Raw genomic sequence first — 53,734 nt, 5'->3', positions numbered from 1 at the left:
CACCACGATTAAATTTTATTTTCTTTATATAAAATGAAAGCATGTTAAAAAGCCGTTTCAATGTTCCGGCTTTTTACTATTTCTTTACTCTTTTGTTGTTGCACTGCACATTGCAATCGAGCAAAAATAGCAAAATTTGCTATTTTTTTTGTTAATCTAAATTTTTAGTTAATAAATTTATTTGTTTAGCTATTTTTAAAAGATTTTCAAATGGTATTAAAAGAGCATTTGTAAAAATATCTTTTTCATTTTTATTGTTAAAAATTTCAATTGGATTTTCATTTAAAATAATTTCTAATTGTTTAATAAATTCAGATAATTTAAATTCTTGTTGATTTTTAATATTTTTAATAATTATTGAATTATTTTTAGAATTTAAATTTTTGAAATTATTTACAAAATTATTAATTTTCATAATTTGGTTATTATTATCAGTTTGAATAATATCATTCTCATAGTAAAAAAATGTCATACTATTTCATTCATTTCATAAATTTATAATAGCGTGTAAATGTCCAAAAGTATTATCACTATTAGGCAAAAATCCTAATTTACTATAATCAATATTTTTCAATTGTTTATTAAAAATTTTATTTTCTAATTCTAATTCTAAATTTAAAATAAAACTATTAATATGATCTTTAAAAATTAATCGCTCTTCAATTTTGTTTTTTGTTTTATTAAAAAGTGGTCAGTCATTATTATCATCATTTAAAAATAAATTTAAGAATTTGCTAACTTGTCAATTGTTAAAACCTTTAGCTGCGTCTTCGATGATACTATACATTTCTTTGTTTATTTTTTCAAAACGATCCACATATGCTAAAAAATTAGACTGAAAATCATTTTCATTTAGACTTAAATCTTCTATTATTGTATGCATTGTTTCTTTAAGAGAAATTCATTTTTGATTTTCATAATATCCTATATCTTTTGATTGATTGTCTTGTTTTAAAATATTTGATATTTCAATATTATCAATTAAATTTTTAACTAAAAAACTACTGATGTTTTTACTATTTTTTCTTCTGGTTTCAAAAAAAGTCAAAGCATGATTTTTATTAATATTATTTAAATTAAAAAAATCTTTTATTTCTTGATAATTATTTCTATATTGCATAACTAATTGATGCATTTCTTGACTATATTGTGCTTCTAAAACTTGATTAGTATCATAAAAACTACTTTGACATTTAGCTGCTATTAAAGTAGAAAATATTAATGTGCTACTTACTAAAAATTTCATTAATTTTCTTTTTTTCATTAATTTTTTTTAGTCTTTCTTCTTGTATTCTTATAATTGTTTTTAAATCTTTAATTTCTTTTAATTTTAATTTTCTATAATAACCTTCAGGTATTTTTTCAGTTGTTAAATTAGCATATTGAATTCTCTTTAAATTTATAACTTTTTTATTAAATACTTTAAATAATTCTTTTATATGATGATAAGAACCAACGTGTAATTCTACAGTGTAAGATTTATCAGCTACTTGGTCAACAATTTGTTTTGAAATTTTTCCATTAACTAAAACTTCTTTGTTAATTAGTTTAAACTCCTTTAATGTTAATGGTTCATTTATTCTAGCACGATAAATACGTTTAATTTCATATTTAGGATGACTTAGTTTATTTACCATTTCTAAATCATTTGTTAATAATAACACACCTGTTGTATCATAATCTAATCTGCCAACTGGAACAATTCTATAAGATGTATCAATTAAATCTATGACCGTTTTTCTTTTGAAGGGATCTTTAGTGGTGGTGATTGTTTTTTTAGGTTTGTTTAACAAAAAGTAAACAAAGTTATTTTGATTATTTAAATTAATTATTTGATTATTTATTGTAATTTGATCATTTACAGAAACTAATTGTCCAATTTGAGCTAAAGATCCATTAACTTTTATTTTTTTAGCTAGAATTAATTCTTCTGCTTTTCTACGGGAACAAAAACCACTCTGCGCTATTAATTTTTGTATTCTTATTAAATTGTTATTATTCATTTTTTAACATCCATTTTTGATAAATATTTTCAGCTTCTGATGATAGTTTAATGCCTTTTTTGATATTAAATTCATAATTTAATTTGACAATTTTAGCAAAAGCCAAATCAAAATTTTCTAGTGCTAATTTTCTTAATTTTTGTACTCCTTCAAAAGCTCTGCCATCACAAATTTTATCTGCAACAAAAATTATTTTGTCTAATAATGTTAATTCTAAATCTAAAGTGGTGTGAATTTTTATTGCTCTAATTAAATCCTGATTATTATTTTTATAAATTTTTTCTACTCATAAAGCACCACATATTTGATGTAAAACATGAGCAGGATAGTTATTTTGATTATAGTTTTTAGTATATTTTTTGATTAATTGATATGAATATTCCTGATTAAATCTTTTAGCAATATCATGAAACAGTCCAGCATGATAAGCAACTTTAGCATCATATTTTAAAACTTTTGCTAATTTAACAGCAAATTCTGCAGCAGCTACACAATGTTTTGCTCTTTTAGGATCTTTTTTAAGTATCATATGAACTAATTCAAAAGCATATAAATAATTTTTACCAATGTATTCGTTAACTTTTTTTGGAGTTTGCTCTAAAGCACCATTTCTAATAGCTGTTGAAGACTCAAAAAATAAGGGATTATTTAAAACTTTTATACTATATTTTTTTATATTTTCTTTGGCTATTTTTTTAGTTCTTTTAAAAACTACAAGTTGAACACTTGATGCTATTTCCTCAATAAATTCTCATTTATGTAATTTGCCTAACAAATCGCTACCCATTATAAAAAATAATTCTTCATTAGGATATTTCTTTTTAAAATATCTAATGGTTTCAAAAGTATAACTAATACCACCTCTTTTAGTTTCAAAATCTGAAAAAGTCATTTTTTCTTTATTTTCAATCGCTAGTTTAACCATATTTATTCTATCTACTGCAGAAACGTTTTTTTGTTTTTTCTTGAAAGGATTAGTTGCGGTTGGAATAAATATCAATTTATCTAAATTCAATTCTTTAATAGCAAATTCTGCTATTTTTATATGTCCAGAATGTATTGGGTTAAATGATCCACCAAATAATGCTATTTTCATTTTTTATCCTTATATATTGTATTTTCATAACTATTTTCACTAAAAAATCTAGTTTGTTTTTTTAATAATTTAGAATTAGTTTCTAATTTTGAAGCTAAATAAGTTACTGAACTATTTGTTTTTTTATTAATTAATTGAACTATATTTTTTATTTTTTTAGTTTTTTGATTATTTATTTTTGTATTGTTATAATTGGTATTATTTTCTTTACCAAATAAAGGAATAGGAATGGACACCAAATCAATATCTTTTACATTTAAAATTTTAACTCCTATACCTTTTAGTTTTTGATTTTGATACATTTGTTCAAATAATATCGAAACATATTTAAAAATATAATTAAATTCATTTGAATATGTTGTTAATTTATATTGTTTACCTTTTCATTTTTTGTCCATATAACGAAAATTAATATAAATCGTATCACTAACTAAATCGTTTTTTTGTGCCTTCAAACATATCTTATTTGTCATTTCTTTTAAAATATTAATTAAATCATTTTTATCATAATCATAATGATCAAATGTTAAATCCACTCCTACACTTTTAGGATGATTATTATTAGTATTAATTACATCATCAGCTGTACCATTAGCTTGATCAATTAAAATTTTTGTTTTTGATTTTAAAATAGAATATAACAAAGGATTATAAGGATTTTGTATAGCAAGATCTTTTATTGTTCATATATTTAATTGATTTAATTTAGGTAATAATGCCTTGCCTATACCAAAATATTCTTTTAAATCTAAATTTCACAATTGTTCTTTAAAATTTAAAACATTGATTTCTTTTATGCCAAAGGGTTTTGCTAAAGTAGTAGCCATTTTAGCAAAAAATTTATTATAGGATATGCCAATTGAAATAGGAATTTTAAAAAATTTCATTATATTATTTTGTATTTCTTTTGCCATTTGAAATGCTGATTTATTCTTTAAATTATTAGTTATATCTATTCAACATTCATCAATTGAATAAATTTCAATTTTTTTTGAATATTTAATGGCTAAATATTCAAAAATATTATTAGATATTTCTAAATAAAGATTAAAATCTGGTTGAATAAAAATAGTTTTTGGTTCTTTATTAATTACTAAATTAACTGGATCTCCTGCTTTAATTCCTAATTTTTTTAATTCATAACTTATTGAAGTTACTATTGATTTATATGTTTTCTTTCCTATTGCAACAGGTTTATTATTTAAAAAGGGATTTTTAGATCTATGAGCGCTTACAAAATATGAATCAAAATCTATATGAAAAATTATTTTATTCATTTTTATTATTTAATTCATTTTTTAATAAACGTTGCAACATTAAACAACAATGTGTTCGATTAAAATGTGTTTTGACATTTTCGAAAATCATCAACTCTTTTAATTCTTCTTTCTCGGTTTCGCTAAGTAATTCATCTCCTAAAATTAATTTTTCGAATAAATTTAATATATAATGAATTTCATTTAAATTTTTATTAATAATTTGTTTTATTAAAATATCGCTTGAAGCTATAAAAAAGGCACAACCGTTTCCATCAAATCAAATATCGGTTAAAGTATTATTACAAATTTGAAATTCTATTTTTAAATAGTCGCTACAAGATTCGCCAAATTTTTCTATTAATAAATCATTTTTAATATTTTTTTTAAAAATAGGATATCTGTAATGTTGCATTATGATATCTCTTTTTTGATTTTGATTATAAAACAAGAAAATCACCCCCGTTTTTTAAAGCTTGTAGTATTTTTTTACAATCATTATAATTATTATAAACTCCTAAAGATATTCTCACAAAGGAGTTTTCTTTTTTAATATTTTTTAAATACTGTGCGCAAAAAATCCCAGATCTAACATAAATATTTTGTGTAGCTAAATAATGCGCTACGTCTTGTGCAGAAATATTTTTAATATTAAAAATAATAATATGACTTTCAATAGGTGTATAAATTTCTAAATTGTTTATTTCTAATAATTGCTTGTATAAATATTTAGTTAACTTAGTTAATTTAATTTTAGTATTTTCATAATTTATATATTTTTTAAAAAAATCTAATGCAGCATCAAACATGTAAATAGCTGCTAAATTAGGTGTGCCAGGTTCAAAAGCAGTTTCACCATTTTTAATGGTTAATTCACAATTATCAATTCTATCTATTGTTCCTCCGCCCACAAAAACAGGATCAATTAATTTTTGAACTTTATCATTGATTGCTAAAATTCCTAAACCTGTAGGTCCATAAAATTTATTTGTACTAAAAACTACAATATCACTATTTTTCATATCTACTTTTTCACTTACAATAGCTTGAGCTGCATCATTAACTATGATTGAATTATACAATTGTGCCTTTTCTTTAATTTTTTTCATATTTATTGGATGATAAAATGAATTTGAAACTTGACTTATTGCAACAATAACTGTATTTTCATTAATATCTTCAAGTATATTTTCACTAAATTTGATAATAGCACCTTTGTCTTTAGCAATTTTAATTCAAGGAGCAATATTAGATGAATGATTATAAGCAGATATTAAAATTTCCTGATTATTTTGTATTTTATCTTTTAACATTAAGGCAATTTTATTTAATGAGTCTGTTGCTCCAGAAGTAAAAATAATATAATCATTTTTATTGGCATTAATTAATTCTTTAACTTTTTCTTTTACCTCTTTAATAATTAAATTATTTTTAATTCCTATTGAACTATCGCTGGTTCTTGTACTTACTGCATATTCAAGATAAAAAGATTTTTCTTTATTTATTGCTTGTATTGGTTTTTGACAAAGAGCACTATTATCTAAAAAAGTTATTTTTTTAAGCAAAGGAAAATATTTACGTATGTTTTTCATATTAAAAATTTTATTACTTTTAATTAAAAATAATCATGTTTAACCTTTAAAAATCAATACTATGAGATTTTAATTATATTTATATTGCTTTTTTTATTTTGTTATATAATAAAAACGTTATTTTAATGTCAAAAATAAGTCTTTAAAGATACATATAAAATAAAAACTAACTATTAGGAGGAAAATCGTGAGACAAACTACAATTGTAAACCGTGAAAAGGCTAACAAAAAATGATTCGTTGTAGATGCAGAAGGACAAGTTTTAGGTCGTTTAGCCGCATTTGTAGCTTCAGTTTTAAGAGGCAAAACTAAACCTACTTTTACACCAAATGCTGATATGGGTGATTACGTAATTATTATCAATGCTGAAAAAATATTATTAACAGCTAATAAAGAAGAAGATAAAATTTACTATCATCATTCAGGTTATCCTGGTGGTTTAAAATCAATTAATGCTGCTAAATTAAGAGTAAAAAAACCTACAGCACTTGTTGAAAAAGCTATTTCAGGAATGATTCCTCATACAAAATTAGGAAATAAACAACGTAAAAATCTTTTTGTTTATGCAGGACCAGAACACAAACATCAAGCACAACAACCAGAAAGTTTAGAGGTAAGATAGAATGGCAAAAATAATAGAATATCGTGGACTAGGTCGTCGTAAATCTTCTACAGCTCGTGTGACTTTAAAAACCGGAACTGGGAAATTTGTTATTAATAATCGAGAAGCAAAAGATTATTTAACTTCTGATTTATACATTCAAGATGCAGAACAACCATTAGTATTAACAAATACAAAAGGAACTTTTGACATTTTTGTTAATGTACGTGGTGGTGGATTAAGCGGACAAGCTGGAGCTATTCGTCTTGGTATAGCTCGTGCGTTATTATTAGCTAGTGATTCATATCGTGAAAAACTTAAACCAGAAGGTATGTTGACTAGAGATGCACGTGTTAAAGAACGTAAAAAACCTGGTCTTAATGCAGCCCGTCGTGCTCGTCAATTCTCTAAACGTTAGTTTTTATTTATTTTTTTACTTAAACTATGAATTTTTGGTAAAATTCATAGTGTAATGCGAGCGTAGCTCAGCTGGTTAGAGCACACGACTGATAATCGTGAGGTCGATGGTTCAAGTCCATTCGTTCGCACCATATCGTTTTAAATGACAAAATCATCCTAAAAAGGATGATTTTTATTACACTTAAATTTATAAAATGCTTTTTAATATATATAATTTATACGTTAAAGGAGTTATATATGAAAAATCAACAAAATTTAGATTGAGAATATCAAACAATTTTAAATAATCTATTAAATATTTCAAATAAGGATACTTCATTATTTGTAAAAGTAGATAATGATAAATTATTTGATCTTTATTCTACTTTTAATTTAGATGTTATTAGAGAAATTACATATCAAAATAATTTTTCAATTAGAATAAGAGCTGAATATTTAAACGAAATAATTCAAAAACTCAATAATATTTATTTACCACTAGAATTAATTGAGTATTTAAAAAAAATAAATTATATTAATCTTGCAAAAAAAGAAAAATTTATTTATCAAGATTTTGAAAAAGAAAAAAAACAAATTATAAGTGAATACAATGCAAAATTACAACAATTTAATTCCATATTCAAAAAATATTATCAAGAGATTTTATCCATTTATGAACAAACTAGTTCATGGTCTTTATATGTTGGTTGTGTTTTTGTAAAAGTTCACTTAAAAGAAAAAAATAAAAAAATATACGCTCCTTTATTTTTAAAACCAGTTGATTTAGATTTTAATAATGGAATAATTAAATTAATTTCTAACGGTGATTTAAAATTAAATGAAAAACTTTTATTTGTTTTAAATAATGAAGGTTTTGATTTACATATAGATGAAGAATTAAATGATGATCAACAAAACATATTTCAATTAATAAAACTTTTAAAACAAAAATGAGAAAATAGTTTTTATAATTTTGATATTAAATTAGAAAATCCAATTAAAAATTTTGAAGAAGAAGAAATTCAAAATCAAGAGTTAGAATTTCATGATGGAATGGTGTTAGGAATTTTTCAACCTTCTGGTGGATATTTAAGAAATAGAATGTTAGAAATAATTAAAAATAAAGAACTTGAAAACATTCTTGTTGCTGAATTTGATAAAAATATTTACAAAAAAAATATTCAAGAAGTAATAAGTAATCCTAAAACAAGATTATTAAAAATTTCACCAACTAATTATTCACAAGATAAAGCAATTATAAGTGCGCTCAAACAAAATACTATTATTTGAGGGCCACCGGGAACAGGTAAAAGTCAAACAATAGTTAATATTCTTGTTAATATATTGTTTTACAATAAAACCGCTTTAGTATCAAGTGAAAAAAAGGCTGCTTTAGAAGTAATCAAAGAACGTTTAGGAATATTAAAACAATATGCTTTAGTTCTTAGTAATCCAGTAGGAAGTAATAGCAAAAGTAAGTTTTATCATCCTTTAAAAATTTACATAGGTTATTTGGAAAATTTTGAAAAAAATAATACTTTATCTAAACCTAAAATAAATATTGTCGATGAAAGCGAAATTAATTTTGTTGAAAATTTAAAAAAATGAAAATCGAAAATTAAATTTGATAAATATTTAGAGTTTATTGGTAAAACAAAAACTATTTTAGATCTTTTAACAGAAGAACAATTTAAAATTTTAATTAAATTAGATTCAGAATTACTTTATACAGTTAATTTAAAATATAAAACTTCTAAAAAATATTTAAAAGAATTATTAAAATTAAATAAACTAAAATTTAAATTTTTTAATAAAAAATACAAATTTTTAAAAAATAATTCAACTGAATTATTCGATAAATTTAATAACTTTAACATTAATTTTAATGAATTAAAAAGCATAGTTAATACTTTTGATTTTGATGATTGAAATATCATCAAATCTATTTATAGTGCGCTACCAAATAATAATTCTCAAAAAACAGTTAATATTGATTGAATAAATCAAACAGTTGCTGAGCGTATAATAGAAAAAATTAATAAAATAGATAAAAATCGTTTAAATAATTTTAGCGCCATTGTAAAAAATGCTAAAATGAAACCTCATAAATTTATTAAAGAGTATTCGGATATAATTAAAATTTTCTTTCCAATTATTATTGCAACACCAGAAATGGATCTTTCTATATGAAAAAAAGAAGAATTTGATTATGCTATTATTGATGAAGCAAGTCAAATGTTTAATGAAAAAGGTTTACCCTTGTTATATTTGGCAAAAAATAAAATTTTAGCAGGCGATAATCAACAAATGAAACCATCAAATTGATTTAATACTCGTTTTGTAGAAGAAGATTCAGTATATGCTGGGATTGATTCAATTTTAGATCATGCAGAAAAATTTGGTATTCATAGTATTTTATTGGATAAAAATTATCGTTCTAATTTTGCTTCTTTAATGACTTTTAGTTCCAAACATTTTTATGATGAAAATTTAGATGTTATCGATTTATATAACAATAATTTTTCTAAAGAAATTAATTGCGCTATTGAAACAATAAATGTTGAAGGAATTTGAGAAAATAATACTAATAATTTAGAAATTGATATTGCAATTAAAACACTGGAAAATAATATAGATAGTTATGAAAAAATAATTCTTTTATCTTTTAACAAATCTCAAAGAGATAAGTTAGAAAATATAATTATTAATTCAAATGAAAAATTAAGAAAAAAAATTGAAAGTAACAATCTTTTAATAAGAAATATTGAAAATATTCAAGGCGATGAAGCTGATTTAGTAATCGCTTCTGTAGCGTATGATAAAAATGCAACTATACATTCTACATATGTCGGTAGAATAGGTGGTAAAAATGCTTTAAATGTTGCTATTACAAGAGCTAAAGAAAAAATGATTGTTATTAAATCAATTTATGCTTCAGATATAATTATTAATTCTTGGGATAATGAAGATCTTTTAATTTTTAAAAAATGATTAGAATTTTTAGATTTATCTGAAGAAGAAAAGAAAGAGTATATTAATCCAAAGAATCAAAATAATAATTTTTCAATGTCTCAATTACAAAACAAAATTTATGAAGAATTAGAAAAATATTTAAATAATTCAAGTATTTTAGAATTAACCAATAATGAAAATATTGGTACTATTACTATTGATATTGCTTTAAAAGTAAATAATAAAATTCATACATGCTTTATAATTGATAATTTTGAATACGATACTTTAGAAGATTATTTAAAATTTAATGACAAAATTAAATTTATTAGAAATAAAAAATATCCAGTTTTTGTTATTAACGCAATTATCTGAGAGGAAATAAAATTTGATATTTTTGATTATTTAGCAAAATTAATTGAAGAATTAACTACTGATTCAAATATTGAAAAGAGTTTATTGATAAAAACAAATTATGAAATTAATGATTATGAACAATTATTGGTTGATGATTATAGCACTAATGTAAGTGAAATTAAAATTCTTAACAAAAAAACTAATTCATTAGCAATTACTAATAATAATGAGTTTGATAATGAATAAAATTTATTATTTAAAAACAGATTTAAAAATCTGTTTTTTTTATTTTAAAAAAATTAAAAGATTTTTTAATTTATTTTCTATAATTTTGCTATGAAAATAGCAAATTATTGGAAACAAGATAAATACAGATCTAAACAGATCTTATTAATTTTTAATGAAGATAATAATCCTTCATTACCATTTTATGTTATTGAATATTCACAAAATCTTTATGATTGCGCGTCCGCTTTAATTTAATTATGCTATTTTCGTTTAATTAAATTAAAGGAGTTCAATGAAAAAAAATAATATACAACACATTATTGAACTTAAAGAAGTAGTCAAAGAATTTGATGGTAAATTAGTTTTAGATAATGTGGATTTAAAAATAAATAAAGGAGAATTTGTAACTCTTTTAGGCCCATCAGGATCTGGCAAAACAACTATTTTACGTTTAATAGCCGGTTTTGAATGAGCAACTAGAGGAGAAATAAAATTTAATGGATTAGATATTAAAGATTTACCGGCTCATTCAAGAGATTTATCAACCATTTTTCAAGATTACGCTCTATTTCCTCATTTAAATGTAGAAGGTAATATTAGATACGGATTAGTTTTAAAAAGAAAGCCTAAAGAACATGTTAATCCTAAATATAAACAATTATTAGAACAAAAAATTAAACAATGAGAACAAAAAGCTAAAATGAAGATGGCACAATTAGATAAAATTCAAGAAGAATATGAATCTGAAATGTCTAAATTTAAACCTACAAGTAGACAATATAAGAAAAGACAATCATGATTAGATGATTCTGATTTTAAATATTCATATTGAGAATATTATGTAACTGAACAAACAGAAAAATTTGAAAAAAAATATTTAACAAGAAAATTAAATAAACTTGAAATTCAACAAGAAGTTGATCAAATAGTTAAATTAGTAGGTTTAGAAGGAAACGAAAAGAAAAAAATAAATGAATTATCTGGGGGAATGAGACAAAGAGTTGCTTTAGCTCGATCACTTGTAATTGAACCAGAAATTTTATTATTAGATGAACCTCTAAGTGCTTTAGATGCTAAAATAAGACAAAGAATGCAAATTTTATTAAGAAACATCCAAAAAAAATTAGGTTTAACTTTTATCTTTGTTACACACGATCAACATGAAGCTCTAGAATTATCTGATAGAGTAGCAATTGTAAGAGATGGTAAAATTGAACAATATGATACTCCTAAAGTAATTTACGATTATCCAGTAAATAAATGAGTAGCTAATTTTATTGGTGAATCAAATATTTATAATGGTATTTTTGGTGAAAATGCAACAGTTACTATTTGAGGTAATAAACAATTTAGAACTATTCATGATGAAAATGAGTTTGAAATAGGTCAAGAAGTAGATGTTTTAATTAGACCAGAAGACGTAGATATATTAAATACTGATAGAGAGCAAGGACAAAAATTACTTGGTAAAATTTTAAATTTAACTTACAGAGGTAGTTATTACTATTTAACAGTTGAATTAGACAATAAGCAAATTATTCATGTAGAAACAGCAAAAAAATTTAATATTGGTGAAAAAGTATTTATAAGTTGAACAATTGATACAATTCATTTAATGAAAAAAGATAGCAAGTGAGATTATTCAGCAGATGTGAACAAAAATAGTTAATAAATTGTCTTTAAATAAAAGATTAACTTTAACCATTCCTTTTGTTTTAATTGCTTTATTGTTTATTATTTTACCTGTATTAATGATTATTATTAATGCATTAACACCAAGAGAAAATTTTGATTCTTTTTCTTTAATAAAAGAAGCTAATACATGAAGACAAATATGAAGAAGTTTGAAAATAGGAGTAATTAGCTCACTTTTATGTTTAATAATTGGTTTTCCTTATGCTTATTTTATAGCATCGAGCAAAAATAAATATTTAGCTATATACGCAATGAGTTTAATTATTAGTCCTATGGTGATCTTTACTATTGCTAAAATTTACTCTATTAGAGGTTTCTTTTTATCAATTTTTGAAGAAGAAACTTTAAATGCCGAATGATTTATGGTTTTGGCTTTAACTTATTTAAATTTACCCTTAATGATCATGCCACTTTATTCTGTGTTTAAAGATATGCCCAAAAATATAATTGAAGCAAGCGAAGATTTAGGTTATTCTAAATTTAAAACTCTTTTTAAAGTTGTTGTTCCTTATGGACTTAAGGCAATAATAAGTGGATTAGGATTAATTTTTCTATCTTCTGCTACTAATTTTGTCATTAGTGATAAATTGCTTCCAAATAAAAATCAATTACCATTAATTGGTTCAATAATTAATGATTATACTAATCCTTCTAATGAATTTGCCCTAGCTACTGGGACAACAATTGTTTTAGTAGTTTCAGCAATTTTTATTGGTTTATATGCTTTATTACAACTAACACCTAAATTAATTAGCAAAATATCAAAGAAAGGATGAGTATATGAATAAATTTTTAGTTTTTTTAAAACATTCATATATTTATTTAATATTAACTTTAACATACATACCATTGATTTTTGCTGTTATTTTTAGTTTTAATGCACCTAGCTCTAAGGGTTATTTAAGTTTTAGTTGAAATAGATTCACAACTCAAGCATGAAGAGATTTTTGATTAAGCGGAAGAGATTTAGCTTTAGTTAATTCAATTATCATCGCTTTAATTACTGCTTTTTTAGTTGTAAGTATTTCTTTAGTTACTTCTTTTGCATTATGAAAACAAAAAAACAAAAAAATCTCTTCTGCTATTAATTCTGTTAATAATATTCCTTTAATTAATCCAGATAATATTACTGCTATAGGACTTGTACTAGTTTTTTCAATGTTATTTGGTTCATTAGCAAATACAAGCGAGGGAATTATTAGAGGGATAACAGGTCATACTATTATGGCTTTACCATACGGTATAACGCTTATGTTACCTAGAAGTGAAAAATTCAATAAATCCTTATTTGAAGCTAGTCAAGATTTAGGTTTTTCTCCCTTAAGATCTTGATTTAAAACCTATTTTGTATATATGTTACCAACGATTATTTTTGTTGCTGTTGTTGCTGCGGTTCTTTCTTTTGATGATTTTATTATTTTAAGAACTTTAACAAATACTTCAACTTTGGGTACAAAATTATATGAAAGTGATTTTCAAGCTTGAGGTTTAGTAATTGGTGCTGCATTAATGTTAATTACTCTTTTTATAAATATTGTTTGAATATTTATAAAAAGTAGACAATTAAATACTAAAAAATCACAAAAACTTTTGTTTCTTTTTAAAAAAAATAAAAAATTTTTAGGAAAGGAGCAAAATGTTTAAAAAAATATTTTCAAAAAATTTTGCTTATTTTTTAGCTGCTATTGGAACAATAGGAACTTTATCTGGGGCTTTGGCATACAAATATTCTTCCTCTTTTAAACCTAGTTTTTACAACTATAAACAGTATATTTCTGATGAAAATAAAGAAATTATAGAACAAGAATTTGATTATAAAGAATTTGATACTCTTAATCAATTTACTAATGCTATTTTAACTAATAAAGCAGTGGCTGGTATAGGTTCTGATTCACAAGTAGTTAATTTAATTAAAAATAATAAATTACAAAAAATTGATTTTAAAAAAATTTTCCCTGAAATTTTTGAAAATCAATCTAATAAAGAATTAAAAGATATATTAAAAGAATTATATACTGATGTTGTTTGAGAACATTTAGTATCATATGATCAAGATCTTTTAACTGATATTAATGGTAATGAATTTGAAGATGGGCCAAGACATTTATGAGAATATTTTGTACCATATTTTGCTCAAGATATGGTAGTTGCTTATAACCCAACAAAATTATTTGCAAAATTAAATAAATTCGGTAATGATTATAATTATAAAGATTTTGATTTTAGAAAATATTATGAATTAGATCAAGAAATTCATAATAAATTAAATGAAGAAAGAAAAAATGATAATTCTTGGGAAAAAGGAAGTTACAGTCTTTATTCGATTTTGAAAGTTTTAAAAGAAATGGGTTTTAGCAAATTAGAAGCAACAGATTCAGTTAGAGATAATATGATTTATGGTTCAGCTTATCGTTTTGATAACAAAGAAAATAGATATGTTAATACTTTTGCTACTGGCAAAGGAGAAAATTTTGGCAAAATAGATCAAATTGAAACTTTTGTTGCAGAATTTAAACGTCATTTAGATTCTAATTCTATTAAAAATCAAAATTTATCTACTAAAGATCAATTTGTTAATAGTCTTGAAGATTTTGTACAATCACAAGTTAGGGGCCCAAAAAGTTATAAAGAATTAATAGATCAATTTGAAAATATTTTCAAAAATGCTCTTAATTATAGTTTAAACGATATTAATATTAACTTTATTGGTAACGGTTTAGAATTAGTTGATAAAATTATTGATCCAAATACAGACATTGAGGCCGGTATTATTTATAATGGAGATGCCTTTGATGCTTATTTGGCAAATGATAATAATGATGCTGTAAACGACGGTGTTATTAGATTTATTAGACCAAGAGATAATTTATTGCTTGTTGATGGTTTAATTATTGTAGCTAATACTGATGAACAAACAACAAATAAAATTTATGAATTAGCTAAAAACTCTATTTTTGAGGGTATAGCTGATAATAAATGAGATGAAACAGAAAATAAAATGGAATTAGGATCTTTAAATAATTTTGATTATATAGGATATACAGCAGCTTATAAAAAATTAGTTGATTATTTAAAAGAAAATTATTTCAATGATATTTTTGATGAAGAAAAACCAGAAGATAAATATAACATTTCTGATCTTGAAGAAAAACAATGAAAACAAATTGTCGATTACGAAAGAAACTATTTAAGCAGACTTTTTGATATTAATTCTCAATTTACTGTATTTAATCCAGGAACTAATGAATTAAAATTAGATAAATCTTATAATGTTATTCATCATGATATTAAACCAGTTTCACAAAAAACTTTAACTGAAATTGAAAGATATTGAAATTTAAAAATAAAAAAATAATTTAAAAATTTATTTATTAACTGATCTTCAACATTGCTATGAAATAGCATAAAAAAGATCAGTTTTTTATAATTATTAATCTAATCTTTAATTAAAATTTATCTTTTTAAAAAAATGTTAATAAAATCAATTCAAAATACTAAAAATCAAATTATTTTTAAATTAAAATTTGTTTATTTGTTAAAAAGTAATTAATTTATATAACATAAATTTTGAATCTATATATATTTTATTTTTACAATAGAAAAATATAAAATCCAAATAAAAATAATTAAGAAAATATAGTTTAAATTTAAATATTATTAATTTGTAAAAAATGATTCGATAATTTTTCAAGAATTAAAGAAATCAAAATTATAAAAATTTACTAGTTATTGCATTTAATTAAGCATTAAAGTAAAATATAGTAAATAAAAAGTCTGCTATAGCAGACAAACGCATTGATGGATAATCTCAATGTCGGCTCAAAATAATTATACACGAGAAGAGGTCCTAATGAAAACAATTCCCCAACTATATAATACTAGTGTTTATTCTTTCTTAGAATCTATAATTAAAATAGAAGATTTAGTAAAAAAGACAAAAGATGCTGGATTAAGTTCAGTAGTTTTAACAGATCATAACAATATGTTTGCTTTAGGACAATTTTTACAAGAATGTAAAAAAGTTAATATTAAACCTGTTTTAGGCGTTGATTTAGATGTTCAAAATTTACGTTTTATATTGCTTGCAAAAAATTATGCAGGATTTCAATTTATAAATGAATTGATTTTGAAAAAAAGTATGAAAGAAGTTATTAATTACGATGATTTAAATAATAACAATATTTTTATAATAGGTCATCCTGAAATTGATTATTCTTTATTCGAAGAACTAAAAATATCTAAAGAAAATAATTTTTATTTACCATTTAGAGAAGTGGCAGGAATAAGAAATATTAATAAATTTGTTTATTTAAAAACAAATAATGCTTTTAAAATAGAAGATAATGAAGCACTTGAATTACTTGAAAAATTATCAAAAAATAAAATAAAAAAGATAGAAAATAATTACTTTGAAAATTTGTCATTACCTGCTCAAATTATAAAAAATATTGAGTATATTTTAGATAATTGTAATGTTATTTTCCCAGAAAAAAAACTAAATTTAGCTAATTATGATAATCAAAATGATATTCAAGCCTTTGAAACATTTAAAAATTTATTAAAAAATGCAATTTTGCGAAAAAATCATGAATTAATTAAATATAAAAATTGGAATTTAAGATTAAAGTATGAAGTAGAAATTATCAAAAATGCTGGATTTATAAATTATTTTTTAATAATTCAAGATATTGTTAATTGAGCTAAAAAACAAAATATTTCAATTGGTCCAGGAAGAGGAAGTGCAGCTGGATCGCTTGTATCTTATTTATTAGGCATAACTAATATTAATCCTTTAGAATATGATTTATTGTTTGAAAGATTTTTAAATCCAGGCCGTTTGAGCTGACCTGATATAGATATTGATATTCAAGATGATCGCAGACATGAAGTTTTTAATTATATAAAAGAAAAATATGGTTTTGAAAAAGTTGCTTTAATATCTACTTTTCAAACTATAGGTGCTAAAATGGCTTTAAGAGATGTAGCAAGAATTATTGATAATCCACTTTCTATGGTCGAAATTAATAAAATTACTAAAACATTAGATGCTAATTTATCTTTACAAGAATCTTATGCAAATAATAGAAATTTCAGACTATTAATTGATAAATATCCAAAATTATTTGAATTAGCTTTAAAAATTGAAGGTTTACCACGACAATATAGTTTTCATCCAGCAGGAATAATAATTGCACAAAACAAAATTTCTAATTTTTGTCCTGTTTCATTAAATAATGATGATTCTTTTCAACAAGTTCAATTAACTATGAATCATATTGAAGATTTTGGATTATTAAAAATAGATTTGTTAGGTTTAAAAACACTAACTGAAATAGCTAATATAGAAAATTTTCTTCAACCTGATCAATATTATGAAAATTTATTAAAAAACAATGCCTCATTAATAAATGATAAATTAACTTTTGATATGTTAAATAGTGGTTTTACAAAAGGAATTTTTCAATTAGAATCTCCTGGTATGACTAATACTATTAATAGAGTGCACATTGATAAATTTAATGATTTATTTGATATTATTTCACTTTTTAGACCTGGCCCAGTTAAATATATTAATGAATATGCCTTATCTAAAAAAAATAAAAAAAATATGAAAAATATTCATCCTCTTTATGATGTTATAGTTGAACAAACGCATGGAGTAATAGTATATCAAGAACAAATTATGCAAATTGCTCAACAAATAGCTGATTTTACATTTATTGAAGCTGATTTTTTAAGAAAAGCAATTAGTAAAAAACATGAAGATGAAATTTTAATTTATAAAGAAAAATTTATAACTAATGCAATTAAAAAAGGTTTAAAAGTGAAACAGGCTAATGAAATTTATGAAAATATACAACGTTTTGGTCTATATGGGTTTAACAAAAGTCATGCTGTTAGTTATGCTTTTTTAACTATGAAAATGGCATATTATAAAGCTAGATATCCTTTATATTATTATGCTTCTTTAATAACTAATTCTCAAGGTTCGCAAGAACTTATAAGTAATTTCGCACAGGAAGCTAAAGAAATGGGTTTTACTATTTATTCGCCTGATATTAGATATTCCACAAATAAAAGTGAAATAATAAATAATATTTTATATTTACCACTAAATTTAATTAAAGGATTTGGTAATGAAAGTATAAATAAAATTCTTTCCGATTTAAATATCAATGGTCCTTTTAATAATAATATTTTAGAAATCTTATTAAGATTAAGATTTGCAGGAATTAAAGATGCTGCCTTGGATTTATTAATTAAAGCTAATGTTTTTAGATTTTTTGGTCCAACTAAATATATTGAACAAGCAGCTTTACAAATAAAAGATATTTATTTATTATTTTCTAAAAATGAAACTTTTAAACAAGTACAAGATAAACTAGAAAAAGCTGGTTATTTAAATTTAGATATGTTAGACAATGATTTTAAAAAATATGAAGATATTGATTATGAAACAAATAATGAAATCGCATTATTAGGACAATCTTACAACATATTTTTAACTTCAAAATATGAAAATACTTTTACCAATCGTTTGGTAACTTTAATACCTGGTTCAGAAGAAAGAACATATGTAGTTGAAGTGGTTAATATTAAATTATTTAGAACCAATAAATTTTTTACTTTAGAAGTAAGAGATAGTAGTAAATCTTTAACATTTGTTTTATCAGATATTTATTACAATCATTATAATAATCTAAAAAAAGGTGATGTTATTTTAATAAATGCTTATCATAAATTAAATAATAAAAATCCTCAGATTCTCAATTGAAGGAGCGTTTAGCTATGAAAAAATTTTTACTTGTTGATGGTAATTTATTATTATTTCAATCCTTTTATGCTTCATATAATCCTTATCAAAAAAATATGATTTCACCAGAAGGTATAACAACAAATGGAGTTCATGTATTTTTAATAACTTTATGTAAATTATTAAATTATCTTAAACCAGATTATCTTTTTATTGCTTTTGATGCTAACTCGAAAACTAAAAGACATCAAATTTATCAAAACTATAAATCAGGAAGAAATAAACCACCAGAAATTATTTTCGAACAATTTGATCTAATAAAAATCATTTTGAATAAATTAAATATAGAATGATTAGAAAAAAATGGGGAAGAAGCTGATGATTTAATTGCCACTTTAGTTAATAACAATAACTGTCAAAATTTTATATTTTCTAAAGATAAAGATTTATTGCAACTAGTTGATAATAATACATGCATTATTAAAACCAATAGAGAAAAAGATACTTTTGAACTAATTAATTTAGAAAATTTTAAAAGTATTTATAATATTAATCCTATTCAAATCCCAGATTTTAAAGGAATTGCTGGTGATAATTCTGATAATTTACCTGGAGTACAAGGCATAGGAGATAAAGGAGCGATTAAATTATTAAATGAATTTAATACTCTTGAAGATATTTATAATAATATAGAATTAGTTAAAGGCAAAACAAAAGAAAAATTATTATCTAATAAAAATAGTGCATTTTTATGCAAAACATTAGCAATTTTAAATAAAAATGTTGATATGGAATTAAATTTAGATAAATATTCTAATTTTTTAAAAAATAATATTGTGGAAGGATTAAATTTTTTATCACTTCATGGTTTAAATAAAGCTAAAGAATATATAAAAGGAATTATTGATTTTAAAAATGAAAATTAAATATTTTAATAATTTTAAAAAAATTGAAAATAATACAAATAAAATTTATAAAAAAAATATTAATTTTGCTGTTGAAAGTTTATTATTTATTTTATTTTTATTTTTCAGCGTATTAGCTATTTTAATACATTATAATAATGATTTTTTAAATCAAAACAATACTTTATTTTTACTTAAAAAAATTTATGTATTTAGCTTTGGTTTACTTTTCGGAGATACATTAATACCTTTTATTGTATTTATTTTAGGTTTATTTTTAATAAGATGAATAACATTTTTTTATAGAAAAAAATATATTCCATGATTTCAAAATCATTTAAGAGTAAATTATCTTATTTTAAGAAACCAAATTATTTTTATTTGAATTTCACTTATTTTATTATCATTAGTTTTTTATCATTTATATTTGGTTTTACAAAGAGTTGAGAATTTTTGATATTATAATGTAAATAATGTTAAATTAATATATACCAATGGATGATATAAAAATTTTATTGGTTCAATAGATGATTTACCAAATGTTAAAAATAATATTGGTTTTTTATTAGATAGTATTTTTAATTTACCTTATGTAATTTCTTTTTCGCCTTTTTTAACTATTTTAATTACTTTATTTTTTTCTATATATATAATTTTGAAATTTTTATATGTTAAACCTTTTTATTATTATAAGAAATTGTCATTAGCAAAACATTCATTGAATGAAATTAAAAAAGAATTAGAAAATAATTTATTATTTGAGTTTACAGATGATTGTTATAATTATTTTTTAAAAATTAATAAAGCTTGTGAAGAATATGATCTAAATAAAAAAAAATCTTTAAAAATAATAATTAAAAATATTAAAAAAAATGATAATTATTATTTTTTAACTCCAATAAAAATTAATGACTTTGATTATTTTGCAACAACAAAATATGAAAAAATAGATAAAAATAATTTAGAAATCTCTAATAGTAATAATACACTTATAAATAATGAAAATGAGAAAATAATAGATGATTATTATCCTTTAAATGAAATAGATCAATTTTTAGATACAGAATATATTGATATTAAAAATAATTTTAAAATAAAGGAAAATGAAGAAAATTCCATCGATATATCAAATAATATAATTGAAAAAACAACATTAGAACATGAAAACTATATAGATGATGATGAATTTAATGAAAATTTAAATATTTTATTTTAATTTAATTTACAAAAGGAGTGATTTCATGAAAAAAATTTCTTTTAATGAATTAAAAGAAATACTTGAAAGAAAAGACTATGCTAAAAAATTATTTTTTCTAGTATTTACTACTTCATGATGCAATGATTGTAAAATAATGAAACCTATTATTAAAGAATTGTATGAAGATTACAAAACTCGAGATGATGTAATATTTTTAGAAATAGACGCAGAAGAAGCAAATTTATATAAAAATGCGTCCTCTAATTGAGAAATTTTTAAAGTTCCTTCTTTTGTTTATTATAAAAATAACAAAATTTTAAAGATTTTATACGAATATTACCCTAAAAATATACTTTCTAAATATATTGAGGACTATACTGATTAATGTTTGATAAAAATAAATTAAATAATGTAAAAAATCTTCCCGGTGTTTATTTATGAAAAAATAAAAATGATGATGTCATCTATGTTGGTAAAGCAAAAAAATTGCAAAATCGGATGAAACAATATTTTGAAGGATCAATAAATTCATTTAAAACAAATAAAATGGTTAATGATATAAGTGATTATCAAATATTTATTGTCAGTAATGATAAAGAAGCTTTATTACTTGAAAGAAAATTAATAGAAAGATATAAACCAGAATACAACATTTTATTACAAGATGATAAATACTATCCATATATTGAAATATCTTATAAAAATACTGAAATAAAAATTTCAAGATTAAATAAACATAAAATTCAGAAAAAACCTAATTCATTATATTTGGGCCCTTTTCCTAACGGCTATGGTGCCAGCAAAATATTAAAATTAATTGAAAGAGAAGCATTTTATACTAATGGTTTAAAAATTGAAAATAATGATCCATTATTTTGAAAACAAAAATTTTTAAATTTAAAAAAAATTCTAAATTTCAGTAATGAAGATTATTTGAAAAAATTAAAACAGGAAATGCACTCAGCAGCTGAAAAATGAAATTTTGAAATTGCTAAAGATTTAAAAGAATCCATAGAATATTTAGAAAAATTAAAAGAAAAGCAAGTTATTGAATTAAAAAATCAAAAAGATTTAGATGTAATTTCTTATAAAGTTGTCGATGATCTAATTTTTTTAAATATTTTATTTTATAGACATGGTATATTAATGGATAGTGATAGAATTGTACTTAAAAGTAATTTAAATGTTAAATTTTTCTTTGAAGAATTTTTAGATCATTATTATTTTAATAAATTAGTTCCTGATTTAATTTTGGTAGATAAAGAATTACTAAATTTGGATTTAGATATTGATTTAAATATTTATAAATTAACAAGTGATAATACTAAAATTTATAAACAATTATTAAATTTAGCTTATTTAAATTTAAATGTATTTATTGAAAAAGAGCTTTTAAATTACAAATTTAAAATTAATAAAACTATAAATAATTTAAAATCCTTTAGTGAATTAATTGGCTTAGAAAATCTTAAAGATATTGTTTTATTTGATAATTCGAATTTAAATAATTCTAATCCAATAGGAGTGGCTATTGTTTATACAAATGGAGTAAAAAATAAAAGTGGGTATCGAAAATTTAATCACGGTTTAAATTTAACTAGAAAAGCAGATGTTGAATATATGGAATTAACTGCTGAAAAATATTTTAGTAATTTAGAAAAAAATATTTTTCCTTCGTTAATAATTGTTGATGGTGGAATGGCACAATTAAATTCAGTAAAAAAAATTATGAAAAAACATAATTTAAATTTAAAAATTATTGCTTTAGTAAAAGATGATAATCATAAAACCAAAGGATTAATAGATTTAAATGAAAATTTAATTTTAATAAATAGTATTGATAGTAATTTACGTAATTTTTTAAGTGAAATGCAATTAGAAGTTGATCGTTTTGCAAAAGAACATTTAAGAAATAGATTGAGAATAATCTCAACGCAAGGTAAATTACAAACAATAAAAGGATTAGGTCCAAAAATGGAAACAAATTTATTAAATTATTTTCATAATTATGCCAATATTTTCAATGCTCCATACGAAGAATTAATTAAAGTTGTGCCCAAAAATATTGCTAAAAAAATTTTTGATAAAGATTATCTCAATAATGAAAATTAACATCTTGTATTATAATAATATTAATAACTATGAAAAATGTTAATTTAAAAAGTAAAAGCAAAATTTATATTTGATTATTATCAATATTAATTATTAGTTTATCTATATTATTAATAATTTTTTATGCTCTTTATATATGAAATATCAATACAATTCAAGTAGAATGAATTAATTATATTTTCGTGGCTTTAATTTTATTATCCTTTTTTTCTTTGGGGTTGATAATAACTAAACAAATTTATGCATATAATCATTATAAAAATATTACAAGATTTTCTTTTGATCAATATTTAGATGAAGTCAATAGTTATAGTTTAGTTGGTTCAATAATTGTAGATATAAATAATAAAATATTATGAACTAGTAAATTTATAAATATTCGTTTTGGTGATAAATGAACTGGTAAAAGTGTTAATGATTTTTTTAATCATTTTAGAATTAAACATCAAAATGAAAAAACAATTGAATTTCGCCATGATAATAATTATTACCAAGTTAATTTTTGAAATTTATCTAATTCTTTTTTAATTAAAGATATAACAATGGAAAAAAATATAATGAAACTTTATGAAAATCGAAGTGTTGTTGTGGGAGAATTAGAAATTGATAATTATCAGTTATATCAATCCTTTTTTTCAGAAGAACAATTGTTTAATTTAAATAAAGAAGTAATTAATATTTTAGATATTTTATCCAGCAAATATAATCTTTTTTATAGACAATATAATACAAATGGCAAATTTTTAATAATTACTGATTTTGCTGCTTTAGAAAAAATGAAAAAAGAAAATTTTGAATTTTTTGATAGTTTACATAATTTTCATAATACCAATGAATCAGAAAAAAAATATATTTATTCTGTTTCAGCAGGTTTTGCTAGTGGAATTATTGATCTAGGTTTAAAAATGAATAAAGCTAAATCTGCTTTACTTTTAGCACAAAACAGAGGTGGAGATCAAATTTGTATTTTACATGATAATGAAAATGCTAACTATTTTGGTTCTGCTAAAGAAATTTTGCCTTCTTTTGATAGAATAAGAATAAAAAGTATTTTGGAAGTTTTGAAAAATAAATTATTATCTAAAAATATAGAAAATGTTATTATTTATGGTCATTCAAATGCTGATTTAGATGCAATAGGTTCAGCATTAGGAATTGCCACAATAGTTAAATATTATAATAAAAAAGTTTTTATTTGTACATCAACACAAGATTTTACTACTAGAAAAATAATGAATGAATATTTTGAAGATAATAATATATTTATAAAATCTAAACAAGCAGATAAATTGAGTAATGAAAAAACACTTGTTTTTTTTGTAGATAATGCGCATCCCTCTAGAACAGATAATCCTGAAGCTTTGAAAAAAATTGATAAAAATAATATTTTTATACTTGATCATCATAGATTAAATAATAATTTGGATTTCGTTCCCAAAACACAAAAAATAATTGATCCATCAGCCTCTTCTACTTCGGAAATAGTTACTGAGATTTTAATGTTACATAAAAATATTATTCCTATAAATTTTAAAATTGCTCAAATGTTACTTAATGGAATTTATTTAGATACCTTACAATTTCAAAAACATGTTACTTCTAAAACTTTTGAAGCTGCTTCTTGATTACAAGGTAAAGGAGCTAATGCAACTATTAGTAGCGAAGCTTTAAAAATGAATTATGAAACAAATCAAAAAGTTAAAGAATTGTTAGAAAATTTAAAAGAAATCAAACCAGGTTATTATCTATCATATAAAGATGTTTCTGTTTCAAATGATACTATTTCTATAGCAGCAGAAGAAATTTTACGTATTAGCAACAGAAAAGCTTCTTTTGTAATTGCTAGAAATGAAATCAATAATAAATTAAAATTAAGTGCTAGAGGAATCGATACTAACGTTCAAATAATTGCTGAAAAAGTTGGCGGGGGTGGACATTTTGGTGCAGCAGCAGCAGAAACATCAGAAGATATGGAAACTTTTATAGATAATATTATTCAAGCTATAATAAGTGCTAAATAAAGGAGAATATATGAAAGTAATTTTATTAAAAGATGTCAAAGAAGGCAAGGCTAATACAATAATTGAAGTTAGCAATGGTTATGCAACTAATTATTTAATAGCAAAAGGATTGGCATTACCATATAATGAATTTACTAAAAAACAATTAGATAAAAAATTAAATGATTTAATTGCTGAAAAAATGGAACAAAGAGCTGAAGCTTTAAAATTAAAAGAACTGTTAGAAAATGATCAATTAGAATACATTCTTGATGCAAAAATTGATAGCAGAGGCAATTTAAATGTTCATCATGCTATATCTACTAAAGAAATTTTTAAAGATTTGCAAAAAAAAGGTTATAAATTAAATAAATATGCAGTTCAAAAAGTTCACTTAGTTTCAAATGGATTGCATATAATTGAAATACATATATTTGAGGATATAAAAGCAAATTTAAAGGTTAATATTACTTTGAAACAATTAAATTAATATAGGTGTTATGAAAATTTTAAAAGAAGAAATAATAATAAAAGATATACTTTTAGAACAAAAAATATTATCTTTGTTAATACATAAATACGACTCACCTGGAGAATTAATTCCTTTTTTAGAACCAAATGATTTTTATGATGTTTCTAACAGGGAATTGTTCGTGGTAATGAGAACGCTTTATGAAGAAAGTAAAAGTATAAATGAAGATACAATAATCGAGAAAGCAAAAGAATTAGGATTAGATAGAAATGTAAATTTAATTTTTCTTAATAAAATTTTTAATACTATTGTTTTTTTTGTTAATTTAGAAATGCATAGAGAAAATCTAGTAGAAATATCAAAACAAAGAAAATTACAAATAGGGTTAAATCAGTTAAATAATCTTTTTGAATCAAAAGACAAAGCAGATTCTGAAACAATACTTAATCAAATGCAAGAAATTATTTATGAAGTTGGTTCACAAGTATCGAAAAATCTTTTTCTTTCAAGTAAAGAAGTAAGTGATAATTATTTTGAAAAATTAATTACTTTAAAAAATCGCAGAGAAAATGAAATAAATGGATTATCTACTGGTTTTGAATCTTTTGATGTTTTAAATCAAGGATTACAACCTACTGAATTAATGATTATAGCTGCAAGACCTGCTATGGGTAAAACAGCTTTTGCTTTAAATATAGCAATTAATGTAGCAAAATCATTTAATAAAAAAAATGTGGCTTTTTTTTCATTTGAAATGTCGCCTGAACAATTGATGTCTAGAGTTTACAGCATTTTGTCCAATGTAAGCACCAGCAAATTAAAAAATGCTAAAGATATTAGTGATTTAGAGTGAGTACAAATAGCAAATGTAAAAAGTAAACAAATTGACAAATTAAACTTATTTATAGATGATTCTGGATCATCAACCTTAAGAACTTTAGTATGAAAATGTCGTAGATGACATAAATTAAATAAATTAGATTTAATTGTTATAGATTATTTACAATTAATTTCTCTGGATAATACAAAAAAAAGTGATAATAGACAAAACGAAGTGGCTACTATTAGTAGAACTTTAAAATTATTAGCTAAAGAATTAAATATACCTATTATTGCTTTAAGTCAATTATCTAGAGAAGTTGAAAAAAGACAAGATAAACAACCTATGCTCGCAGATTTAAGAGAGAGTGGAGCAATAGAACAAGATGCGGATATTGTTGCTTTTTTATATAGAGAAAATTATTATAATAAGGCAACTGATTGATCTAATAAATTTTCCCCTACTAAATTAATTGTGGCAAAAAATAGAAGCGGACCATTAAAAGATATTGATTTAACTTTTGATATGCCAATAGGAAAATTCATCGATGAAAAAGATTTTTTAAATTCTGATACATCAAATAATAAATAATATTTATAATAATAAAATAAAAAGGAAAAATAATTCATGGACCTGAATAATATAACTACTAAATATTTAGAAATAACTACATCTAATAATCAAACTTTAACAAAACCTTTTAGCAATACTTTTTTAATAGTTACGATAATTTTATTAATTATTTTAATAATTGCAAGTAGTATGTTTAGTGCTGCTGAAACTGCATATACATCTTTAAATTTAGGTAAAGTTGAAACATTAATAAGTAATAAAAATAATTTTACAAATAAATTGATAAAAAAGCAATATTTAGCTTTTAATCAAGTTTTAGTAACAATATTGATTTGTAATAATATTGTTAATATAGCTTCTTCTGCTATTTTATCTTGAATTTTATCAATAACACTGGGCGGTACTAATTTAGAAAATTATATTGCTTTATTATCAACTGCTGTTATGACACCGATAATAGTTTTATTTGGCGAAATAATTCCTAAATTAATAGCAAAAAGCCATCCAATATATACTAGTAAAACATTATGTTATCCTTTATTGTTTTTCTATTATTTGTTTTGACCATTTACTTATCCAATCAGTAAAATAGGCAAAAAAATTTACATAACTAATACTGAAGAAGATTTAAAAAATATAATAGATGTGGCACAAAATGAGGGTGTTTTAGAAACTAATGAAAGTATTATGGCACAAAATGCATTAGATTTAGATAGTGTAAAAGTAAAAAAACATTTTGTAAAATTAAAAGATATAACATTTGTAGAAGTTGATAATAATATTTCTAGAGTTTTAGAAGTTTTTGCAGAAACTAATTATTCTCGTTTACCAGTAAAAAATAAAGAAAATGATTTTATAGGAATTATTTTATTAAAAGATATTTTTACACTTCAAAAAGGCAATATTAGTAAATATATCAAAACTGTACCTACTTTGAGTTCAAATATTTCTTTATCCAAAGCTTTAGAAATTTTAAGATCAAATAAAGTTCAAATGGGATTTGTTACAGAAAATAATTCATCTAAAGAAATAATTGGTTTAATAACTATAGAAGATATTTTAGAAGAAATAGTTGGTGAAATTTATGATGAATATGATGAAGAAGAATGAGAATATTTGGAAGAAATTAGTCTAGAATTATATAAAGCCAATAGTAAAATTAAGATTAAAACAATCGAAAAAGAAATCGAAGTAGATTTAGATTTATCTAAAGATGAAGAAAAATTAACATTAGCTAAATGATTAGAAAAACGTACTAATAAAAAAATAAGTAAATCGTTAAATTATTCAGTAAATGGAATTAATTTTTCAAAAGCTAAGAAAACTTCAAGTAAATCAGATGTTTGAACTATTGAAATTTCTTTAGGTAATAACGTAGATTTTAAAGAAGAAACCACACAATTTCTAATCGAAAATCAAATAAAATAAGGGTTATCCCTATTTTTTTATATCTTTTTAGTATAATAATATGACTAATATATATATATATATATATATCAAATTTAAATTATGGAGGTTATAAATGAAAAATAGAAACTTTAAAAAGTTAAATTTAATCACTTCTACCGTTATAGCAGCCGGATTATTATCTACTTTTTCTTTATCAACGCCAAAAAATTATACTAAAGCTAAAAATCAAAATTCTTTTGAAGGTCATAATCAAAATGCAACAGTAGATTTTTCTACATGAATGAAAAATGTGCCTGATGAAAGAAAAATAACTAATTTATCCATTCCTGGAACCCATGATTCAGCTATGTTTGATGGAACTGGTCCAGCGTGAGTTTTTGGACGTTTTTTAGCGCAAACGCAAGTAATGAATTTTGCCCAACAATTAAAAGCAGGAATTAGATTTTTTGATATACGTGTTAGATATCAAGATGGTAATTTTTGATTAACGCACGGTGCAGCTTTTGCTTCAACTGGTTTATTAGATTTTTTAAGAGAAGTTAAAAAATTTCTTCAAACAAACCCCTCAGAAACAGTTTTATTTAGAATTAAAGAAGAAAATGGCAGTGTTAGAAATGATAATGCTAATAGACAATGATCAGATAGATTATTAAATGCTTTGCGTAGTAGCGAATTTCGTGATTTATTTTTTAATTATGGTAATAAACCAAGTGCTTATGTTCCTACTTTAAAAGAACTAAGAGGGAAAGCATTAATGTTTAATCATTTTCATCATTTAATAACAACTACAAGAGAATTTGGTCCATTGTTTAATGACGGTTCTTTTGATAGAATGTTTCTAGTTCAAGATAGATATGAAAATGTTAATGAAAACAGTAAAACAGAAGCCTATATAACTTCACAAAATATTATTGCTAATAATAGCAAAACAAATTCAGGAGATTTTTTCTATATTAATTTTGTTAGTTGAGCAAATGGAAGTTCTCCTTGAAATAATGCTCGAAAAACAATGCCTAAAATTTATGATTTTTTAAAGAAAAATCAACAATTTAGAGTATTGGGAATTGTTCCAATGGATTTTCCTTCTTCTGCTATAATTGAAGAAATACTAAAAAGAAATTATTCATGATCTGAAGAAGAAATTAAACAAAATCACTACTCAAAATTATTAACTAATGTTTTTCAAACAACGCCAAGTGCTGGAGATAATTCTTTTAATATAACTTTATCAAGCAATAATAATGCAGTAGAAAATATTTATTTAGATATAAATGTTGAAAGAACAATTAATGGACAAAAATCAATTGTTTATAACGAACAAAAAAGAAAATTAACCTTAGAAGAATTAAAATCTCTTAAAATAATCTTAAATAAAAATAATTTTAAATTTAATTTAAATGATATTTTAACAGTTAAGTATAGACAAATTTTACCTGCTAATGATTATTATAATGAAGATGTTTTAAGTGAATATACTCGTAAGTCAACTGTGAGTGGAGAAAATGCTATTCTTAAATTAATTAGAGCATTAAAAACAAAATTAAATTTAGCTCCATCGATAAATAAAATTACTAGTTATAATTCAATTTTACAAACTAAAATTCAAGAAATGAATAATTTAATAGATCAAATAGATATTACTGTTGATAATCGAAACACCAGAAATAAAATAGCTAATTTATCTAGAAAAATAGATTTTTTAAATAATAATTTATTACCCGCATTAAATAATAGTAATAATATTGTTTCTCAATTAAAAAATCAAAAATTAAATCATTTAAATAGTAATAATTCTCAAATACGAGAAATTTTTGAACGAATTTTTAATCAAATTTTAAATTTAGGCATAGAAAATAATAAAACTATATTAAATAGTAATATTGAAACAGAATGAATTGATTCTCAAATTAATAAAATAGAAAATAATTTTCAAAAAATAAGCAACAAAATAGATCCTATTCTTGATACAATTAAAAAAATTGAAGTTTTATCAATACCATTTTTTGAACAAAATATTAGACCTAATCAAACACCAATTTATAATTCATATAAAATTTATATAACTAATGAAATAAATTCAATTAAAAATACACAAGTAGTTAATTTATTATCAAATTTGTCATTAGATAATATAAGTGAAGTTAATCAAAAGTTAGAAGAATTAACAAAAAACTTTAATTTAATTAATGAACGTTTAAGCAATGATAAAAATCTTTTAGACGAAATAAATAATTTTTTAACAATTATTAATACATTTATTAAACAAAGCAAAATAGAAAGTAATGTTATTTTCAATAATTCAAAAATTGCAATAAGTGAAAAATTGAAAACATTAACTATTTTTAATACTAATTTTGTCAATTCTCTTAATATTTTTACAAATGAATATTTGAAAACCACACAAGAAGAAATTTTAAAAAGCTTAAATCTAATTTTTACTGATTTAAAAAATGCAATTGGTTTTGACAATAAATTAAGAAATCAAATAGTACAACAAATTGATGCTTTAGGAAATATAACTATTCAAAATTATTTTTGAAAATTAAGTGATAGTCATTTTTTAAATAATTTTAACAATATAATAAAAATAATTAATAAAAAAGAACAAATAAATAATATTTTCTTATTGGATGATTTAATAGAAGAAACGTTAAATAAATTAAATAATAATAACTTTAATAATGAAGATGGCAACACAATTAATAATTTAATTTTAGAAATTAAAGAATTTCATAATACAGTTGGTTTGATAACAGATTATTATGCCATAACTTCATTTGTTACAAATGATTCATATAATCAAAAAGAAAAAGAATATTTACAAAATTTAACTAATTTAATTCAAAATAGTAAATTAAATAATGAACAAAATTTAAATAAAGAATTAATAAATAAAATAAATAAAAATATTGAAGAAATTTCACAAATTATTCTAAACAACCAAAATTTAATTCATCAAAATTATTTAAATTTTATTCAAACAGATATTAATACTTTAAAAGTAACATTAAATAATGATAATGAAACTACACTAAATGCTAAATTAAATAATCTCAGTGATTTAAATAAATATTTAAAAGATCAAAACAATATTAATAAATTAAAAAATCTAACTTCCAAATTTGAAAATTTAAATCAATTAATATTAAATAATAAATTAAATCAAAGTGATTATAGTTTATCAATTAATAATTTTTTAAGTTTACTTAATAAACACAAACCCTCTTTTGAAATTATTGAAGAAGTTTTACAACAATTGGAAAATAACATTAATCAAATAATAAGCAAAAGAAATTCTCTTAAAATTTTTATTGAAAATAATAAAATTCAATTATTTAATTTATTAAATGAAAATATTGAAAATTCTATTTATAAAGAAATTGAAAATTTAACAGAATTAAGTTCACAAATTCAATTGATTAATGATTATACAAGTGTAAATACTTTAGAACAAATTAGAGATAATTTAATATTAATTAATGATAAGATTGATTTATATAAACAAATTAATTCAATTATTAGCACTATTAATGAACAACATACTAATTTATTATCAATTAATGATGTTATAAATAGTAATAAACTTTTTGAAAATCTGAAAGAATCACATAAAAAATTAATAAATAATTATTCTGATCAAATTAAACAAATAAATTTAAATCAATTAATTAATTTTCAAAAACAACAACAAAATTTAATTAACAAATTCAATTTAATTAGAACTCAAAATAATAACAATGATTTTAAAGAAGTACAAATTACTTTTGTTTTAGCAAATTCAAATGATGAAATTATTCAAACTAATAATTTAATTATTTTAAAAAATGGTCAAAATATTAATTTAACTACTTTATTTAATACTAATAACTATAGTTTAAATAGTTCTCAAGAAATTGAATTTATTAGTGAATCAAAAACTTTTAAATTAACACCAAAATATAAATTAGTTACTGTTAATTTTGTCAATGAAAATAAAGAACTTATTTTAAGTAAAACACATAATATAAATTACAATGAGAATCAAATTAATATAAAAAATTTAATACCTGATAATTATTCTTTAAAAGATCAACAAACTACTTATACTTTAAACAATAATAATTCAATTGACATTGTAATTATTAAAAATCAAAAGCAAATTAATTTAAAATTTATTGATATTAATCATCCTGCAATCCCAATTCATAATCAAATAATCGAAATTAATCAAGATCAAAAAATTGTTGATTTAACACCATATTTGCCATCTAATTATTTATTTGCTCCTAATCAGCCCAATATTGTAAGCGTTGAAAATTTAATAGATGTTTTATTAGTACCACAACAAGCACAATATATTATTACTTTTATTAATTCAGAAAATAGTCAAGAAATTAATCGCATCAGTTTAAATGTTAGTGCTGATGGACAAACTTTTGATGTTAGTCAATTTATAGACAAAAAAAATTATCAATTAGCTACAAATCAAGAAGAAAATGTTTTAATAAATGGGAATTTAATTGTTTATTTAATTCCATTATTTAAGGAAGTTAAAATTAGTTTTGTTGATAATTTTACAAATGATTTAATTAATGAACAAATATTAAATATTAATCGTAATGGGCAAAAAATTAATTTGCTTAATCTTTTTGATAATCAAAATTATCAATTAGCACAAACTGATCAAAATGAAATAAACATTGATAATAACGTGACAATTAAATTAATCCCTTTGTTTAAAATTGTGACATTAAATTTAATATCACAAAACACAGTTGATACTTTAAAAATTAGAATTAGTTCTAATTTAAAAGAATTAATGATATCTGATTATTTACCTAAATTTTATAAATTATCTAATTTAAAAGATAATCAACAAGTTATTCCAGAAAATAATTTAATTGATGTAAAAGTGACAAAAAATACTAAAGAAGTTAAATTAACTTTTAAAAATTTAGAAAATAATATTGTAGAAATTAAAAATATTGAAATTGATTATGATGCTAACCAGATTAATTTAAATGATTATTTACCAACTGATTTTGAGTTAATTAATAGTGAGAATAATATAGTTACTTTTACTAATGAAATTGAAATTTTAGTTAAAGATAAACAAAAAAGCGTTCAACTGTCTTTTGTTAATGAGTTTAATAAACAATTAATTAATATTGTTAATGTAAATATTAATACTCGAGGACAAATTATAAATTTAAATAATTATTTTGATACATTAATTTATAAATTGACAAATCAAGAAGATAATACTATCAATATAATTGAAGATAAAGTTATTTTATTGCAACCATTGAAAAAAGAAATTACCTTCAGATTTATAGATGAAAATACGTTTTCAACTATTGGCTTACCAGTTAATTTAAGTATTGCTTTTGAACAAAATGAAATTGATATTGCAAATTATTTACCTGAAAATTATTACATTGATAATTCAATAATTCTTCTTAATGATCAAATTCTTATTAATGTAGTTATAAAAAATAAACAGCAAAATGCAACTATTTATTTTGTAAATAATAATGGTAATATTATTTCAAGCGTTAATCAAACTTTTGATTTTAAAAATAAGGAAATTAATATTTTAGAATTATTACCACAAGGTTATATTTTAGTTAATGAAAATGATGCAAAAATAACATTAAATAATTCCGTTCGTATTAATGTAATTAAAAATAGTAAAACTATTGAATTAAAATTTATTGACCAAACAACTAATGAATTAATTAGTAATAGATTTATTGAAATTACTTTAAATGGACAAAATATTAATTTAAATGATTATTTTAAAAATGCAGATTATCAAATAATAACAGAACAATCTAATGAATATTTTGTAAATAATAATACAAATATTTTAGTAAAACAGAATCAACAAAGCATAACCTTAAATTTTGTTGATAATGAAAATCAGGTATTAATTAAAAGTTTAAAAATTAAAATATCAAAAGATGATAAAGAAATAGATTTAAATAATTATTTACCACAAGGTTATGAATTAATTGATACAAATAAAGTTAACGTTAAAAATAATCTTACAATTGCTTTAAAAGCTTTAACTAGAAAAATAAATTTACAATTTAAAATAAAAGAAACAAATCAAATTATTACTAATAAAATCATTACTATTAGTCAAAATGATCAAAGTATTAATTTATTAAGTTATATTCCTGATGATTATTTACTAGATTATAATAATAATCAAATTATTTTAGCAATTACTGATGAACAAAAAGAAGCTATTGTTTATATATTAAAATCAGCTAAATCTATTACTTTAACATTTAAAAATGCTAAAGATAATCAAACAATTAAACAAGAAAGAATTGATTTAGCTAATAATAACGGACAAATTATTGATTTAAGCTTATATTTTGATTATCAACTGTATACTCCTGAAAATAATAATTTATATATATTTGCTAACGAAGATAAAGAAATTAAATTAATGCAAAGAAGTAGATATATTACTATTAATTTTATTGATGAAAATAATTTGATAATTAAACAAAGTAAATTAAGAATCAATTTAGAAATTAATAATATAAATTTAATTTCTTATTTACCTGAAGGTTATCAAACAATAGATAATCAAAATTTAGTTAATATTACTGACAAAGAAATTATTGAAGTTAAAGTTCTTAAAGATCAAAAACCTATTCAAATTAATTTCCATGATGCTCAAGGCAATATTTTACAAACGACAAACAATGAAGTTAATCGTAATGATGTAAATATTGATTTAAGACCATTATTGAATGATAATTTAGAATTAGCCACTTATCAAAATCCAATAGTACTTATACAAGATACTATTAATGCTATGGCTAAATATAAAACCAATAATTATGTAGTAACTTTTGTTAATAAAGAAAATAATGAAATTATTTCTAAACGTACTTTGTCTTTAAAAATTAATGGTGAGTTAGTAAATCTGATGACACTTTTTGATCAAAATAATTTTAGATTAGTGGATACTGAAAATGAAGTTTTAATAGCTCAAGATTTAACAGTTAATTTAATGCCTAATTATAAAAATGTAAAAGTTAAATTTATTGATGCTCAAAGTTTAAATATTGTTCATGAAGAAATAATTAAAGTTAGTGCTTTCATTGACAATATTATTCCAAGCAATATTTTGCCAACTAATTATCAATTCAATAAAGATAATACTTATAATATAAATGAAAACAATGAATTAAATGTTTTGATTGATAAAAATAAAATTAACTTAACTATAAGTTTGGAAACATTAGATAAACAAATTATTAGACAATTTAATCATAGTATTAATTTTGATCAAAAAACAATTGATACTACTGCTTATATTCCTCATAATTATGAACTAGTTAATTCTGATGATCAAACAATGCTTGTTAATAGTAATAAAGTAATAATTAAAATTAAAGAAAAAACTAAAAAAATCAATATAGATTTTATTAATTATGAAACTAATTTATCAATAGGTAAAGCTAATTTAGAAATTAAAATTACAGGTGAGCAAATTAATTTAAATAATTATTTTGATAATCAAAATTATGAATTAATTGATAAAGATAATAATTCTTTATTTGTTACTAATGATTTAAAAATAAATGTAGTTTTAAAAGAAAAATTCGTTATTTTACAATATGTTGATTTTGTAAGTCAACAAGTTATAAATAATTATCCACTTGATAAAAATACAATTAATAATAATGAAATTAATCCAAGAATAGGATTGCCTAATAATTATGAACTTATAGATAATAATTTAATTTCATATAATAATGAAAGTTCTATTAAAATTTTAATTAAACAAACTAAACGTGAAATTACAATTGTTTTTGTTGATCAAGATAGTAAAAAAGAACTTATTCGTTTCAATAAAATTGTTGAATTATCGAATGATATTCTTGATCTAAGTAACAATTTACCTGAAAATTATGAATTTAAAACAACTTCTAAAATTGATTTAGATTCACAAATTAATCTTTATACAATAGAATTAATTGATAAAAATAAAATTAAAGAGGAAAAAGAAAATCAAAATATTGAACAACCAATTCAAAATGAAAATCAAAGAATAATAAATGTAATTTTCATTGATCAAAATAATAAAGAAATTAAACAAGAAGAATTAACACTTGATCAAAATCAGACAACAATTGATTTAACTTCTTTAATTCCTCAAGATTATCAATTGTTAGACGATCATATATTAACTTTAAATAGTAATGATACTTATAAAATTGTCATAAAAAATAATAAAGAAAAAGATTCAAACGCTCAAGAATTAGAATCAAACAAAAAGATAATTTTAGATTTTGTTCTATCTAACACACAACAAAAAATTAATAGCATTGAATTAAGTATTAATAAAAATGGTCAAGAAATTGACTTATCGTCATATTTTGATACTAAAAAATATATAACAAGCGATTCTAAGTTAAAAATATTTGTAAAAGAAAATCAAGTAATTTATTTACATAATATTTTTAAATTACGTGTGAGTTTTTATGATGAAAATATTTTAATTCAAAATGCTGAAATTAATATACCAACAAGAGCAAACAATGAACAATTAAAAAATGCTTTAGAAGAATATGTTAAAAATAATTTAAGAAATTATACATTTTCAAAAGATAATGAACTAAAAATGAACAAAACAAGCAATTCTTTAGAAGTAAAAATTACTAGAAATAATAACAATAATGATCAAGTTGTTATTCAAGAAAAATCAACAAATAAAACTGCAATTATTGTTGGCTCAATTCTTTCTATTTTAGCAGCTATAGCAGCGGGAATAGCAGGATTCTTTTATTACAAGAAAAAAAATAAAAAATAGTGCTTTTGCATTATTTTTTTATATAATTAAAAAGCTGATGGAACAGTACTCAAGTTGGCTGAAGAGGCGGTCCTGCTAAGACTGTAGGGGAGGCAACTCCCGCGGAGGTTCGAATCCTCTCTGTTCCGCCAGTTTTTTTTATACTTTTTTTCTTTATAAATAGTTTTTTTATTTTTATCTTTTATAATTTTAAAGAATTATAAAAAGGAGCAGAATGCAAAAAATAATTGATTATAAAAAAGGGTTAACAAATAAACAAGTAAAGGAATTACAAAATAAATTTGGTAAAAATACTTTATTAAAAAATAAAAAGGTCAATTGCTTTGTTGCTTATTTTAAACAATTTTTAGATCCGATGGTGATTTTATTATTAATAGCTGCATTGATTAGTTTAGCATTAGCTATTTATGGTCATTTATCTAATGTTAATCATGGAACAGAATTAATTGTATCATATGTAGAACCAGGAATAATTTTTCTTGTTGTTTGTTTAAATAGCATGTTGGGGGCCTATCAAGAAGTCAAGAGTGATCAAGCCGTTAGAGCATTAAGTAAATTGAACCAGGCTAATGCCACAGTTATTAGAGAAGGTAAAACTGTTATAGTGCCTGCAGAAGATTTAGTAGTTGGAGACTTAATTGTTTTAAATGCTGGAGATGTTATTAGTGCTGATGCAAGAATAATTGAAGCTTTTAATTTAAAAGTTATTGAATCTTCATTAACTGGTGAATCATTGCCAGTAGACAAATGAGCAGATTTTGAAAAAAGTAAATCTACAATTTTAGCTGAAAATAATCATTTAGTTTTTTCTAGCACTTATGTAGCAAATGGCAAAGCTATTGCAATAGTTGAAGCAATTGCTAAAGATACAGAAATAGGAAAAATAAATGATTTAATACAAACACAAGAAAAAGTTTTAAGCCCTTTACAAATTAAATTAAATAAATTAAGTAAAATTTTTGGCATTTCAGGTATTGTTTTACTTTTAGTAAGTTTTATTTTACAAGTTATTTTAATAGGGACTATAAAAAATCAAGCTTTTAGAGAATTAAAAACTTATACTGATTCTTTGGTAATAGGTATCAGTTTAGCGGTTGCAGCTATACCTGAGGGATTAATTACTTTTACTACTGTTTTATTAAGCATTGGTGTAGCACAAATGTCAAAACAAAAAGCTTTAGCTAAAAATCTTTTAGCAGTAGAAACTTTAGGCTCAGTTTCAATAATTTGTAGTGATAAAACCGGAACATTAACCGAAAATAAAATGACTTTAGTTGATGTTTTAATTAATAATAATAAAATGGAATTAGCTACTAAGGATGAACAAATTCTTTTAGCTAAATATTTAACTTTATGCAATGATGCTTCATTAGAATGAGAAGAAAAAAATAGTTCTTGAATTGAAACTGGCGATCCTACAGAAATTGCTTTACTTAAATTTGCCTATAATTTAAATATTAATAAAAAAAATTTAAAAAATGAATATCAAATTTTAGATTCTTTACCTTTTGATAGTGATAGAAAATTAATGTCTACTTTAGTTAAATATAAAAATAAAAATTATCTTATTACTAAAGGTGCTCCTGATATTTTATTTAATTTAATAAAGGAACAAAATATTGATAAATATATTGAGACTAACGAAAATTTTGCTCAAAAGGCTTATAGAGTTTTAGCTGTTGCAATTAAAGAAATAAATAAAGAAAAAATTAATTTTGCTGACGAAAAAGATTTAAAACTTTTTGCTCTAGTTGCATTAATTGATCCACCAAGAAATAATGTTAAAGAAACCATTGCTTTAGCCAAAAAGGCAGGAATTAAAACAGTGATGATTACCGGAGATCATTTAACTACAGCTAAAGCAATTGCTAAGGATTTAGGTATATATGATACTAATGATTTAGCTATTACTGGCGAAGAATTAGCTAAATGAGATGATGAAAAATTATTAGCAAAAGTTAAAGAAATTAGTGTTTATGCACGTGTTAATCCTAATGATAAATTAAGAATCGTACAAGCTTGACAAAAAAATAATCAAGTTGTAGCTATGACGGGTGATGGTGTTAATGATGCTCCTGCACTAAAAAGTAGTGATATAGGTTGTGCAATGGGTATAACTGGTACTGACGTTGCTAAACAAGCTGCTGATATTGTTTTAGTTGATGATAATTTTAATACTATTGTCAATTCAGTAAAAAATGGTCGTTTAATTTTCGATAAAATTAAAGTAGTAATAATGAATTTACTTATTTCTTCAGTAACTGAAGTATTAGTAATGTTAATTGGAATGATTGTATTTTATTTGTCCTTTAGAAATACTATTGGAACTCAAACAGAGTTTTTTATTTTTGGAGCCTCGCAACTTTTATGAATTAATTTATTAACTCATGGTTTTCCTGCTATTGCTTTAGGATTGGTCGATAGTGGTAAAAATGTGATGAATCGCAAACCTTATTCAAAAAAAGAAAACATTTTTGCAAGAGGAATGGGAACTAATTTAATTATTCAATCACTTATTTTATCTTTATTGACATTAATTTCTTATGCATTCGGAGCTTTAGTTGCAATAAAACAAAATTTAACAGGCGCCGAATTTTTACAAACTACATCTACTTGTGCGTTTATAACTCTTGGAGTCGCGGCTTCATTAAATAGTATTAATTTAATGTCTGATAAATCTATATTCAGAGCTTCTTTGAGAAAATATTGAATAGTGTGAATAGCTGCTTTATTTTCAGCAACTTGTACTATAATTGTTGTTATTATACCTGGTTTATCTGAAGTTTTTAGAATGGTTGATAATATTTGAAATAATCTTTTAATTTTATTTATAGGATTACCTTTAGCTTTTGGTTTGATAATTTATAATGAAATAGTAAAATTATTTAAAATAATCAATTCAAGAAAAAAAGACAAATAATAATATTTTTCGTTTGTCTTTTTTTCTTTTTTCAACTTTAAAAAAATTAAAAATAATAATGTAATAGTAAAAAATAAAAATAACAACTTTTTTAATATAATTAATAGTAATTTGTATTATGTATTATATTTATATATTATTAACAAAAATAAAATAAAATTGAGGTATAAACAATGAATTATGACGTTAAATTAATAGAAAAAAAATGACAAAATTTTTGACTAAAAAATAAATTGTTTGAACCTAAAAATGATTTTAATTTACCCAAAAAATATATTTTAAGTATGTTTCCGTATCCAAGTGGCAATATACATATGGGGCATGTAAGAAATTATGTTTTAGGCGATGTATTTGCTCGTTTTTATCGTAAAAATGGATTTAATGTTTTACATCCTTTTGGTTGAGATGCGTTTGGTTTACCAGCAGAAAATGCTGCAATAAAAAACAATATTCATCCTAAAGAATGAACATATCAAAACATAAATAAAATGAATGAGAGCATTAAAAAATTGGGTATTTCTTTTACTTGAAGTAGACAAATTATTACCGCTGATGAAGATTACACTAAATTTGATCAATTAATTTTTGTAAAAATGTGAGAAAAAGGATTAATTTATCGTAAAGAAACGTTTTTAAATTGATGTGAAAAAGATAAAACAGTACTTGCTAATGAACAAGTGGAAAATGGTAAATGTTGAAGATGTGATGAACCAGTTATTCAGAAATTAATGCCTCAATATTATGTAAAAATTACTAAATATGCAAAAGAATTACAAGATTCATTGTCAGAACTTAAAAATTATTGACCTGAAAAAGTTTTATTAATGCAAAAGAATTGAATTAATTATAACGAAGGTTATGAAACTAATTTTGTTGTTAATAATCATAATTTAAATGTTTTTTTTAATAATTATCAAGAATTAATTAATGCTGATTTTTTAGCTATATCGTCAAAAAATAAATTAATTAAAAAATTATTTGATGATAATGTATTAAATCAAGAAGATTTAGAAAAAATTAATGTTATAACAAATAATGCAAAGGCAAAAAAGTTTGATAAAAAATTATTATTTAAATTGCCTTGCTCAGCTAAATCTAAAAATTTTAGTTTACCAATATATATAACTGATTTTGCAAGCGCATTAACTGATGAAAATATATTAATTATTAATATTGATGAAAACAAAACATATAAAGAATTTGCTATTAAAAATAATATTAAAAAGAATAACACAAAAAACAAATTGTTTGATATAGATTATATAAAAAGCAATAAAGCAAATTTAAAAGATTGAGGTATTAGTAGACAAAGATATTGAGGTGCTCCTATACCAATTGTTCATTGTAAAGATTGTGGTATTGTACCTGAAAAAATTTCTAATTTACCTGTAAAATTACCAGAAAAAGTAAAATTTAATGGAGAAGGAAATCCTATTTTAACTAATTCTGATTGATTAAAAACATTTTGTCCTAAGTGTAATAAAATAGCACAAAGAGAAAGCGATACCTTCGATACTTTTTGACAATCAAGTTGATATTTTGCTAGATATACAACTGCGTTATCTAAAAGAAATAATGTTATTTTTGATGAAGAAGTTAATTATTGAAAAAATGTAGATCAGTACATAGGGGGTGTTGAACATGCTATTTTACATTTATTATATTCAAGATTTTTCACTAAGGTTTTAGCCGATTTAAAATTATTAAATTACAGAGAACCATTTAATAAATTACTTACGCAAGGGATGGTTTTAAAAGATGGTTTTAAAATGTCTAAATCAAAAGGCAATACAGTTAGTCCAGAAGAAATGATTAATAAATATAGCGCAGATGCAGTGCGTTTATTTATATTATTTGCCGCTCCTCCTGAAAAAGATCTTGAGTGATCTGATACTGGAATAGAAGGTTGTCAAAGATTTATTAACAGAATAATTCAAAAATCTTATGAAATACTAGATAATAAATTTGATTATAAAAATTATTTAGAAACATTTGATTTTAGCAAATTAAATTCTATTGAAAAAAAAGCTAGAAAAAAAATGTATGAATTAGTTGAAAAATTTAATAATATTTTTATCTCAAACAATAATTCATTTAATACTATTATTGCTTTATGTATGGAAATATTAAATGATTTTAATAATATAAATAACTTAGAATTAAATAATGAATTCTTTTATATAATATTAAACATTTTAGAACCTTTCATGCCTCATTTAGCGTGAGAACTTAGCGATAAATTTTTTGGTTTAAAAAATTTAAGTAAAATATCCTTAGATCCTAGAGCATTATTAAATGAAGAAATAATTTATCCAATTACTGTAAATGGAAAATTCAAAAATCAAATAATTGTTCCCGTTGAAAAAAATAATCAAGAATATGTTTTAACAGAAGCCAAAAAAATAATTAAATCTATTTTAGAAAATAAAAAAATAATAAAAGAAATTTTCATTATTAATAAAATAGTTAATTTTGTCATTAAATAATAAATTAAAAGGAAAGTGATATGGTAGATTTCGAAAATTTTCTTTATTTTGATCTAGAATCTAAGTGAAGTAATTCATGAGTTTTTTTAAATAATGATTATCGAAAAATAAAAGTACCATGATCTTCTGAGTGAGAATTTATTTTTTCTGAATATAATAATTTTAGAAGAAATAATAAAGACAAAAAATTAAAATTTATAGCTGTGTATTATAAAAAATCAGAAAACCCAGATATAGATAAAATAAACATTGATTATTCAAAATATTTAGTAGCTAGCCCGATTATAGCTGATAAAAATGATAAATTTTTTAATTTTGTTGTTAATAGAAATAGAAAAAGAAAAATTATTATTTTAAAAAAATTTTTTAGTAGAGGATCTTATTTATATTTAGATGATATAACAAAAAATAAAAACAACACTTTTAATATCACATTAAAATGTATTGGATATATTGATTTCATTCATCCTTATAATGAAGAAGATATTTATGATGAAAATGGCGATGATCCTGATAATAAAATTAATAAAATTGAAGATTATAACAGAATAATAGTTGAAAATGATATTAATGAGCAAAATAAAAAAGAAATTTTAATTGCTTTTTTAAATAGTTTTAAAAAATTTTATAATTATTTTTCAGTACTATTTGGCACTGAATTATATTTAAAATTAATTGATCATATTATTAAAAAAAATAAATATGGAATATCTTCAAAAAAATACATTAATATTTTAAGAACATATTATTCATTTTATTCATTTAAAAATTATGATATATCTATATCAATTAAAGATATGCTTAATTACAATGAAAAAACTGTAGATTTTATTATTAACACATGAGAAAACATTGATAAGTTTATTTATAGAATGATATCTTACTACGCTATATTTGCTTGCATATCTAATTATGAAAGATTAATAATGATTAATTGACCTATTATTGATCAATTGGAATTCTTAACATATCGTTTAAGAGATTTAGTGTCGATTTCTGTTAATGATAATATTTTAAATAGCAAAGAATTAAAAAAAATTTTTATAATTTATGATACATATGATTATCTAAATTTTAAAGAATTTGCACAAAAAGATGAAAGTTTAATTCCAGATAATTATTATGATATTCTTTTAAATCATGATGACACAAAAGAAGAAGTTAAAGAATTAAAAAATGAACAAGAAGCAAAAAAATTATATTTAGAAATGGTTAATTATTATTCACTGAATAAAGGAGCGATATTTATGAAAAAATTAGGTGATAAAGAAACAAAAGAAATAGAAGAACAAGAAAAACAACTATTGGATTTGCAAGTAGAATATGAAATAGCAGAAAAAATGAAAAATAATTTGGATAAACAACAAAAAGATTTTATTTTAAGAGAAAAATTAAAAGCTATAAAAGATACGATAAATGAAAACAATCCAAATTCTTTAGATAACAACGACGAATATTATAAAAATTTAAATAATCCTAAAGCTAAATATATATATCCAGAATCTGTAAAAAAATTAATCGAATATGAAACAGAAAAATTAAAACAAAGTATGCAAGGTACTCCTGATTCCAATATTATTCAATCATATATTTCTGTATTAAAATCCTTGCCATGAAGAAAAGTCGAAATAGAATCTTTAGATATAAATAAAGTTAAAAAAATACTAGAAAAAAATCATTATGGTTTAAAAGAAGTTAAACAAAGAATAATAGAATATTTGGCTTTAATAATTAATCACAAAAATAATAATTTGCAGGAAAATAATAGTAAATTAATTGACTTAGAACAAGAAACTCAAATAGATTTAAATCTATTTAAAGAAAATCAAAATAATAAAATACAAAAAGATTTTAACAACGTCCCTATTCTAACATTAGTAGGGCCTCCTGGTACTGGAAAAACTTCTTTAGCAAGAGCTATAGCAGAGGCGTTAAATAAAAGTTATATAAAAATTAGTTTAGGTGGAGTGAGAGACGAAAGCGAAATAAGAGGCCACAGAAGAACATATGTAGGTGCTATGCCGGGCAAAATTATAAAAGCCATTCAAAAAGCTGGAGTTTCTAATCCATTAATATTATTAGATGAAATTGACAAAATGTCATCTGATTATAAAGGCGATCCTACTTCTGCTATGTTAGAAGTTTTAGATCCTGAGCAAAATACTAAATTTCAAGATAATTATGTTGAACATGAATATGATTTATCTAAAGTTATGTTTATTGCTACAGCAAATTACTATGAAAATATTCCTGCTCCATTATTAGATAGAGTAGAAATTATAGAGTTGAGTAGTTATACCATTAGTGAAAAAATAAAAATAGTTAGAGAACATTTAATTGATATTGTTATTAAACAAGCAGGATTAAAACCAAATCAATTTCAAATAGATGATTTAACTATAGAGTATATAATTAAACATTACACTATGGAAGCAGGAGTTAGAGGTTTAAAAAGACAATTAGATAAAATCGCTAGAAAAATAGTAACAAAAGTAGTATCAGGTGAAAATATTGAAGATTTTATTGTGAATAAAAAACAAATAGAAGAATTTTTAGGAGTTCCTAAATTTACTGAACAAAATATAACTAATGAATCTGAAATAGGAGTTGTTAATGGATTGGCATATACCACATACGGCGGTTCTACTTTGCAAATAGAAGTAACTACTTTTGAAAGTGACAAAGGAGGTATTAGACTTACGGGATCGCTTAAAGATGTTATGAAAGAATCTGCAAATATAGCACTTACTTTTGTTAGATCTAATGCATCTAAATTTGGAATAAATAATTTTAATTTTGATAAAAATGAAATACACATTCATGTTCCTGAAGGTGCAGTTCCAAAAGATGGTCCAAGTGCTGGAGTTACTTTTACAACAGCTTTAATTTCTGCGTTAACCAATAAAAAAGTTTCTAAAAATATTGCCATGACAGGTGAAATTACTTTAAGAGGTAAAATTTTAGAAATAGGTGGTTTAAAAGAAAAATCATTTGCAGCTTTTACTAAAGGAATAAAAACAGTGTTTATACCTTACGGTAATAAAAAGAATATTATTGATATTCCAAAAGAAGTAGCTGAAAAAATTAAATTTATACCTGTTAAAACATATGATGAAATTTACGAAAGAATTTTTAAGTAGGCCTTAAAGGCTTATTTTATTTATGTTTTATTTATTATACAAAAAAGAAAATATAACTTCTTTTGCTGCGATAAAAGAATTTGCTAAACAAAATAATATAAAAAAAATAGGGCACAGCGGTACATTGGATCCATTTGCTAAAGGTTTATTGTTAGTTGCTACAGATGAAGATACAAAATTATTAGATTATTTAAAATCAAAAACAAAAATATATGCAGCAAAAATAAAATTTGGGACTCAAACAGATACTTATGATTTAACAGGAAAAATAATAAATACTTCTGATAAAACAATTTATCAAAATGATTTGCTTAATATAAAAGAGTGATTTTTAAAACAAAAAATACAAAAACCTCCGATTTATAGTGCTAAAAAAATTAATGGAAAAAAAGCTTATGAATATGCTAGAGAAAACAAAACAATTTCATTAAAAAATCAAAATATTGAAATTAAGGAGATAGAAATAATTAATTTCAATATTTTTGAACAAACCTTAACAATAAAAATAAAAGTATCTAACGGAACCTATATAAGATCTTTAGCTAATGATTTAGGACTTTATTTAAATACATATTCACATTTATTAGAATTAGAGAGAATCGAAATTTCTGGACTTAATATTTCATTACTAAAAAACAAACTTTTTGCTAAAATTAATGATAGTCTTAAATTTAATTTAGATTTTTTAGATTTATCAAATAATGAAATAAAAGAATTAAAAAAAGGTAAATCAATACATATAAAAAGAGTAAATAATAATTTATATTTATTGAGAGATAAATTAGATACTACAATAATTTTAGGAATTATACAAATAAATAATAATGAATGTAAAGTTGTAAAACTTTTTGGTAATAGATTGTTAAAGTATTAAATATAAAATTAAAAGAGAGGAAAAAATGAATTCTAATAAATTAAGAAATAATCTTAAAAATAGAATAAAAATGGCGGCTTTTGATGTTGATGGTACTATAATGCCGTTTGGAAATCCTGAATTTAGTCCGGGAATCAAAAGAATGTTTAAAGATTTAAAATCAAATAATATATATTCAATAATATCAACTGCAAGAGATTTTGTTACTATAGGTAATTTTTTAGAACAAATTCCAGAAGCCAATTATTTTATTGGTGCTAATGGAATGTTTATTTTCGATAATCAAAATAAAAAATATTTATATGAAAATTCTATAAAACTTTCTGATTTGATAATTTTTTATGAATCATTGTTTGGGAAAGAGATTCAATATGATGAAAACGGAAAAGTTAAAAAATTTAAAGATTTAGAAAGCCTTACTGTTCCTGATATGAAATATATATATCATTCTCCTCAGATAAATAAAAATACATGATTTTTGACTCCTCATCAAAATAAATTAAAACCAATTAATTTTGAGGAAATAGATAAAGAACATATTCATATCATAACATTAACCTCTTTTAATCAAGAAGCAACTGATCGTTTAGAATTGTATGTTTCTAAAATAATAAAAGATAATAATTTATCATTAGAAGTTACTTCTAAATGAAATAAAGGTATATTTGTTACGCCAAAAAATGTAACTAAATATCATGCGTTAGAAATTTTAGCTAATCATTTAAATTTAAGTGTTAGTGAGAATATGATAGCTTTTGGTGATAGTACAAACGATTATGAAATGTTAGAAAATGCTGCTTTTAGTGTTGGTTTAGGAAATCATGACCCAAACATTAAGATTATTACTGATTATCATGCTGATCTAGTTGAAAACGATGGCGCTTATAAAGCGTTAAAGGATTTAAATATTTTATAAATAAAAAATAAGATATTTTTTTATCTTATTTTTTATTTTTCAATGTTATTTTTATCAATATTCAAAATATTAATAAAATTTTCAAGAATGTTTAAAATTTCATTATAGTTTTGTGAATAAGCAGTTAGTAAGTTATTTAAATTTAAAATTTTTAGTTCTTTAATATTTTCTATTTTGGTAAAAAATAATTCAATATTATTTTGAAAATTATTAAAATCATTATCATTATCTATTTTATTTTGTTTTATATTGTTAATAATAATTTCTTTTTGATTTTCACTATTATTTAAATAGTTTTGTAATATTTTGACAAGCACAATAGTTAATTGTAACATGTTAGCATTAGCGTGTGAATGGTTGTGATTGATAATTTTAGAATAATCAAAATCTTCTATATTATTTTCTGAAATTGATATTAACATATTATCATTTATTAATGTTTCTTTTAAAAATTTTAAATCATTATTTAAAAATATTATTCAATTTTGCATTAGAGGCAAATCATTATTTAAAATTTTATTTTTATTCTTTAGTATTAAACTATAACTAAGATTAGAAGAATTTAAAAAAGAACTTATCTTATTACTATTATTAATTAATTGCGTTCTTAAGTCTTTAACAATTAAATCAATTGTTTCAATTAATTTTGATAAAGTTGAATTATTTTCTAAGAAAGTATTTTTTAAGTATTCGCTACTTTTACTATATGTTTGAATATATTTAACAAGGTTATTTAAATTAATATTTGAATTGTTACTATTAAAAACGTTTTTGCCATATATTTCTTCGGTTGTTATAAAATTTTTAAAAAAATCATTAATAATGAATTCTAATAATTGTTTTTCATTTGTTGATACTTTAGATTCATATAAATTAAAAGGATTCATATTACCAGAATTAAAAGTAAGATTATTTTTTATATATATTAATTTATATTCTAAAGAATTTGTTAAGTTCAACAAATTTTGATTTAGCAAACTTAATGTATTTTTTGATTCTTTATTTTCACATGAAATGATTGCAAGTGGTAATATTGTTATAACTGTAATACTAGGTAATATTTTTGCAAATAATTTTATTTTCATGTTTTAATTCTACCTGAAATTAATAATTTTTATTATTTTTATATTTTTTTGTAAAAAAATATATTTTTTACTTAGAAATGAAACTTTTTTTAACATAATAATTAAAAGAAAGGCAAAAATGGAGCAAAAAGATATAAAGGAAAAAATAAAAATATTGGTTAATAATATCAATCGCTGAAATCATGAATATTATGATTTAGACAATCCCACAGTGAGCGATTTAGAATATGATTTAGCTTTAAGAGAATTAGAAAAATTAGAACAATTTTATCCAAATTTAATTTTAGATGATTCACCAACTAAAAAAATTGGTTCAAAAGCAAATAATAAATTCAAAAAATTTAAACATAAAAAACCAATGTTATCTTTAAATAAAGCTTATAACTATGAAGAAATATCTAAATTTCTTGATAATATTTTAAAAATTGTACCAATAAACGATGTTACTTTATTTCTTGAACCTAAAATAGATGGTCTTTCAATTTCATTACATTATGATAAAGGACAATTGATAAGAGCTGTAACTAGAGGCGATGGAGTTGAAGGAGAAGAGGTAACTGAAAATGTTTTGGCTATAGATAATAAACTTAAATCAATAATGTTTTTTGATTATATTGAAATAAGAGGAGAAATTTTTCTTTCAAAAGAAAAATTCAAAGAATTAAATGAAATTTCACAACTCAATAATGAAAAAACATTTGCTAATCCTAGAAATGCTGCTTCAGGTACTTTAAGACAATTGGATTCTACTATAGTTAAAGAAAGAGGATTAAGTTTGTTTTTGTATGAAATAGTAGAACCAGAAAAATATGGTTTAAAAACACAACATGAAGTAATTAATTTTATAAAAAATATCTCTCTTCCTATAAATGATTATTTTAAAATAGTTGATATTGAAGATCTAGAAGAAGAAATTAATAATTTTTCTTTAGTAAAAAATAATTTGCCTTATGATTCCGATGGATTAGTTATTAAATTAAATAATTTAATATTTTGAGAAAAATTAGGCAAAACTTCAAAATTTCCTAAACATTCTATAGCTTTTAAATATGAAGTTGAACAGGCAAAAAGTAAAATTTTAGACATTAAAGCTACTGTTGGAAGAACAGGAAAAATAACTTATATTGCTTCTATAGAACCGGTTGAACTTAACCAAACTATTGTACAAAATGCAACATTACATAATTTTAATTTTATAAAAACTTTAAATATTGATATAGGCGATGAAGTAGCAATTATCAAAGCAGGAGAAATAATTCCTAAAATTATTGCCAATCAAACAGTTAAAAATACTTTAACATCTTATAAAAAAATTATTTATTGTCCTTCATGCAATGAAAAACTTATAGAATATGAAAATAATGTTGATCAATTTTGTCTTAATAAAAAATGCCCAGATATAATCATTAATACAATAATTCATTTTGCTTCAAGAAAATCTATGAATATAACTGGTTTAGGAGAAAATACTGTTAAAGATTTATATAAAGCAAATATTTTAAAATCAATAATTGATATTTTTAATTTAGAACAGCATAAAGAAAAAATAACATCTCTACCTAAATACGGTGAATTAAAAGTGAAGAATTTGCTTGAAAATATAGAAAAAATTAAAAATACTGAATTTGCCAAAGTTTTATTTGCTATAGGAATAAAACATGTAGGACAAAGAGCATCTCAAATTTTTGCGCACTATTATAAAAATTTTAGTGAATTAATTGATGATAAAGATTTACAAAAAATTAATAATTCTTTTAATATTGGTCCTAAAATTATTTTATCTGTTAAAAAATATTTAAGTGATACTGACAATATTGAATTGTTAAAACAATTAGATAAACAGTTAATATTTGTGAAAAAAAATGATGTTAATTTACAAAATACAAAATTAAATAATTTAACTTTTGTAGTAACTGGGAAATTAACTAATTCTAGAGATTATTATCAAGATTTAATAGAAAAAAACGGAGGAAAAGTATTATCTAATATAAGTAATAAAACAGATTATTTACTTGTAGGAGATAATGCTGGATCAAAATTAATTAAAGCTCAAAAACTAAATATTAAAACTATAAATGAAACTGATTTTTTAAATCTTTTAGAGGACTAAATAATGAAAAAAATGTTAATGTTGGCTAATTGAAAAAATAATTTAGACTATTTAGAAACTAAAAAATTTATTAAAGAGTTTAATAATTTAATTGAAACTAATTCTTACAAAAAATCTTATGAAAATATTTTTAAAGCTTATGAAATTATAATTGCTCCTTCATACATTGGTTTAGGAATTCTTTATGAGGAACAAAATAAATATTGGAAAATTGGTGCACAAAATTTATCACTTTATAAAAAAGGACCTTTTACTGGTGAAATAAGCGCAGAAATTTTAAATAAATTAAATGTTAAGTATGTAATTTTGGGCCATTCAGAGAGAAGAAGATTTAATTTTGAAAATAATTATGACATATATTTAAAAGCTAAATTGGCTTTAGAAAATAACATAACGCCAATTATTTGTGTTGGAGAAAATAGTATAGAATATCAAAAAGGTATAACTAAAGAAATAATAATAAAACAATTAGAAGAAACTATAAAAGATTTGGATAAAAGTCAAATAATAATTTCTTATGAACCTATTTGAGCAATTGGAAATATAGCAGCTGATGCACAAGTAGCTAATGATGTATGTAAATTTATAAAAAAATGATCAAAAAATCAAAGCAAAGTTTTATATGGTGGCAGTGTCAATAAAATTTCTATTGCTAAATTGGTTAATGCAGAACATATCGAAGGTTTTTTAATTGGTAATGCTAGTTTAGATCCACAAAGTTTTTTTGATTTAATAACTTATAAATTAAACAATTAAAATTAATTCTTCTAATTTTTTTAACAATAAATATAAAACTTTATAATATAAATTATAACTTTAAATTTAAGGAGTATTTTTATGAAAAAAACAATTAATGACTTAACTTTAAGCGGTAAAAAAGTCATAATGAGAGTAGATTTAAATGTTCCAATTAATAATGGAATTATAATGTCAAATAAGCGGATTGTTTCTTCATTACCTTCAATTAAAAAAATATTATCTGAAGATGCTAAATTAATTTTACTTTCTCATTTAGGTAGAATTAAAAGTGATAACGATTTAAAAACTAAATCTTTATTTCCAGTAGCTATTGAATTAGCAAGATTATTAAAGAAAAAAGTAGTTTTTGTTGAAGAAACTAAAGGCGCAAATTTAGAAAAAGCTATTAATGAATTAAAAAATGGTGAAATTCTTTTAGTGCAAAATACTCGTTATGAAGATTTAAATGATAAATCAGAAAGTAAAAACAACGAAGAATTAGCTAAATATTGAGCTAATTTAGGAGATTGTTTTGTAAATGATGCTTTTGGAACTGCACATAGAAAGCATGCTTCAAATTATGGAATTGCAAAATTTTCTAAAGAAACAGCTATTGGTTATTTAGTTGAAAACGAATTAAAAGCTTTAAGCAAATTAACTAATGATCCTGAAAAACCATATATGGCCATTGTGGGGGGGAGCAAAATTTCTGATAAAATCCCAGTTTTAAATTCTTTAATTGAAAAAGTAGATCGTTTATTCATTGTTGGAGGAATGGCTTATACTTTTGAAGTTGCAAAAGGCAGAACCATAGGAACATCATTATATGATGCTGATCATTTAGAATTTGCAAAAAATTTTTTAGCTAAACATGGTGAAGATAAAGTGTTTTTACCTATAGATTATGCTATTGTTGATAACTTTAGTGATGAAAAACCAACCATCTGTGAAGTTAATATTCCTGATGGAAAAATGTCCTTGGATATTGGACCAAAAACTGTGAAAAAATTTCAATCAGCAATGAAAAAAGCAAAAACAATTGTTTGAAATGGTCCTGCAGGAGTAATTGAATTTAATAATTTTCAAAATGGAACTATTGGATTGATGAATGGCATAGCGAATTTAAAAAATGCTTATAGTGTTATAGGTGGTGGCGATAGTGCTGCATTTGTTGAAAAACAAAATAAAGAACATTTATTTAGTCATGTTTCCACAGGTGGTGGTGCTACTTTAGAATTATTAAAAGGAGAAGTTCTTCCTGCGATTGAAATAATTAATGAAAAATAGGTATTTAATAATACCTATGGTCCAATGCAATGTGCATTGCAACAGAAAAACACCGTTATCCAAATGTGACAACGGTGTTTTTTGTGATGTTTTTAAAACTATCCTATAAATTATTTTTTAAATTTTTTAAAGAATAAATTTCTTTTTGTGTTTGAAACTCTCGTCCTGTAAGGACGGTTATACAAACCAATATCAGCAATTTCACTTTTCCAAGGTTCTTTATAATAATTAAGATCGAAAAATAATTCATCAGATGAAGAATAATCAAACATTTGTCTTGGCATATTATTAATTTTTCTTTGAACATTCTGTATTTCTTGCTCTGTTACCTTGTTGAAATTTGTTTTTTTAGGAAAATATCTTCGTACAATTCCATTAAAGTTTTCAACTGTTCCTTTTTGGTATGATGCATAAGCATCTGCTTTATAAATTAATATTTTTAATCTAAAACCGATCATAAAAAAGCATTTAAATTCCAAGCCGTTATCAATTGTTATTGACTTAACGTTAAGACGTTTTTCTTTGATTAAATCGAACAATATTTGAGCCACAATTCAAGGGTTTTTGCTAGGCACTTTTCTTATCAAACCATATCTAGTTTTTCTTTCTACAAATGTCAATAAATGCTCACTGCCAGAGCCTTTCTTACCTACAATTAAATCAGCTTCTCAATGGCCAAATTTTGACCGATCATTAACATTTGTAGGTCTAAACACAATTGGGAGAACAAATCTAGCGCCCGCCAATCTTGACACAACCGTACCTGTTCTTTTACCTCCTTTTTTATATTGTTTGCGAAGTCTGTCTTTAAATGTTAGAGCTCATAAACCACTATTAATCCAATTAAAGAGCGTCCTAAGAGAAGGAACAGGAAACTTATTGTGACTTTCAACGATAATTCTTGTTGCTTCAACACCTAAAACAATAGGATCATATA

34 protein-coding genes and 2 tRNA genes are annotated in these 53,734 nt (G+C 22.2%); 28 read left to right on the top strand and 8 right to left on the bottom strand.

All coding sequences use genetic code 4. From position 1 onward, the window contains the following. Window positions 1-151: 151 nt before the first annotated feature. Genes VBM87_RS02325 through VBM87_RS02300 form a run of 6 tightly spaced genes read right to left on the bottom strand, consistent with a single transcriptional unit; the run spans window position 152 to window position 5,947 of the window. Window positions 152-1,264 carry an MAG0770 family lipoprotein gene (locus VBM87_RS02325; protein WP_416349188.1) on the bottom strand — a complete coding sequence of 371 codons (1,113 nt, stop codon included), beginning with the start codon at window positions 1,262-1,264 and terminating at the stop codon, window positions 152-154. Next, entirely contained in the window at window positions 1,227-2,003 is a 777-nt protein-coding gene (locus tag VBM87_RS02320) for a pseudouridine synthase (protein ID WP_323177210.1), read from the bottom strand. The genes VBM87_RS02325 and VBM87_RS02320 overlap by 38 nt, the downstream gene beginning before the upstream one ends. Next, complete coding sequence (locus tag VBM87_RS02315) at window positions 1,996-3,099, bottom strand: nicotinate-nucleotide adenylyltransferase (protein ID WP_323177209.1); 1,104 nt, start codon at window positions 3,097-3,099, stop codon at window positions 1,996-1,998. Before VBM87_RS02315 ends, VBM87_RS02320 begins: the two co-directional genes overlap by 8 nt. After that, window positions 3,090-4,376 carry a DNA polymerase IV gene (locus tag VBM87_RS02310; protein WP_323177208.1) on the bottom strand — a complete coding sequence of 429 codons (1,287 nt, stop codon included), beginning with the start codon at window positions 4,374-4,376 and terminating at the stop codon, window positions 3,090-3,092. The genes VBM87_RS02315 and VBM87_RS02310 overlap by 10 nt, the downstream gene beginning before the upstream one ends. Then, window positions 4,369-4,806 carry an iron-sulfur cluster assembly scaffold protein gene (locus VBM87_RS02305; protein ID WP_323177207.1) on the bottom strand — a complete coding sequence of 146 codons (438 nt, stop codon included), beginning with the start codon at window positions 4,804-4,806 and terminating at the stop codon, window positions 4,369-4,371. The genes VBM87_RS02310 and VBM87_RS02305 overlap by 8 nt, the downstream gene beginning before the upstream one ends. Next, window positions 4,796-5,947: an aminotransferase class V-fold PLP-dependent enzyme gene (locus VBM87_RS02300; RefSeq protein WP_323177206.1), complete on the bottom strand. Its 1,152-nt coding sequence runs from the start codon at window positions 5,945-5,947 to the stop codon at window positions 4,796-4,798. Before VBM87_RS02300 ends, VBM87_RS02305 begins: the two co-directional genes overlap by 11 nt. A 187-nt stretch (window positions 5,948-6,134) precedes the next feature. On the opposite strand from VBM87_RS02300, the gene rplM reads away from it, so the two are divergent. The 25 genes from rplM to VBM87_RS02175 all read left to right on the top strand — a co-directional run bounded on the left by rplM (window position 6,135) and on the right by VBM87_RS02175 (window position 47,577). Then, window positions 6,135-6,569 carry a 50S ribosomal protein L13 gene (gene rplM / locus VBM87_RS02295; RefSeq protein WP_257075690.1) on the top strand — a complete coding sequence of 145 codons (435 nt, stop codon included), beginning with the start codon at window positions 6,135-6,137 and terminating at the stop codon, window positions 6,567-6,569. Window position 6,570: 1 nt separating this feature from the next. Then, window positions 6,571-6,966 carry a 30S ribosomal protein S9 gene (rpsI, locus tag VBM87_RS02290; RefSeq protein WP_257075689.1) on the top strand — a complete coding sequence of 132 codons (396 nt, stop codon included), beginning with the start codon at window positions 6,571-6,573 and terminating at the stop codon, window positions 6,964-6,966. Between the two features lie 56 nt (window positions 6,967-7,022). Continuing rightward, window positions 7,023-7,099 (top strand) — tRNA-Ile (locus tag VBM87_RS02285). Between the two features lie 106 nt (window positions 7,100-7,205). Beyond that, complete coding sequence (locus VBM87_RS02280) at window positions 7,206-10,502, top strand: DEAD/DEAH box helicase (RefSeq protein ID WP_323177205.1); 3,297 nt, start codon at window positions 7,206-7,208, stop codon at window positions 10,500-10,502. Window positions 10,503-10,592: 90 nt separating this feature from the next. Continuing rightward, the gene (locus VBM87_RS02275; protein WP_257075686.1) at window positions 10,593-10,739 is read left to right on the top strand and encodes a hypothetical protein; all 147 of its coding nucleotides are present in this window, start codon (window positions 10,593-10,595) and stop codon (window positions 10,737-10,739) included. A gap of 37 nt (window positions 10,740-10,776) precedes the next feature. Then, window positions 10,777-12,153, top strand: a complete 1,377-nt coding sequence (locus VBM87_RS02270) for an ABC transporter ATP-binding protein (RefSeq protein ID WP_323177204.1) — start codon at window positions 10,777-10,779, stop codon at window positions 12,151-12,153. Then, window positions 12,134-12,967: an ABC transporter permease gene (locus tag VBM87_RS02265; protein ID WP_323177203.1), complete on the top strand. Its 834-nt coding sequence runs from the start codon at window positions 12,134-12,136 to the stop codon at window positions 12,965-12,967. Before VBM87_RS02270 ends, VBM87_RS02265 begins: the two co-directional genes overlap by 20 nt. After that, a complete protein-coding gene (locus VBM87_RS02260) occupies window positions 12,960-13,823 on the top strand; it encodes an ABC transporter permease (protein WP_323177202.1) in 864 nt (287 codons plus the stop codon). The genes VBM87_RS02265 and VBM87_RS02260 overlap by 8 nt, the downstream gene beginning before the upstream one ends. Next, complete coding sequence (locus tag VBM87_RS02255) at window positions 13,816-15,534, top strand: hypothetical protein (protein ID WP_323177201.1); 1,719 nt, start codon at window positions 13,816-13,818, stop codon at window positions 15,532-15,534. Before VBM87_RS02260 ends, VBM87_RS02255 begins: the two co-directional genes overlap by 8 nt. A gap of 495 nt (window positions 15,535-16,029) precedes the next feature. Beyond that, a complete protein-coding gene (dnaE, locus tag VBM87_RS02250) occupies window positions 16,030-18,966 on the top strand; it encodes a DNA polymerase III subunit alpha (RefSeq protein WP_323177200.1) in 2,937 nt (978 codons plus the stop codon). Between the two features lie 2 nt (window positions 18,967-18,968). Next, window positions 18,969-19,859: a 5'-3' exonuclease gene (locus tag VBM87_RS02245; protein WP_257075677.1), complete on the top strand. Its 891-nt coding sequence runs from the start codon at window positions 18,969-18,971 to the stop codon at window positions 19,857-19,859. Then, a complete protein-coding gene (locus tag VBM87_RS02240; RefSeq protein ID WP_323177199.1) occupies window positions 19,849-21,054 on the top strand; it encodes a hypothetical protein in 1,206 nt (401 codons plus the stop codon). Before VBM87_RS02245 ends, VBM87_RS02240 begins: the two co-directional genes overlap by 11 nt. Window positions 21,055-21,079: 25 nt before the next feature. After that, entirely contained in the window at window positions 21,080-21,421 is a 342-nt protein-coding gene (locus VBM87_RS02235; protein WP_323177198.1) for a thioredoxin family protein, read from the top strand. Then, window positions 21,421-23,148 carry a GIY-YIG nuclease family protein gene (locus VBM87_RS02230; RefSeq protein WP_323177197.1) on the top strand — a complete coding sequence of 576 codons (1,728 nt, stop codon included), beginning with the start codon at window positions 21,421-21,423 and terminating at the stop codon, window positions 23,146-23,148. Before VBM87_RS02235 ends, VBM87_RS02230 begins: the two co-directional genes overlap by 1 nt. Window positions 23,149-23,177: 29 nt before the next feature. Continuing rightward, entirely contained in the window at window positions 23,178-25,169 is a 1,992-nt protein-coding gene (locus tag VBM87_RS02225) for a DHH family phosphoesterase (protein WP_323177196.1), read from the top strand. A gap of 10 nt (window positions 25,170-25,179) precedes the next feature. Beyond that, window positions 25,180-25,638 (top strand): 50S ribosomal protein L9, encoded by a 459-nt coding sequence (rplI, locus tag VBM87_RS02220; RefSeq protein WP_323177195.1) that lies wholly within the window; start codon window positions 25,180-25,182, stop codon window positions 25,636-25,638. Between the two features lie 10 nt (window positions 25,639-25,648). Then, window positions 25,649-27,031, top strand: coding sequence for a replicative DNA helicase (gene dnaB / locus VBM87_RS02215; protein WP_323177194.1), 1,383 nt, complete (start codon window positions 25,649-25,651; stop codon window positions 27,029-27,031). A 36-nt stretch (window positions 27,032-27,067) separates the two neighbouring features. After that, entirely contained in the window at window positions 27,068-28,441 is a 1,374-nt protein-coding gene (locus tag VBM87_RS02210; protein ID WP_323177193.1) for a CNNM domain-containing protein, read from the top strand. 94 nt (window positions 28,442-28,535) lie between these two features. Then, window positions 28,536-37,241, top strand: coding sequence for a hypothetical protein (locus VBM87_RS02205; protein WP_323177192.1), 8,706 nt, complete (start codon window positions 28,536-28,538; stop codon window positions 37,239-37,241). Between the two features lie 39 nt (window positions 37,242-37,280). Further along, window positions 37,281-37,372 (top strand) — tRNA-Ser (locus VBM87_RS02200). An 83-nt stretch (window positions 37,373-37,455) separates the two neighbouring features. After that, complete coding sequence (locus tag VBM87_RS02195) at window positions 37,456-40,161, top strand: cation-transporting P-type ATPase (protein ID WP_323177191.1); 2,706 nt, start codon at window positions 37,456-37,458, stop codon at window positions 40,159-40,161. Window positions 40,162-40,334: 173 nt separating this feature from the next. Continuing rightward, complete coding sequence (locus VBM87_RS02190; RefSeq protein WP_323177190.1) at window positions 40,335-42,647, top strand: class I tRNA ligase family protein; 2,313 nt, start codon at window positions 40,335-40,337, stop codon at window positions 42,645-42,647. A 20-nt stretch (window positions 42,648-42,667) separates the two neighbouring features. Further along, on the top strand, window positions 42,668-45,787 hold the full coding sequence (gene lon, locus VBM87_RS02185) for an endopeptidase La (RefSeq protein WP_323177189.1): 3,120 nt from the start codon (window positions 42,668-42,670) through the stop codon (window positions 45,785-45,787). Between the two features lie 22 nt (window positions 45,788-45,809). Continuing rightward, window positions 45,810-46,661, top strand: a complete 852-nt coding sequence (truB, locus tag VBM87_RS02180; RefSeq protein WP_323177188.1) for a tRNA pseudouridine(55) synthase TruB — start codon at window positions 45,810-45,812, stop codon at window positions 46,659-46,661. Between the two features lie 25 nt (window positions 46,662-46,686). After that, window positions 46,687-47,577 carry a YcsE-related riboflavin metabolism phosphatase gene (locus VBM87_RS02175; RefSeq protein WP_323177187.1) on the top strand — a complete coding sequence of 297 codons (891 nt, stop codon included), beginning with the start codon at window positions 46,687-46,689 and terminating at the stop codon, window positions 47,575-47,577. 32 nt (window positions 47,578-47,609) lie between these two features. On the opposite strand, the gene VBM87_RS02170 is transcribed toward VBM87_RS02175, so the two are convergent. After that, on the bottom strand, window positions 47,610-48,662 hold the full coding sequence (locus VBM87_RS02170) for an MAG5150 family histidine triad lipoprotein (protein ID WP_323177186.1): 1,053 nt from the start codon (window positions 48,660-48,662) through the stop codon (window positions 47,610-47,612). A gap of 118 nt (window positions 48,663-48,780) precedes the next feature. On the opposite strand from VBM87_RS02170, the gene ligA reads away from it, so the two are divergent. The 3 genes from ligA (at window position 48,781) to VBM87_RS02155 (ending at window position 52,797) form a co-directional block, all read left to right on the top strand. Beyond that, window positions 48,781-50,772, top strand: a complete 1,992-nt coding sequence (gene ligA, locus VBM87_RS02165; protein WP_323177185.1) for an NAD-dependent DNA ligase LigA — start codon at window positions 48,781-48,783, stop codon at window positions 50,770-50,772. A gap of 3 nt (window positions 50,773-50,775) precedes the next feature. Further along, window positions 50,776-51,528: a triose-phosphate isomerase family protein gene (locus VBM87_RS02160; protein WP_323177184.1), complete on the top strand. Its 753-nt coding sequence runs from the start codon at window positions 50,776-50,778 to the stop codon at window positions 51,526-51,528. 81 nt (window positions 51,529-51,609) lie between these two features. Further along, window positions 51,610-52,797: a phosphoglycerate kinase gene (locus VBM87_RS02155; protein ID WP_323177183.1), complete on the top strand. Its 1,188-nt coding sequence runs from the start codon at window positions 51,610-51,612 to the stop codon at window positions 52,795-52,797. Between the two features lie 110 nt (window positions 52,798-52,907). Here VBM87_RS02155 and VBM87_RS02150 read toward each other — a convergent pair. Continuing rightward, on the bottom strand, window positions 52,908-53,734 hold an 827-nt coding region (locus VBM87_RS02150; RefSeq protein ID WP_323177182.1), incomplete at its 5' end, for an IS30 family transposase.

This window comes from Mycoplasma sp. 744, assembly GCF_034863305.1.
Taxonomy (GTDB): domain Bacteria; phylum Bacillota_I; class Bacilli_A; order Mycoplasmatales; family Metamycoplasmataceae; genus Mycoplasmopsis.
This window is presented reverse-complemented; position numbering and strand designations above follow the sequence as displayed.